At 50.4% G+C, this 46,560-nt stretch carries 38 protein-coding genes (1 of these 38 cut by a window edge); 24 read left to right on the forward strand and 14 right to left on the reverse strand.

The window, feature by feature from the left end:
- The 4 genes from KOO62_07515 to KOO62_07530 form a co-directional block, all read right to left on the reverse strand.
- Positions 1 to 472 carry the 5' portion of a glycosyltransferase family 2 protein gene (locus tag KOO62_07515; protein MBU8933840.1) on the reverse strand. The gene continues 254 nt to the left of window position 1, outside the view, so only the first 472 of its 726 coding nucleotides appear in the window; it begins with the start codon at positions 470 to 472; its stop codon lies beyond the left edge, outside the window.
- A 75-nt stretch (positions 473 to 547) separates the two neighbouring features.
- Positions 548 to 2,881 carry an arabinofuranosyltransferase gene (locus tag KOO62_07520; protein MBU8933841.1) on the reverse strand — a complete coding sequence of 778 codons (2,334 nt, stop codon included), beginning with the start codon at positions 2,879 to 2,881 and terminating at the stop codon, positions 548 to 550.
- 208 nt (positions 2,882 to 3,089) lie between these two features.
- Positions 3,090 to 3,944, reverse strand: coding sequence for a sigma-70 family RNA polymerase sigma factor (locus KOO62_07525; GenBank protein MBU8933842.1), 855 nt, complete (start codon positions 3,942 to 3,944; stop codon positions 3,090 to 3,092).
- Positions 3,945 to 4,031: 87 nt separating this feature from the next.
- Complete coding sequence (locus tag KOO62_07530; protein MBU8933843.1) at positions 4,032 to 5,507, reverse strand: trypsin-like peptidase domain-containing protein; 1,476 nt, start codon at positions 5,505 to 5,507, stop codon at positions 4,032 to 4,034.
- 301 nt (positions 5,508 to 5,808) lie between these two features.
- On the opposite strand from KOO62_07530, the gene rpmH reads away from it, so the two are divergent.
- The 13 genes from rpmH to KOO62_07595 all read left to right on the forward strand — a co-directional run bounded on the left by rpmH (position 5,809) and on the right by KOO62_07595 (position 17,695).
- Positions 5,809 to 5,961, forward strand: a complete 153-nt coding sequence (rpmH, locus tag KOO62_07535) for a 50S ribosomal protein L34 (protein MBU8933844.1) — start codon at positions 5,809 to 5,811, stop codon at positions 5,959 to 5,961.
- The gene (gene rnpA / locus KOO62_07540; GenBank protein MBU8933845.1) at positions 5,945 to 6,295 is read left to right on the forward strand and encodes a ribonuclease P protein component; all 351 of its coding nucleotides are present in this window, start codon (positions 5,945 to 5,947) and stop codon (positions 6,293 to 6,295) included. The genes rpmH and rnpA overlap by 17 nt, the downstream gene beginning before the upstream one ends.
- Complete coding sequence (yidD, locus tag KOO62_07545; GenBank protein ID MBU8933846.1) at positions 6,282 to 6,536, forward strand: membrane protein insertion efficiency factor YidD; 255 nt, start codon at positions 6,282 to 6,284, stop codon at positions 6,534 to 6,536. The genes rnpA and yidD overlap by 14 nt, the downstream gene beginning before the upstream one ends.
- Before the next feature lie 33 nt (positions 6,537 to 6,569).
- Positions 6,570 to 8,297, forward strand: a complete 1,728-nt coding sequence (gene yidC, locus KOO62_07550) for a membrane protein insertase YidC (GenBank protein ID MBU8933847.1) — start codon at positions 6,570 to 6,572, stop codon at positions 8,295 to 8,297.
- Positions 8,275 to 9,690, forward strand: coding sequence for a tRNA uridine-5-carboxymethylaminomethyl(34) synthesis GTPase MnmE (mnmE, locus tag KOO62_07555; GenBank protein MBU8933848.1), 1,416 nt, complete (start codon positions 8,275 to 8,277; stop codon positions 9,688 to 9,690). The genes yidC and mnmE overlap by 23 nt, the downstream gene beginning before the upstream one ends.
- Before the next feature lie 120 nt (positions 9,691 to 9,810).
- Positions 9,811 to 11,697, forward strand: a complete 1,887-nt coding sequence (gene mnmG / locus KOO62_07560) for a tRNA uridine-5-carboxymethylaminomethyl(34) synthesis enzyme MnmG (protein MBU8933849.1) — start codon at positions 9,811 to 9,813, stop codon at positions 11,695 to 11,697.
- The gene (locus tag KOO62_07565) at positions 11,697 to 12,311 is read left to right on the forward strand and encodes a class I SAM-dependent methyltransferase (protein ID MBU8933850.1); all 615 of its coding nucleotides are present in this window, start codon (positions 11,697 to 11,699) and stop codon (positions 12,309 to 12,311) included. The genes mnmG and KOO62_07565 overlap by 1 nt, the downstream gene beginning before the upstream one ends.
- A 96-nt stretch (positions 12,312 to 12,407) precedes the next feature.
- Positions 12,408 to 13,166, forward strand: a complete 759-nt coding sequence (locus KOO62_07570) for an AAA family ATPase (protein ID MBU8933851.1) — start codon at positions 12,408 to 12,410, stop codon at positions 13,164 to 13,166.
- A complete protein-coding gene (locus KOO62_07575; protein MBU8933852.1) occupies positions 13,163 to 14,005 on the forward strand; it encodes a ParB/RepB/Spo0J family partition protein in 843 nt (280 codons plus the stop codon). The genes KOO62_07570 and KOO62_07575 overlap by 4 nt, the downstream gene beginning before the upstream one ends.
- 6 nt (positions 14,006 to 14,011) lie before the next feature.
- On the forward strand, positions 14,012 to 14,779 hold the full coding sequence (locus tag KOO62_07580; GenBank protein MBU8933853.1) for a M23 family metallopeptidase: 768 nt from the start codon (positions 14,012 to 14,014) through the stop codon (positions 14,777 to 14,779).
- Position 14,780: 1 nt separating this feature from the next.
- Entirely contained in the window at positions 14,781 to 15,209 is a 429-nt protein-coding gene (locus KOO62_07585; GenBank protein ID MBU8933854.1) for a polymer-forming cytoskeletal protein, read from the forward strand.
- A gap of 437 nt (positions 15,210 to 15,646) precedes the next feature.
- Complete coding sequence (locus KOO62_07590; GenBank protein ID MBU8933855.1) at positions 15,647 to 16,654, forward strand: MoxR family ATPase; 1,008 nt, start codon at positions 15,647 to 15,649, stop codon at positions 16,652 to 16,654.
- Positions 16,655 to 16,660: 6 nt separating this feature from the next.
- Positions 16,661 to 17,695, forward strand: a complete 1,035-nt coding sequence (locus KOO62_07595) for a DUF58 domain-containing protein (protein MBU8933856.1) — start codon at positions 16,661 to 16,663, stop codon at positions 17,693 to 17,695.
- A gap of 17 nt (positions 17,696 to 17,712) precedes the next feature.
- On the opposite strand, the gene KOO62_07600 is transcribed toward KOO62_07595, so the two are convergent.
- On the reverse strand, positions 17,713 to 19,242 hold the full coding sequence (locus KOO62_07600; GenBank protein ID MBU8933857.1) for a T9SS type A sorting domain-containing protein: 1,530 nt from the start codon (positions 19,240 to 19,242) through the stop codon (positions 17,713 to 17,715).
- A gap of 145 nt (positions 19,243 to 19,387) precedes the next feature.
- Here KOO62_07600 and hutU point away from each other — a divergent pair, with 145 nt between their 5' ends.
- From hutU to KOO62_07630, 6 genes are all read left to right on the forward strand, one after another.
- Positions 19,388 to 21,043, forward strand: a complete 1,656-nt coding sequence (gene hutU, locus KOO62_07605) for a urocanate hydratase (GenBank protein ID MBU8933858.1) — start codon at positions 19,388 to 19,390, stop codon at positions 21,041 to 21,043.
- Between the two features lie 51 nt (positions 21,044 to 21,094).
- On the forward strand, positions 21,095 to 22,363 hold the full coding sequence (gene hutI / locus KOO62_07610; protein ID MBU8933859.1) for an imidazolonepropionase: 1,269 nt from the start codon (positions 21,095 to 21,097) through the stop codon (positions 22,361 to 22,363).
- Entirely contained in the window at positions 22,363 to 22,878 is a 516-nt protein-coding gene (locus KOO62_07615) for a hypothetical protein (GenBank protein MBU8933860.1), read from the forward strand. Before hutI ends, KOO62_07615 begins: the two co-directional genes overlap by 1 nt.
- Positions 22,879 to 22,967: 89 nt before the next feature.
- Positions 22,968 to 23,915: a PorV/PorQ family protein gene (locus KOO62_07620; GenBank protein ID MBU8933861.1), complete on the forward strand. Its 948-nt coding sequence runs from the start codon at positions 22,968 to 22,970 to the stop codon at positions 23,913 to 23,915.
- Positions 23,912 to 24,379: a hypothetical protein gene (locus KOO62_07625; protein ID MBU8933862.1), complete on the forward strand. Its 468-nt coding sequence runs from the start codon at positions 23,912 to 23,914 to the stop codon at positions 24,377 to 24,379. The genes KOO62_07620 and KOO62_07625 overlap by 4 nt, the downstream gene beginning before the upstream one ends.
- On the forward strand, positions 24,379 to 24,780 hold the full coding sequence (locus KOO62_07630) for a hypothetical protein (protein ID MBU8933863.1): 402 nt from the start codon (positions 24,379 to 24,381) through the stop codon (positions 24,778 to 24,780). Before KOO62_07625 ends, KOO62_07630 begins: the two co-directional genes overlap by 1 nt.
- Before the next feature lie 226 nt (positions 24,781 to 25,006).
- Here the strand turns inward: KOO62_07630 and KOO62_07635 are convergent, their stop codons facing one another.
- Positions 25,007 to 25,300, reverse strand: a complete 294-nt coding sequence (locus tag KOO62_07635) for an RNA-binding protein (GenBank protein MBU8933864.1) — start codon at positions 25,298 to 25,300, stop codon at positions 25,007 to 25,009.
- A gap of 835 nt (positions 25,301 to 26,135) precedes the next feature.
- Here KOO62_07635 and ffh point away from each other — a divergent pair.
- The 5 genes from ffh to rplS are packed head-to-tail and all read left to right on the forward strand — an operon-like array spanning position 26,136 to position 29,887.
- On the forward strand, positions 26,136 to 27,458 hold the full coding sequence (gene ffh, locus KOO62_07640; protein MBU8933865.1) for a signal recognition particle protein: 1,323 nt from the start codon (positions 26,136 to 26,138) through the stop codon (positions 27,456 to 27,458).
- A 31-nt stretch (positions 27,459 to 27,489) separates the two neighbouring features.
- Positions 27,490 to 27,975 carry a 30S ribosomal protein S16 gene (gene rpsP, locus KOO62_07645; protein MBU8933866.1) on the forward strand — a complete coding sequence of 162 codons (486 nt, stop codon included), beginning with the start codon at positions 27,490 to 27,492 and terminating at the stop codon, positions 27,973 to 27,975.
- A gap of 56 nt (positions 27,976 to 28,031) precedes the next feature.
- Positions 28,032 to 28,580 (forward strand): ribosome maturation factor RimM, encoded by a 549-nt coding sequence (rimM, locus tag KOO62_07650; protein ID MBU8933867.1) that lies wholly within the window; start codon positions 28,032 to 28,034, stop codon positions 28,578 to 28,580.
- Positions 28,570 to 29,334, forward strand: coding sequence for a tRNA (guanosine(37)-N1)-methyltransferase TrmD (trmD, locus tag KOO62_07655; GenBank protein MBU8933868.1), 765 nt, complete (start codon positions 28,570 to 28,572; stop codon positions 29,332 to 29,334). Before rimM ends, trmD begins: the two co-directional genes overlap by 11 nt.
- A gap of 37 nt (positions 29,335 to 29,371) precedes the next feature.
- Entirely contained in the window at positions 29,372 to 29,887 is a 516-nt protein-coding gene (gene rplS / locus KOO62_07660) for a 50S ribosomal protein L19 (GenBank protein MBU8933869.1), read from the forward strand.
- Between the two features lie 157 nt (positions 29,888 to 30,044).
- Here rplS and KOO62_07665 read toward each other — a convergent pair whose 3' ends face one another.
- From KOO62_07665 to KOO62_07700, 8 genes are all read right to left on the reverse strand, one after another.
- Positions 30,045 to 30,926, reverse strand: a complete 882-nt coding sequence (locus tag KOO62_07665) for a hypothetical protein (GenBank protein ID MBU8933870.1) — start codon at positions 30,924 to 30,926, stop codon at positions 30,045 to 30,047.
- 206 nt (positions 30,927 to 31,132) lie between these two features.
- The gene (gene lspA / locus KOO62_07670; GenBank protein MBU8933871.1) at positions 31,133 to 31,729 is read right to left on the reverse strand and encodes a signal peptidase II; all 597 of its coding nucleotides are present in this window, start codon (positions 31,727 to 31,729) and stop codon (positions 31,133 to 31,135) included.
- On the reverse strand, positions 31,650 to 32,042 hold the full coding sequence (locus KOO62_07675) for a TraR/DksA C4-type zinc finger protein (protein ID MBU8933872.1): 393 nt from the start codon (positions 32,040 to 32,042) through the stop codon (positions 31,650 to 31,652). Before KOO62_07675 ends, lspA begins: the two co-directional genes overlap by 80 nt.
- 15 nt (positions 32,043 to 32,057) lie before the next feature.
- Complete coding sequence (gene ileS, locus KOO62_07680) at positions 32,058 to 35,237, reverse strand: isoleucine--tRNA ligase (GenBank protein ID MBU8933873.1); 3,180 nt, start codon at positions 35,235 to 35,237, stop codon at positions 32,058 to 32,060.
- A 258-nt stretch (positions 35,238 to 35,495) separates the two neighbouring features.
- A complete protein-coding gene (locus KOO62_07685; GenBank protein ID MBU8933874.1) occupies positions 35,496 to 36,359 on the reverse strand; it encodes a T9SS type A sorting domain-containing protein in 864 nt (287 codons plus the stop codon).
- Positions 36,360 to 36,627: 268 nt separating this feature from the next.
- Positions 36,628 to 38,967 (reverse strand): S8 family serine peptidase, encoded by a 2,340-nt coding sequence (locus KOO62_07690; protein ID MBU8933875.1) that lies wholly within the window; start codon positions 38,965 to 38,967, stop codon positions 36,628 to 36,630.
- Positions 38,968 to 39,337: 370 nt separating this feature from the next.
- Positions 39,338 to 42,778 (reverse strand): hypothetical protein, encoded by a 3,441-nt coding sequence (locus KOO62_07695; protein ID MBU8933876.1) that lies wholly within the window; start codon positions 42,776 to 42,778, stop codon positions 39,338 to 39,340.
- 579 nt (positions 42,779 to 43,357) lie between these two features.
- Positions 43,358 to 46,560 (reverse strand): hypothetical protein (locus tag KOO62_07700; GenBank protein MBU8933877.1); only part of this gene is annotated, 3,203 nt, incomplete at its 5' end.

Consider the following 46,560-nt stretch of genomic DNA (forward strand, 5'->3'; position numbering starts at 1 on the left):
CATTGGTACCATCGGTGATCCGGTGTCCCGTGAACACCGTGAACACCAACGAATACAATCGTGTCGTGATCTCCCGGAAAAGAGGTGCATTGACAGTTTTACCCTCTTTGAGCCGCCGCGATCCCTGCACAAAGTCTGCTTCTCCGTTTCTAAGAGGAGCAAGAACGGCGGGCAGTTCCGTCGCTTCATGCTGGTCATCACCGGACATTATAACCGCAATATCAAATCCATTTTCTCGTCCGTAGGTCAGCCCGGTTCTGATACCTGCCCCAACGCCCTGATTCACCTCGTGGCGTATCACCGTTGCTCCTGCCTCGGAAGCTTCCTGCTGAGTATTATCCGTTGAACAATCGTCAACAACGACAATACGATCCACTTCGTTGGTCGCCGTCACTTTGGTGACGACTTTGCCTACCTTCCCCTGTTCATTGTATGCGGGGAGGATGCAAAGGATTTGAGGAGCACGGTTCATATTGATCGCCTTCACATTTGTTTGCTCGTCACCTGCGCTATTGATAGCTCAGTTAGTTTAATGCAAATCTCCTCGTTACAACCCGAGGGGCGAGGAAGGAACAACAAGCCCTTCGGATCTGAAGGTTGTCTTAAGTCTGCCATCCTTGTTGAACATGCCAACATGCAGGGTGTAAGCCCCCGGTTCCAAGGAAATATCCCGCTGGCAAAACAAATATTCGCCTATTATCGCCTGGCTAGTGGATCTGGCCGGATGAATGTCCAGGTTTATCATCTCCGACATGGCTTTGCTGTTCGATCCATCTTGATTGGTCTCAGAAAAAGCATGCACGAAACAGTTGTAGTCCTTTGCCAATCGCTTGCCGATACGGAGAGCTACGAGGAGTTGCTGCCGGCCGGATTCCTCGCTCGGCAATATCTTCAATGCAGCCAGTTCAATATCCTCACCAAACTCGCAAATTGGTCGTAATTCGATCCAAGTCTCAAGGTTCTGTCTGACTTCGTCCAAAAACGGAAGTAACGAATCACTCTTATTACTGTCAAGGAAACCTATGGCCAACTGCAACCTGTTGAACTCCGAACTGGTGGCAATGAAGGATGATGTGTCGTACTCTTGGACAAATATCTCAATTACCGAACCGGCGGGAGCATGAACGGCAAACATACCCTTGTCATGTTTTCGCTCAAAATAGCGAGATTGTACCGTCGTAGTATAAGGAAACTCTATGCGTAGCTTTATATTCTCGCCGGGAAAATACAATGGATACATATCATAATAAGTAACTTGATTGGAATCATCGGCCGGAAAGAAGAAGTAATCTATCCGGTCAAAGCGGTTTTGTTTTAGCAATAGTGCTACTTGCTCCTCACTATCAATAGTACTGAGGTACTTTAGAAATGCAATTCTCTGGTCGTACTGAGCTGAAGCATGAGCTGTAGCGCCGTTGGGACAGACAAAAAGGTAATAGGGAAGGTATACTGCTTCCACATATCTATTCGTGAGAAAGACGCTACCTTTGTAGTCCACCGATCTAAAAACATCCAACTCGTGTTCCCGCACAAAGTCATTTATTCCCCACTGGTAGTTTCTGTCCCCCCGGATCTCCGAGTGCCCGTTTCCTATGTACAATAGGGCCAGGACTCCAACAGCTATCAGAATCTTGCCGAACGAAGGTATGCGGCGGTTGATCAGGCGAACTAGAAACACCAAGCCGTATCCCGAAGGCACAGCAAGGAATACCGACATGAGACCAGTGAGTTTTCTGGTTTGTATTGATAACCCATTAAGATTGCAAATGCGCTCCACCAGATAGAGGGACAGTATTCCAAGCAACAATAGAATCATCCCAGCGGCTGCCCTGTTGCAATTCCTGGCGCCGAGATAACCAAGCCCAATCAAGTTGATCAGCGAACCCAGGGACGCGGCAAAATATGGATTCGAAAAGCTTATATAACTAAAACTGAACCATCTGTTCTGCATTGAAACTGCGCCGTGTTGGATGATGCTGACGAGTAGTGGTAGCCAATAGACAGCTGAGAACACAGCCACAATTACCGCCACAGCCAGCATATGGCCTAACCCTGGTGACTGGAACGAGGCTTTCCCTCTTGTTAGTAGGATAACCAGCGGGCGAATAATAACGGCCATGATCCCGATGAAGAACCAGTAGTAGAAGGTCATGAAAATCAACGCACCCGATAAACCGGCGGCAGCATACCAGAGTCTGTCCTTGTTCCTGACTCGCTTCACGTCTTCCACGAAATAGAGCCACCATGGAATAAAGAACGAGGCCGCGATGTATTCATAGTACACGAAATCGAAGTAGAGATCCTTCATGAATATCGTCAGCACCACCACTACAAGTGCAACCAGACTATTGGCCACTCGTTTCCAACAAATGAACAGGGCTGCCGGCCACAGTGCGTAGATGACGAAGTAGCCGTACTTGATCGTTTTGTATCCTTCGAAATCAAATAGCCAGGCTAGTTTGCCAGAGACATAAAACCAGAGCGGCGGATAGAAGGATGGAAGGTCCTTGAAATACCAATCTTGGAAGATAGAGGAAAAATCACGAAACTTGGTCACAAGGGCAAGCCTATTGCCATTGTCACCCCACTGCCCGCCGTACCCGAAGTCAGTTCCCTTGTACAACAAAGCGTACGTTACCACGAAGTAGACAGACAAAGTTCCAATCCAGGACCAGAGCTTCCAGTTGCGACTAATATCAGAATAGCCTAATAATACAACGGATGCAATTGAGAGCATCAGCCATATTTTAGCCATCACCAGGTCACGCGATTTTTCTATGGAATCATGGTCATAGTACCCGCCACCACAGTCGATGAAATATGCACCGACCACCAGATAGGCAACCAAAAGGACGGCAATTGGGATGTGCCTTGCTGTCATAAAATCTGCCCGGTTCACTTGATCCACCAGTCTGTCCAAAATGGTCGTCGTTGCAACTCTCGTCTCCCTCCGCCTTCTTTCATCAAAGGTATGATTTAGATTCCGAAGAGCAACATCTATTTGTGATCAGATCGAATACTCCCCCCCAACGACAAAGCCGCCCCCGAAAAGGGGCGGCTTATTGTCCAGGGCCGATTGTGGTGGTCGGCTAATTCAGGTAGGCCCGCAACGAACGGCTGCGGGAAGCGTGACGCAGACGGCGAATCGCCTTCTCCTTGATCTGGCGCACGCGCTCGCGAGTCAGCGAGAAACGAGCCCCTATCTCCTCCAGCGTCAACGCCTTTTCGTAGCTCAGCCCGAAGTAGAGGTTGATCACCTCAGCTTCACGGACTGTCAGCGAATCAAGCGCTTTGTCAATCTCCAGCCGCAGCGAATCTTTCAACAGCGATTCGTCCGGCGGTGGTTGAAACTCGTCCTCCAGAACATCGATCAGAGAGTTGTCCTCAGACACCGAAAAAGGCGCATCAAGTGACAGATGCGAATTTGAAATCTTTAGTGTGTCGGTAACTTCTCCTTCGGTCAGTTCCAGTTCTCGGGCGATCTCTTCCGGCGACGGCACTCGTCCTAGCCCCTGCTCGAGCCGGCTGGAAATCTTCCCGATCTTGTGTAACGTCCCTACCCGGTTTAGTGGCAGCCGGACAATACGACTCTGCTCGGCAAGAGCCTGCAAAATCGCCTGCCTGATCCACCAGACCGCGTAGGAAATGAATTTGAATCCACGGGTCTCATCAAACCTCTTGGCTGCCTTGATCAGGCCGATATTGCCTTCATTGATCAAGTCCGCCAGAGAAAGACCCTGATTCTGGTACTGTTTGGCCACCGAAACAACGAAGCGAAGATTGGCTTTGGTAAGTGCTTCCAGGGCTTTTTGATCGCCCTGCTTTATCTTTCGCGCCAACTTCACCTCTTGCGCGGCGTTGATCAGAGGTGTTTCCCCTATCTCGCGGAGATACAGATCCAAAGACCGATCTTCATCGCGATACTTTAGGGATTGTTTAGCCACTGTTTACGACTATTCCTTCCTATAGAAGTTAGCTGTAAACCGCTAACGGGTTACTTTCCGCCATAACTGCACGGCGGAATATCTTTATCATGGTCGCAGCACCTTACGAGCAATCGTCCCATCCGGCTCCTGAACTATCAAGGGAACTCGACGGGATGCTCGACTCAGCTGCCGAGCGACCTGTTCTACATCTTCAATTGATTCTACCACTACATCATTAATCTGCATGATGATCGTACCGCGTGCGATCGATGATCGATCGGCAGGGCTCCCGGACATCACGCGACGAACAAAAACTCCGGGAATATGTTTGAATTGCAAGGCATCGGATATCTCTTCCGTAAAGGTCAGTAGCTCCATACCCTGCCACTGATAAACCTCAAAATCATCAGGCTCTGAGTTTCGAGGATTCGAGGCCAAAAAAGCATCCCGATCACTAATGGAAGCCACCACGCTTTCTCTTATACCCTCACGGATCAACTCGATTCGTACCTTATCGCCATCCTTGACCGTTGATACAAATACCGAAAGCTGCGCGGCATCGTTGACCTCCTGGCCATCAAAAGCAGTAATGATATCACCGTTCGTGATACCCGCTTGCTCGGCCGGTGATCCGGCAAAAACGGAGTCGATAATCACTCCGCGGACTGCATCAAGTCCCTGTCGCTTGGCCTCTCGTTCGGTAACGTTGCCCAGGTAAATACCCAGCCAACCTCTATGAGCTCGACCGGTCGCAATTAGATCAGGTACAATTGATCGGGCCAGATTAATGGGAATGGCAAAACCGATCCCAACTGAACCACCCGTAGGCGACGAAATAGCCGCGTTTACACCGATAGCCTCTCCAGCTAAGTTGAGTAGCGGTCCTCCGGAATTACCCGGGTTGATGGAAGCATCGGTCTGGATATAATACTGATAGTAGGGCGTGTCATGACCAAAATTGAGCTGACTTCGACCGACCGCCGATATCACGCCAACCGTAACAGTACGATCAAGTCCCTGCTGCGGGAAAGGATTACCGATTGCTATCGACCAGTCGCCTACCTTCAGATTGTCCGAGTTGCCAAAAGGAATAAAAGTGATATCTTCTTCCGGCTCGACTTTGAGAACCGCCAGATCGGTCTGCGGATCCGCTCCCACCAAAGTGGCGTCATAATGAAAACCGGTCGCTGTCCGTACCGACATTTTGACTGCACCCTCAACTACATGGTTGTTGGTCAAAATGTATCCGTCCTCACGAAAGAAAAACCCGGATCCGGATGATGTTGAAAATCCGGACTGACGAAGCCACCAAGGCTTGTTCTCCTCTCTGGATCGGGCCGAAATATTGACGACTGCATTCTGGACACGCTCCACAACCCCAACAAAAGGGGACTCGATCACTCCATCGTTATCTACCAGAGGATAGGTGCCGGTCTGGGCTATATTGCTGTAGCTCTGAGCACGAGACGGAATAGATAAGTCTAGAGCCGATGAAATCACCAGCCCAACAACGGTTCCGATCACAATTAGCGAAACCACGGCAGACCACTTACGCCCCTTATTGACTGACGATTTTGTCAAATGACCAGACCTACTCAATTGCCACAATCCTCCGCATACACAGCCTCGTAATATACAAAACTTCTCATTCAAGTCAAGCTTAGATTAGAGAAATATTCACATCCTGTTCCATATATATTTAACGCACGAAAGAGTCCAAATGATTCAAGAAAAATGCCCGGTTTACTCATGATCGCTGAAATTTCAAATCTGGTCCGATTTAGCTCAGGCACAAAACGAGCCGCAAATTGTCCTTGACGAATGGAACATATCGCTTATATTTGCAAGCTTAACTTTATTAAATGGATTATTGGATTTACAGATGAAACGTACTTTTCAGCCATCTAACAGAAAGAAACTTAACGACCATGGATTCCGGGCGCGTATGGCTACACCGGGTGGTCGCAGAGTATTGGCTCGTCGTCGTGCCAGAGGAAGAAATAGACTCGTCGTCAAGGTTGGTCGCAAGAAATAAGCTTCCCCGTCGCGAAAGTCTCAAACACCGACGTGACATTCAGAAGCTATTGCGACTGGGTAGACGTGTTTCCACACCAGGATTCCGCTTGTTTTGGGAGCCTTCGGAGACTTTTGCCTACGCCTTGATCGTGTCTCGAAAGCATGGGAACTCCGTACACCGCAACCAGCTTAAGCGATATTTCAGGGAGGCTATCCGGCTCAATAAGGGACTGTTGGCAAACCCGGTCCGGATTCTGGTATTGCCCTCGCTCAGTGCTGGTGCAACTGGAGCAGTTGCCATAAATGCCGAAATATCACGTACATTCAAGCGGCTCGGACATGTCAAGAGATAGATTGTCGCCTATAGCCTGGTTGCTTCTGGCGATTATTACGCTCTACCGCTATACGCTGTCTCCGTTATTCGGAGGATCCTGCCGATTTGAACCTACTTGTTCGCGGTATGCCGCCGGGGCGATTCGGCATCATGGAGCATGGCGCGGGAGCATATTGGGCGTACGACGCGTGCTCCGATGCCACCCGTGGCACGAAGGAGGATATGACCCGGTTCCAGGAGATACTGGAGATCTCAGTTAAGTTATTGAAACACACTGTATCAGGGAAGAAATCTTGGACAAGAAAACACTACCGCTGATCATCCTGCTGGTCGCAATTATTCTGTTTTACTACCCGATCTTGGAATTCCTCGGGTTGTATACACCAACAGAGCCGGTTCCACAATCGGACCAAACACAAGTAGTTACCGACTCCATTGCCGCTACCCAGGCCGGTCGGCAGGCACAGGAGCAGACGCCCCAACCATTGGCAGAGACGGGCGAGCTGGTCCCGATCCTGTCTCAATCCACTGATCTGGACACGATTGGGGTTGATACGATTGTAATCTCCACCAATAAGTACTCGGTGCTGCTTACCAGTTACGGTGGGGGACCAATTTCGATGAAGCTTCTGGAGCACCACTACCGTAACGGCGAGCCCATTGAGATGATGCCTGAGGCGGATCTCGCTGGTCCGGATGCTGTCTTTGCCGGTGGGACATTTTCTTCAGCAACACTACATTATGGTTGCAATCTGACACCGGGACAGTACGATGCGACTCATGACACTCTGGAGGTTGTGTATGCTTTTGTGTCACCCGATGGCGGAGTCATGCGGAAGCGGTATCACTTCTATCCCGACGCCTATCATTACGGCTTTGCCCTTGAAGTAGAAGATCGCGAGAAGTTGGGGTTTGAACGTCAGTACGCGTTGATTTGGAATACGCCACTGGGAACTACCGAGCAGCAGCTCGACAAAGATTACGGTGCTATGCAAGCGGTCGCAATGCAGTCAGGATCGCGAGAGGCACTCGATGACTTCGAGGGTGACACGCTTAATCAGTCGCTCGAAGGCTACACGACTTGGGTTGGCGTGCGATCGTTGTATTTCACGGCCATAATGATTCCGCAGGGGCGTCAAGCTGATCTCGCCTTGGGCTATGGCAGCAAGCGCCAGATTTCAACTCCCGACGGCAATGTCGAACAGAAGCGTATCACCGCCGGATTGGTTATGCCGTTCGCCGGTGTTAGTGGGTTTGTGGATAGCTTCACTGTCTATGTGGGGCCGATGGATTACATGTTAATGTGGGACTACGATGTTGACCTGGAAGCGATGCTCGACGTTGGCACCGCTCCTTTCTTTGGCATGATCCTCCGACCGTTCGCTATCGCCATCATGTACCTGTTACCGAAACTGTACGACGTTATCCCCAACTATGGGCTGGTGATTATTCTTTTCGCTCTCATTGTGAAGATCATCACACTACCGCTCTCAATGAAACAATTCAAGTCGATGCAGGCCATGAAGGACCTGGCACCTCAAATAGAAGCGCTTAAGAAAAAGCACAAGAAGGACGCTCAGGCACTGCAGCGCGAAACGATGAAGATGTACAAGACGCATGGTGTCAATCCGATGTCAGGCTGTCTCGTGATGCTGCCGCAGATGCCTCTTATGATAGCTATGTTCCGAGTTTTCCAAGCGACGATCTTACTTCGAGCGGCACCGTTTGTTGGCTTTGTGGATGATCTGTCGCGCGGTGCTTCCGGCTTTACCGATCCGTATATCATCCTGGTGATTTTCATGGTCATCACGCAGTTCATTTCGTCCAAATTGACTATGGCCTCCAGCCAGCAGCAACAGAAAGCTCTGATGTATATCTTTCCTCTGATGATGGGCTTCCTGTTGTACAGTCTGCCGTCGGGATTGATTCTTTATTGGACTGTATTCTCGCTAATGTCACTGTTGGACTGGTTCCTTTTCAAGCGAAACAAGTTGAAGAATGTTGAGGTCCAAACGTCCTGAGGACAAAGAAAGTGGCGCTCGCGGGAGCATCTCTCCCGATACTATTGCAGCCATAATCACGCCTCCCGGCGAGGGTGGCATCGCCGCGGTGCGTCTGGCCGGCACGCGGAGTGTGGATTTGCTGGAAAAGCACTTCCGGCCCATCACTAAGAGTGCTCCCAAGCCGTTCCTGATGCGCTTGGGACATTTTCTCGACCCGGATGGTGTGACAATTGACGAAGTAACAGCGGTTTATATGCCACAGGGGAAATCTTACACGGGTCAGGAGCAGGTTGAGATATTCTGTCACGGTGGCCGGATGGTCGTTGAGCTTATCCTGAACGAGTTACTGGCCTCCGGAGCACGGGTGGCTGAACCAGGCGAGTTCACCAAACTAGCCTTTTTAGCTGGCCGCATTGATCTTACCCAGGCAGAGGGAGTGGCAAGCGTCATAAGCGCCAACACCAGTCTATCGCATACGGTGGCACGGGAGCACCTTCTCGGAGCATATACAGCTGAAATTGGCGCCCTTCGGGAGCAGATTACTTCCCTGATGGCCGAATTTGAGGCTTCGATTGACTTCGCTGAGGATATCGAGCCAGCAGGCATGGATTGTACCGTGGAATCTCTGAACGCTCTGCGAGAGAGATTGACAGGTCTTGTGAAAACATATGTGGCAGGAAGGCTACTGAAAGAAGGCTATAAAGTGGCTATAGCTGGAGCGCCTAATGCTGGCAAATCGTCCCTATTTAATCGTCTTTTGCGGCGAAGGCGAGCACTTGTAACCAGGACAGCCGGAACTACGCGCGATTATCTTTCTGAGTGGCTTGATGTTGGTGGTTTTCCGGTAAATCTGATCGACACTGCCGGACTTCGCAGTGGCGGTGGTCAGATTGAACAAGCCAGCCATAAGGCAGCTCGGAAAGTGATAGACTCGGCCGATTTGATACTGTGGGTAGTTGATCTATCACGTCGGGATTGGAAACAAAGCCTGAAAGAATTCACCGGCCATCTCGCAAGTAACCGTATCATAATGATAGGTAACAAGATAGACCTAATTCATAAGGTGCCACGGATACTGCCACCGCTTACCATGGAGAACACACTCTGTGTGTCATGTCAGACCGGCAAGGGGTTGAAAGCACTCAAGAAAGCTATTCTTACACGAATGCAGCTTCGTATGCCTGATTTGACTTCGGGACTGGTGGTCACATCAGCTCGACATCGACAGAAACTAGATCTGGCTGCAACGGCGCTCAAATCAGCGACGGAGCAAGTCAGACAGGGTGAGTCGCCGGAGATTGTGGCCTTTACCTTGCACCAGGCAATCACCCCCCTGGACGAGATCACCGGCAGAATATATAATGAGGAAATCCTCGGTGAGATATTTTCTAGGTTCTGCGTTGGCAAATGAGCACAGGCGCTTTTCAAGTTGCAGTAGGAGTGAACATGCGCCCCCAGCAGCGCCCTTCGGGCGTTTCACGTGAAACCCACGTATGGGCTGTTTTCCTCATTGAGGGTAATACTCTGAGAGATGATTGGAGAATGGAAACTGAGAACTGCTGACTTTGACATAGTGATTGTTGGCGGAGGGCACGCTGGTGTGGAGGCTGCTCTCGTCGCCTCACGGATGGGGCGACAAGTCGCTATTGTTAGCATGGATAAATCCAAATTGGCATTAATGTCCTGCAATCCAGCTGTTGGTGGTGTAGGTAAGTCACAATTGGTCACAGAGATAGATGCACTTGGGGGGCTTATTGGTGAAGCTGCCGATGCTACTGGTATTCAATTCCGCAGGCTCAACCTGTCGCGCGGCCCGGCTGTCTGGTCCACCCGCATTCAGGTTGATCGCATCGCTTACAATCGGTTCGTGGTCGATAGAATTAAGCAGGACAGCCGTATCACAATTATCGAGGGGCTTGTAGGCAAGATTGTAACGCGGGACGAAACTGCGGTAGGAGTAGTATTCGAAGACGGTCACGAGGTGGCTGCGAAGGCGATAGTAGTCTGCTCCGGTACGTTTTTAGGAGGGTTGATTCACATTGGGGAGAAACAGATCCAGTCCGGACGGATGGGAGAACCAGGTGCTTACGCCCTGACAGATTCGCTGAAGTCACTCGGTTTTGAAATCGGAAGACTGAAAACAGGTACGCCCCCGCGACTTGATGGTGATACTATTGATTTGTCCCAATGTACGGTCCAGTTAGGCGAGGCTCCCGCGCCACTTTTTTCTCATCGCTCACGCAACAGAGACCTCGAACAAGCATGCTGTCATCTGACTTATACGACAGCCCATACCAAAGAGATCGTCAGCCGCAACAGAACGCTGTCGCCCATGTTTTCGGGACAGATACATTCCACCGGTCCCAGGTACTGTCCATCAATCGAGGATAAGTTTTACCGTTTTGCAGACAAGGACCGCCACCAAATCTTCCTCGAACCTGAAGGAAACGGTACTAACGAGATATACCCCAACGGTTTCTCTACGGCCCTTCCGGAGGATGTACAGCGAGAAGCGATAAGAACTATTACCGGGCTGAGCGAAGTCCGCCTGACCCAACCGGGGTATGCTATCGAGTATGACTATTGTCCAGCTCACCAGATCAGACCTACTATGGAGACGCGTCGGATTGCTCGTCTCTATCTGGCGGGTCAGATAAATGGGACATCCGGCTATGAAGAGGCGGCAGCTCAGGGACTTTTGGCAGGTATCAACGCGGTGCTAAGTATTGAGGGTGAATCACCCTTCGTACCGGACCGGTCGGAGGCTTATCTTGGGGTGATGATCGATGACCTGACTACTCGATCGACAACTGAGCCGTACCGCATGTTCACTTCGCGCGCCGAGTATCGTCTGGCACTCAGGGAAGATAATGCCCGTGACCGACTTTGTAAGTATGCTGAGCAGTATAGCTTAGTCCCTGCTCAGGAATCAGACGTGTTCCGAGCGCTGCAACGCGAGACGGAATCTTGTATCGAGTCTCTCAAGAAAAAGCGTGTGCGTGTTGCTGACCTTGGCGAGTATGGCCACCGCTTTCAAAGAACGACTAATATAAGCCTAGAGAATCTGCTCAAACAGCCCAATGTTCCTCTCGATAGCGCGCTGGACCTATTGGAGAAGCTCGATGGAGATGTTAGTGTGAATCGGGAGGTGCTTAAACGGGCAACGATATTCATTCGCTACTCCGGCTACATAGATAAACAACAGCGCGAGATTGACAAGTTCAAGAAAGCCGAGGCGGTGGTTATCCCCGACGATTTCAACTATGATGAAGTACCAGGACTGAAGACGGAGGCACGACAGAAGTTCATCCGTTATCGTCCCGACTCTCTAGGCCAGGCCAGTAGAATAGAAGGCATCACACCCGGTGATGTGGCTATCCTATCGATTTTCGTTTTTCGCCAGAAAGAAGGAACCTGATGAGTGATGCGACCGTTCCCTGCCGCTATGTGACGAACGAGCTGCTCTCCCGTCTCGATCCATCCTGTCGACTCGAAGAATTCTTCGCGCTCCTCACCAAGGAAAACGAACGAGTCAACCTTGTTTCACGTGAAACAATCGGAAGTGGACTCCCTCAGTTGGCGGCCGAGTCTCTTGTTCCACTTGAATCGGTCGACAGAGATTCGTTCGAGCGCTATCTTGATATCGGTTCTGGTGGCGGGTTCCCTTCAATACCAATCCTGCTCACTTCTGAGATCACACAGACTACGCTCGTTGAACGCACTCAGAAGAAAGCCACTGCTTTAAAGCGCATGTCTGATGCGATGAACCTGAATGTCCATATCGCTCCGGTTACTCTCGAAGACCTTCCACAGTCCGATGTGCGCTACGATCTGATTACCATGCGATTGGTCCGCCTGACACCCCGTCTGTTGCGCCGCATCATTCCCCGACTATCGCCAGGTGGAGTGTTTATTTATTACGCGCAGTCCGATCTTGTCGTACCAGACGATTCGGTCACATCCAGAGTCGAAAGCTTCCAAGATGAGCAGGAACGAATCAAAAACGTCACTCTCTACTGCCGGAAGGTTTAGCATCCTCCCACATTTTAGTTGATTATCTGGTAGTGTCCCGCTACTATACTCCCCAAGATAGAACACCGCGTGGATTCTCTCAACAAGGAGTGTTGGTTGGCCAGAATAATCGCAGTCGCAAATCAAAAAGGAGGAGTGGGTAAAACCACTACCGCCGTTAACCTCAGTTCCTGTCTGGCAGCCGCCGAATATAAGACCTGCCTGGTCGATATGGACCCGCAAGCCAATTCTACCAGTGGAGTTGGTGTTGACTCTAAAAACATCGAATTGTCGATCTATGATGTTCTTATTGGCAACCGATCTTTCCTTGAGGGTGTGTGCGAGACTGAGCTGGCCTATCTACACTTGATGCCGTCATCGATATCATTGGTCGGGGCGGAAGTGGAGCTGGTCTCGATGATGTCGCGAGAGAGTCGATTAAAATCTGCTCTGGCGACTATTACCGACGAGTATCAATATATCATCATTGACTGTCCGCCGTCACTGGGATTACTGACTATTAACACCCTGACCGCCGCCGATTCGGTGATTATCCCCATCCAATGCGAATACTACGCGTTGGAGGGTCTCGGACAATTAGTGAACACGATCAAGCTTGTTCGCGAGAATCTTAATCCGGATCTTCAAATCGAAGGTGTTCTTCTCACCATGTTTGATCGACGACTGAACCTTTCGCGCGAAGTTCAATCGCAGGTGCGCGACCACTTTGAAAGCAAAGTATATAATACTGTGATATCAAGGAACGTTCGTTTGTCGGAGGCGCCATCGTTTGGCAAGCCGATTATTCTATACGACATTCTATCCACCGGAGCCGAGAATTATATGGCTCTCACAAGAGAGGTGGTGGGACAATGAAGAAGGTAGTACTTGGAAGAGGGCTTGATGCGCTCATTCCGACCGAGTCAACAAAGCAAGTTGACGACCGCAAATTCAAAACAGTAGTTCTTGATCGGATCGCACCGAACCCGATGCAACCCCGTCGCGATTTTGATGACGAGGCGTTGCAGCAATTGGCTGCTTCGCTGACCCGCGATGGTGTCATGCAACCCCTGGTAGTTGTACAAAATGGGTCCACGTTTACTATTATCGCTGGAGAACGTAGATTCCGGGCAGCTCGTCTGGCCGGACTCAATGAAGTACCGGTTGTAGTAATGAAGGACATCGACGAGGGACGCATGCTCGAACTCGCTTTGATCGAGAACCTGCAGCGTGAAGATCTGAACGCTATCGAGGCGGCTGAGGCGTATCGTTCGTTGATGGAGAAGTGTAACCATACCCAGAGCGAACTTGCCTCTCATGTCGGCAAGAGCCGGACCGCTGTGGCTAACGCTATACGATTATTGTTACTCCCGGAATCTATCAAACAGTTGGTACGTGCCGGGCGTCTCAGCGAAGGTCACGCCCGGACAATGCTTGCTCTTGATAACGAAGTGGAGATGCTGCATCTTGCCCGTCGCATTGAAGAAGAATCAATGTCGGTACGTGATGTCGAACGACACACAACCAGGGTTCGACGCCGACCGGCCACGCGACGACGGGTGCCTGCTATCGCAGAGATGGAGTCATACCTGAAGCAGTTGATGGGAACTTCGGTGCGAATTGTTACCGGGCGAAAGAAGGGGCGGATTGAGATTGAGTATTATGGCACCGATGATCTCAACCGCCTGTTAGAGATGTTCCAGAAACTTGGATAGTAGACAATGGGAGAACCGAAGTATGTGACAATTATGTTCGTGCCTGATGGCGCCCAACCGCGAAGAGGTCTTCGTGTGCGGCAATGGCTGGTGCGTTTGGCAGGTTCGGTACTTGTTCTGGTAATCCTGGGCATGATTGTCTTCTTTTCTACCTATTCCGGGATCATAGGGCGAGCAGCGATGACCGACCGTCTCCGGGAGGAAAACGAAAGACTGAAACAGTACTACTATAAGGTGCAATTGCTCGAACAGAATCTTATTCAGACGCGGCAGATGGTAGGTCGAATGGCTGAACTGGCCGGAATCGATTTTGAATTCCCACAGTTGCCCGATGATGAAACAATCTTCGAAGCTCTGGACAAGCCACACCAGGCCGTAGTCGAAAGACCGGGAATTGTCGATCTGACCATACCAAGTGGATTGCCAGTGCAAGGGTTTATCAGTCAGGATTTCAACCTCGACGACCCCAACCATTACCATCCCGGCATCGACATCGCCTGCTCGGAAGGTACCCCTATTTTGGCCACGGCTGCTGGAGTAGTGTCTTTTGCCGCCTTCGACAGTACCTATGGTTTCATGGTCGTAGTTCGCCACAGCGACACTATAACAACCCTGTATGGCCACAACGATAGTCTGCTGGTAGAGGTAGACCAGGCGGTATCAGCGGGTAGTCGGCTCGCATTGTCCGGCAGCACTGGACAATCGACCGCGCCGCATCTGCACTATGAAGTGAGAATAAACGACAAACCCATAGACCCGTTGAGAGAACACTGAAATGAAAAAACTAAATGGCAGTGACACGGAAGGCCTGATGAATACTATTATTGGCAAAGACACTGTGATTACCGGCACAGTGGATGTGAAGGGAGCGCTGCGTGTTGATGGCTCAGTCAAGGGCAAGATCATTTGCTCTGACTGCGTCACCGTTGGCTCCACCGGTATCGTGGAAGCTGAAGTGGAATCAAAGACCGCCATCGTAGCCGGCAAAATGCATGGCGACATTGTCACCACTGAAAAAATCGAACTGCAGACCAATTGCGAGATGGACGGCGATCTCCGCACAAAATCGTTGGTGATTGAGCAGGGAGCATTGTTCTGTGGAGCCTGCAACATGAAGGGTACTAAGCCAGACCTCGGCTTTCTGCCACCACCGGTGGAGAAATCGGAAAAAGTAGCTGCGTCCGATAAAGCAAAGGGTAAGTAGTTTCCACAGGTCTTGATCGGAATGTGGAAAACAGAACAAAATTGTGAACAACATTATATCCCGTTGATACACCACAACATAAGATGTATAAGCATGGAGCTTGTTGACCTGTTTTCCACATTGTATACTGAGATGTAAGAGGCTGGAAGTTAGCAAGTTAGAGAATACAGATACAGCATTGGATCACACAGAGGACGCCAAACCCCTTGATTTCAAGGTATTTTCCGGCTTCGGTCGCCACGCACGAAACGCCATCGACTCATGTGGCCAAGCGGGATCATCTTGCGCGTTCTCCCAAAGACCCTCGAAACCACTCGCAACCCTCTTGATTCTATAGAATTACAGGGATATGCCGATCCCTTGGCGAGTATAAGGCGAACAAGACTAACACTGGCAACAGACAGCCGGCACCAGACTACCAATTTGGAGGTTCATAGATGACATCATCTGACTCGTTTTCCGATACAGAGGCAATGAAAAACCTGAAATTAGCTCATCAGAAAATCAAGGCTGAGATCGGCAAAGTGATAATCGGTCAGGACGAGGTGGTCGAACAGTTGCTGATTTCGTTGCTGTCGGCGGGGCATTGTCTGCTTGTGGGCGTACCCGGTCTGGCCAAAACGCTGCTAATATCAACTCTTGCCCAGGTTCTCAACCTCAAGTTCAATCGCATTCAGTTCACACCCGATCTGATGCCGTCCGATATTACGGGCACAGAAATAATCGATGATGACCGTACCACCGGCAAACGAGCGTTTCGTTTTGTCAAGGGTCCCGTCTTTGCCAATATCATTCTAGCCGATGAAATCAACCGCACCCCCCCCAAGACTCAGGCCGCACTGCTTCAGGCGATGCAGGAACATGAAGTTACCGCTGCCGGTGAGACGTACAGTCTCGAGGAGCCGTTCTTTGTCCTGGCGACACAGAACCCGATTGAGCAGGAAGGTACCTACCCGCTACCGGAGGCGCAACTTGACCGCTTCATGTTCAACGTGTTCGTCGATTACCCCAGTGACATTGAGGAACGAGAAATCGTGAAGTCAACCACGGCGATTCTTCAATACGATCTTAACCCGATTCTTGGCGCTGAAGACATTATTGCCTTTCAACAACTTGTGCGCCGGGTACCGGTGTCGGATCATCTGGTCGAGTATGCGGTCGCACTGGTGCGAGCCACCCGACCAAGCGAAGCCAACGCCCTCGACTTTGTCAAAAACTGGGTCAACTGGGGTGCGGGACCTCGCGCCTCGCAGTATTTGATCCTGGCTGCCAAGACAAAAGCCATTCTCGATGGTCGTCCAACACCGGGACCGGAGGATGTTCGCTTTGCGGCTTATCCTGTGATGCGGCATCGGATCGTGACTTCGTTTAATGCTGAAGCCGACGGCGTCGATACTATGGAAATCATCCGCCGTATACTGGAAACGGTGAAGGAGAAGTCTTAGAGTGGTATGGCCACTTCAAATGGGGCAGACGGGGGCGTCTGCCGCCCACGAAATCATTCGTATACTGCAAGTATCGGTAATGTTACCCAACCAGGCGATGCCTGTGAGCGGAGTCGAAGGGCGACACTGTCTGGAGTCCCGGTGAATACCGACCATCGCAAATATCTCGATCCCGAAATCGTCTCCAAACTCAAGGGGATGGAGATGCGGGCACGTATGGTTGTCGAGGGGTTTATTGCCGGGTTGCATAAATCCCCCTACCATGGTTTCTCGGTCGAGTTCGCCGAACACCGGCAGTACATGCCGGGCGATAACATCCGCGACATTGATTGGAAGGTTTACGCCAAAAGCGACCGTTATTACATCAAACAGTACGAGGAAGAAACCAATCTCAAGGCTTACCTGCTGCTGGATTGCTCCGCCTCTATGGCCTACCAGTCGGGCGACCGGATACGCAAACTCGACTACGCCGGCCTGGTGTGTGGTGCGTTGTCGTACTTGATGCTGCGCCAACGCGATGCGGTCGGGTTGGTGACATTTGACGACACCATCCGGCGTTACATTCCGCCGCGCTCCAAGTCGGGACACTTGCATGTTCTGCTAAACGAGATTGCATCACAGACTCCCAGCGACAAAACTGATATTTCGGTCACCCTGCACGAGATGGCCGACCGGATCAAACGGCGCGGGTTGGTGATTATTCTTTCGGACCTGCTGGATGACGCCTCGAAGATTATCAGTGGGCTGAAACATTTCCGCTATAATAAGCACGAGGTGATTGTCTTTCATATTCTTGATCCTCGCGAGCGGGATTTTGCATTCCCGCGTGAGGCGGTGTTTAAGGATATGGAGACAGGCGATGAGATTACTACTTCGCCGTACCAGATCAGGGGGTCATTTGGCAAAGCGGTCCGTGCTTTCTCGGACGAAATCGCCTCCGCCTGTCGCCAGGCCAATATCGACTATCATCCTATTGATACTGCGATGCCCTTCGACAAAGCGTTGTATGCGTTCCTGGCTAAGAGGGAGCGGTTGTATTAGGGGGGGAGGAGCGCCAGCTACTTGATTAAAACCACTTTCCTGGTTGCGGTTTCCTCACCGCTCTGAACTCTGACCAGATAGACGCCACTGGAGTACTTCCCGGCTTCCCATGAATACTGCCTAGCCCCAGGACCTTCCGTACCCTCGAACAGCGTTGTGACTTTCTGCCCCAACAGATTGAAGATCTCTACGGACAAAGTTGATCTGCGGTTCAGAGTGATCGGGATTGTCTGTGTTGCATTGAACGGATTAGGATAAGGCTGATGGAGCAAGAAGTTTCGGGGCAAATGTGAATCATCAGTTTCATCATCAACGCCGGTTGAGACCCCCACACTGTAGATGGAGACTTCGTTGCCATTCATGATTACCAAAGCTGGAATGCCATCATTGTAAGTATAGTCCCAGAACATCTCGCCGGGAGGAAGATCACAACTATCAACAGGAGTTCCATCGTCGATGCTGAACATCACCATCTTGCCTTCACTGGAGAGAGCAATAAACTTCCCATGGTAGCTCGGGTCGAAAGCAAGAGCATGATACCCGCTTTCTGGCATAGCCCAAGCCAGCTCGGACGAATCTGTCGAAAAGACGCGATGCATTATGAGATTCGCCCCCGATGTATCCATTATCGGATCCCCGCCAAGGCTTTCGGAACAATACTGATACCAACTGTGAACACTGACAACTTCCAGTACGGACTCATCGCCGCTTATATTCCCAGCACAATAAGCTCCCTGCGAATTCAGAAAGGTTCGGTAATGACCGTAGCAGTGCTGCGGCTCGAAATAGCTAATGCTTGGGCCTGAAATGCCGTCGCTGTTAAATATTATTGGGAAAATATCTTCCGATTGTTCATGTACGAAATGGTCGATCGCATAGGCTGTTCGGCGACTGGCGATGACAACTGCATCCTCCGCATATTGCCCGAGCCGGGCATCGCTTATTTCAAACTTCCCACGCCAAATAAGAGAGTCGGGAAGTGAGTGATACAAACGGGTAGATCCGACCACTTGCTCGGCAGTGCCAGCCCACAGTGAGTCAAACGAAAACAGAACTTCGTTGTACCCGTCGCGATTGATATCAAACGCCTTTAGATCTGTAATGAAGTGTTGCATGAGGATCATGGTTTTATTTACGGATACATTGAGCGGGGATACTGCAACGAAACCGGAGGATCCATCGAAAGTGTTTAAGGTAATCACCCATGTCGAGTACGTACCCTCCGCATAAGTGCCTATCACCACGTCCGGAACGGAGTCGCGATTGACATCAGCAAACAGAATCTGGCCCAGGTATGCCTCGGTAACCTGGTATTGGAATAGAATCGAATCCAATGCGGGTGAATAGAGAAGCACGTTCTCTCCCTCCGAGATCAACAGCTCCATTAGTCCGTCACCATCAATGTCATTGAACTTCACATACCGAATGTCTTGTGCCAGACCGGGAACAACATACGTGGCCTCCAGCTTCAGACTGACTGATGCGTTAGAGGAAGATATTGCTACGAGAACAACAACCCCGATCTGGAAAGCCTGCTTGAACAACATAGAAATCCCCTCAGATATGTTTCTCTATGGATAATATACTTATACAGCCATTATTGTCAACTAGTGATACCCTCCCCACCCAATGCGCCCTTGCCCCGGCCACATCAACGGCATATATTCACTCTCACCTTATAAGGAGAAGGCGATGAAACCGAAGAAATGCCGCGCCCCGCGTGGGACCAAGATATCGTGCCAGGGGTGGCATCAGGAAGCCGCCTATCGAATGATTAACAACAACCTCGATCCGGCCGTGGCTGAAAATGCGAAGGAGTTGATTATCTATGGCGGCATCGGTAAAGCAGCCCGCAACTGGGATTGCTATACGGCTATCTGTCGGTCGTTGAAATCTCTCAAGAACGATGAAACCCTGCTCGTACAATCAGGCAAACCGGTGGGAATATTCCAGACCCACGACTACGCCCCGCGAGTGTTGATCGCCAACAGTAATCTCGTGCCTGCCTGGGCGACATGGGATGAGTTCCGCCGGCTTGATGCACTGGGACTAATGATGTTCGGTCAGATGACGGCCGGAAGCTGGATCTATATCGGCGCACAGGGGATTATTCAGGGAACGTACGAATCATTTGCCGCCGCGGCGGACAAACATTTTGACGGCGACCTGTCCGGACGCTGGATTCTCACCGGTGGCATGGGCGGTATGGGTGGCGCTCAACCGATGGCGGGGACTATGGCCGGAGCATGTATTCTTGTGGTCGAAGTTGACGAAGCGCGGATAACCCGCCGAGTAAAAGAAGGTTTTTGCGACATCAAGACTCGCTCTCTCGACAAAGCGCTTAAGATGATCGATGAGTTTACATCGCAGAAAAAAGCGGTGTCAATCGGACTGGTTGGCAACGCGGCGACTATCTTCGCAGAAATATACCGGCGCGGGATTAGGCCCGACATTGTAACTGACCAAACCTCGGCTCACGACGAACTAAATGGTTATGTTCCCGAAGGGTACAGCATGGCCGAGGCCAAACGTCTTCGCAAGAAAGACCCCAAAGGATATATCAAACGATCCTACAAGGCGATGGCTAAGCATTGTGAAGCGATGATCAAATTTCATAAGGGCGGGAGTGTGACCTTTGACTACGGCAACAACCTTCGCGGTCAGGCCAAAACGGCCGGAGTGAAAAACGCTTTTGCCTATGAAGGTTTTGTGCCGCTGTTCGTTCGTCCGCTATTTTGTCAGGGACGGGGACCATTCCGATGGGTGGCGCTCTCTGGCGATCCGAAAGATATTCACACTACCGACAAAATCATCCAGCGCGAGTTCAAACATAATCATTCCCTGATGCGCTGGATCAAGATGGCTCACGACCGCATTCCGTTTCAGGGATTGCCTGCGCGTATCTGCTGGTTGGGTTACGGAGAGCGGGCGCGGTTCGCCGACATCTTGAACACGTATGTTAAGAAGGGTAAAATCAAGGCTCCGATTGTTATCGGGCGTGACCATCTTGATTGCGGTAGCGTGGCTTCTCCTTATCGCGAGACTGAAGGCATGATTGACACCAGCGATGCGGTTGCTGACTGGCCGTTGCTCAATGGAATGCTTAACGCTGTCTCAGGTGCGTCGTGGGTGTCGATTCACCACGGTGGCGGAGTCGGAATGGGCAATGCCATTCATGCCGGGCAGGTGATTGTGGCCGACGGTACGGCAATGATGAAGAAACGGCTCAATCGTGTTCTGACCAACGATCCGGGAACCGGTATAATGCGCCATGTTGATGCCGGTTATGACGATGCTGTCAAGTTTGCGAGGAAACACAAAGTCAAAATCCCAATGAAGAAGAAGTAGCATCCAGCTTGAGTGAATCCTGGGATTCTCTATCGATCTGGTAATGAAACCATGAGTGAAAAGAAAGCAACGCTCTTAATCAAGAACATTGGTCAATTGGTTACGATGGCTGGTCCTTATCCGCGTCTCGGTCGTAAGCAACTCAATGATATCGGCCTGATAAAGGACGGCGGCATAGCCGCTGCCGGGGCTGAGGTTCTCGCGGTCGGACACTCTGACGAGGTGGAAGGGCAAGCCCCTCTGGCTGAAGGATGTGTTGTCATTGATGCTAAAGGGGCGGTGGTGACGCCGGGGCTGATCGATCCGCACACCCACCCCGTGTTCTCTATGACCAGAGAAAAAGAATTCGAGATGCGTATCGCCGGCAAAAACTATATGGAGATCGCTCAGGCGGGCGGGGGTATTCGCGCTTCGGTTCGCGATCTGCGTGAAACCCCAAAGAAGACATTGCTGGAGAAAACAAGAAAACGGCTGGATCGCATATTACGATATGGCGTGACGACAATCGAAGCAAAATCCGGGTACGGTTTGTCAATGGAAGCAGAGCTGAAACAGCTCGAAGTGATCCGCGATCTGAACCAGACCCACACCATTGACCTGGTGCCAACCTTTCTGGGTGCGCACGAGATCCCCGACGAATACCGGGATCGTCGCGACAAATATATTGAACTCATCAACAACGAAATGCTACCAGCCGTGATGGAAAGCAAGCTTGCGGAGTTCTCCGATATCTTCACAGAAGAAGGCGTTTACGACATCGAAGAATCACGGTGTATCCAGCAAGCTGCACGGCAGGCAGGACTGGGATTGAAGTTTCATGCCGACGAACTAAAATCGGTCGGCGGTGCGGAGCTGGCAGCTGAGATGGGGGCGATTTCAGCTGACCATCTGGTTTATATCTCCGATAGCGGCATCAGTGCGCTGGCCAAAGCCGGCACCATAGCGGTACTGTTGCCGGGTACGACTTTTTCGCTGGCCGGTAAACAGTACGCTCCGGCGCAGAAGATGATTGATGAAGGAGTGGCGGTGGCGCTTTCGACCGATTGTAATCCCGGTTCGAGTTATAGCGAGTCGTTGCCGTTTATGATCTCACTGGCCGCCCTGGAAATGAAGATGACGGCAGCCGAGGCATTGTCGGCAGTAACGGTCAACGCCGCCTGCGCTATTGATCGCGGAGGAAAGATTGGCCAGCTGCAAGTCGGCATGCCGGCCGATATAGTGATCTGGGAAATGGCTGATTATCGGGAACTACCATACCACTACGCTGTAAACCTGGTAGCGCAAGTTATCAAGGGTGGGCAGATGGTGGTGGGGGCATAATGCGAAGGAAAGGTATGAAGTCCAGTACACTGACCGTCCTGACGGTGATCCTGACCGGCATCGTGATGGCATTGGCCTCTTGCGGTGTCTATACTTTCAATCCCCGGGGGAAATCTACTATTACGTCAGTTGCGGTTGAGCGATTTGAAAATGAAACGCCCGAGTTTGGTTTGGCCGATCGCATGACAGATGACGTTATTGATGCTTTTATCGCCGATGGCAGTATGAAGATTGTCTCAGCTGAAAATGCCGAGGCCATCCTGGTCGGTTCTCTGGTGCGATACGACCGCCGTCCACACGAGTTTACCCCGGAAGACGAAGTGATTTCATACGCCGTGACTATGGATTTTGATATTCTCCTAAAGAATTCGAATGATGGGTCCGAAATCTGGAAAGAGCGGATCAGTCAACAAGGAATCTATAAGGTCGATGTAGAAAGCGAAGAGGACGGACAGCAGACTGCTATCGGCCTGCTGGTGGAAGCGATCATTAATAAGACAACCAAGAGTTGGTGAACGTCCTTACCGATGAAATTGAAGTTGAGATAGAATTGGTTGACCGGAACCGTTTGGATGGCTAACATAAGACAAACTGAGGATAGTCCATGAGATCATATTGTAGCAAGATTCTGGCCCTGGTTATAATCACGGTCCTATTGAGTGGTTCTGTTTATGCCAGCAGTATTCACTCCAAGGCTGGCACCAGTGGTTTCCCATTCCTCAAGATTAACGTAGGTGCCCGCGCGGTGGCTATGGGCGGAGCCCTCACAGGCCTGGCTGATGACGAATCTTCTCTGTACTATAACCCTGCCGGTATTGTCTCTCTTGAAGAGAATCGTTTTATCGCGGGCTATCACAATTATTTCGTCGATATGCAATCAGGCTTTCTCGGCTATGTGCGGAAGCAGCACGATAACCTGGCGCTGGGATGCTGGATCAGTTATCTCAACTACGGCGATTTTACGCGTACTGATCAGACCGGCGCGGAGCTGGGCGATTTCGGTGGGGGTGATCTTCTACTGGCCTTTTCTGCTGCTACCCGGAGAGGACCGAACATCTCCTATGGCGCCACGGTCAAGTTCATCTTTGAGTCGGTCGATGAATACTCCGCGTTCGGAGTAGCCGCCGATATCGGTCTTCGCTACTCTCGACTGCGCGATCGCATGAGCCTGGGACTGGCCGTAAAGAATCTCGGTATGCAGTTATCGAGCCTGGGTGATGAAAAATATCCTATGCCCTTAACTTTCCGAGCCGGGGTCGGACTCCGACCCAGGGGCTTGCCAATTACTCTCGCTGGAGATTTGATTCTGCCGATTGATAACAAGCTGGTGGTGGCTTTCGGCGCAGAATATTGGGAGTTGCGCCCGTTCTACCTTCGCCTGGGATGGAACAGTTTTGGCGTCAACTACCGAACCAGTGATTCCGAGGACAGTTGGGCCGGGCTTGGTCTCGGTGTCGGTTTTGATATCAGACAATTACAAATATCATACGCCTTTGCGCCCGGTGCAGAACTGGGCGATAGTCACAGAATAACTCTGACAGGAAGTCTATGATGAACACACGCAGGATCGTTACTGTTCTTTTGGCCACCGCCCTGATTCTGGCCATGATGCCATCGTGTGCCAATGAATTGGGCAGCGACCCCAAAGCAGCAGTGATTGCCATGTTCGGAGCCATGGAGAAAGATGACCGCGCTACGCTGGCTCATATTCTTGATCTCTCCGAGTTGATGAGTAATCTAAATGAAGATTATGCTCTTCAGACTAACAAGCCGAGAGTTTTCACCAGTCCCGAGCAGATTCTCGATGATCTTACCGGCGAAGGTAAAACAAAAAAACGATGGTTTGATCTCCAGAGAATCGTAAATAAAGCTGAGGTTATCGGTGAGACAGCGACAGTCGAGGTTACTTTCGTTGACAAAGAGCAGTCGCGTGGATGGCGCACGAAGTTTGGATTACACAAAGTCCACGATCAGTGGAAGATATATAGCTTCAAAACCGTGGTGAGTGAGAACTGATGCACCGAAACGTAGTTATCGCATTGTTGATTCTGACCAGCTGTTTGTGGCTGGGCTGTGCTGTGGAACCGGAGCCAACGGCTACAATTCAGGAGTTGCATCAGTTGGTGACCTCCGGGGCTGATCCGTTCGTGCTTGATGTTCGTTCCGAGGGGGAGTTTTTATCCAGGCGCATGGCATTTGTCGATGTGCGGATTTCCGTCGATAGTCTTGAAGCCCAGTCGAATCTTCTTCCTACTGACAAGTCGGTTGCGATCTACTGTGTTGGTTACGCCGAGGAGCAGAGCAAACAGGCAGTCAAAACTCTGGTCGCTCTGGGCTATACCCGTGCACTGTATGTGGTCGGGGGTCTCAAAGCCTGGGCTGAAGCCAGCTTTGAAACGACCGGCGGCGAACTCTAAGCAGACCTTACCCTATTCTTGCCAGGTTACAATGGGCACAGCAGACGCCCTCGTCTGCCCCATGAGTCTTGTACGAAAAGCTTCTTAGCGGTTCCACCTTCTCGGATTGGCAGAATCACCAGGGGGTTCTGCCCTACAACAACCACCACAAAAAAAGAGACCGGCCTAAACCGGTCTCCCTCACATTCAATTAGTCATCGCCCGAAAGCGATGTTAATGTCTGTTTTTACCAGCTACGACGACCACCGCCGCCGCCACGTCCGCCGCCGCCACCTTCACGCTTCGGGCGTGCTTCGTTGACGTTGAGCGTGCGTCCGTCGAGTTCCTGACCACCCACACCACTGATAGCCGCTGTGGCAGCTTCCTGGTCGGGCATCTCAACAAAACCAAAGCCACGCGGGCGGCCGGTTTCGCGATCAGTCACGATGTTAACGGTTGATACTTCGCCGAAGGCTTCAAAAGCCTGTCGCAATCCATCTTCTGTCGTATCGTACGACAGATTGCCGATGTAGATATTCATTCTACACTCCGGTAGTTGCTTGTACATGCCAACCGGTTTTAGTGATCAGCAGCATAAGCGTTAATGCGCACTATTGCGCGTCGGTCCCCGAAATCAGCTTTTCCAAAGATTTGACAGGAAGAACATAAGCCTCGACAAAAGCCTGGAAAAAAACAATGAGGGATACCAGTCATACATGCCATGTATATCGGCTAAGCAAAACAATGTCAATAGCTAATAATAAAAAAGTGAAACGGTTATGAAGCACCCACACGGAACCAAAAGAGTGCAATCTCGCGCTCGCATTCCTTTGTCGGTCATGATATGACACGGGTGAGGAGGGCTGCGAGGGGTATCTGCTATCCGTGATACGAAAAACTGATACGGGTTGTCAGTGGCTTGTACCATCATTTATGTATGGTGAGTACATGAGGGATGAGGAACATTTGTGACCGTCGAGATCAAAGCGGCTGAAGAAATGGAACAGACGATGGAAATTACGATTGATTGAAGGAATGAATCCTGAGTGTGATGATCTTCATCATACGCTGACGTGACTGGACCATAATAATCCTTGCCAATATCATTACCTGATATGTGAATCATCCTCACCCAAAAACTTAATAAACCTAAATCTCCTTGCCCTGCACCCACTTACAAATACAACAAAAAAAGACCCAAAGTGCTTGGATGACATAAACTTCTTGCCAAAAGTTTCGATTTTGCTATATTAATGGGCTTTTTGAGTTCGTCTGTCTCCAGCCAATTGTGGAGAGAGACAGCGTGTTACATTTTAGAGTGAGGCGGTTAGAATCCCGTTGAGGATTCGAACATTACCTTTATTGCTGTTATTGACATGTTTGGTAACCTGACCGACAAGCTGGAATCCGTCTTTAAGACGTTACGCGGCGCCGGGAAACTCTCGGAGAAAAACATCAAGGACTCCATGCGCGAGGTCCGCAAGGCGTTGCTCGAGGCAGATGTCAATTACAAGGTAGCCAAACGATTTGTCGCCTCGGTCGAGGAAAAAGCGATCGGCGATGAAGTACTCAAGGCGCTTGAGCCGGGTCAGCAGGTAATCAAGGTTGTTCACGAAGAATTGATCCGCCTCCTCGGCGACAAGGCCGAACCGTTGGCCCCGATAGATAAATCACCCACAGTGTATATGGTGTGCGGTCTTCAGGGATCGGGCAAAACAACGTTGTGCGCCAAGCTGGCGTTGATGCACCGTCGAAAGAACAAAAAGCCACTGGTGGTGGCGGCAGACATCTATCGTCCGGCGGCGGTGAAACAATTGAAAGTACTGGCAGATTCGATTAACGTCGAGCATTTCTCGTTGGAAGGGAAAAAACCGCCCGAGATTTGCCACGAGGCGTTTAAGTATGCCGAGAAGAATTTTATCGACCTGGTCATTCTTGATACCGCCGGAAGACTGCACATTGACGACGAGTTGATGACTGAACTGGAGGACATCAAGAGCCTTGTGAAACCGGATGAGTTGTTGCTTGTCGCCGATGCCATGACGGGTCAGGATGCGGTCAAGGTTGCCGGGGAATTTCATAAGCGACTTGATATTACAGGTGTAGTGCTGTCCAAGCTTGATGGCGACGCACGCGGTGGCGCAGCGTTGTCGATCCGCGAGGTTACAAATTGCCCGATTAAGCTGGCTTCGACTGGTGAGAAGCTGGGCGATCTGGAGCCGTTCCATCCCGACCGGATGGCGTCACGAATCCTTGGTATGGGGGACGTTGTTTCCTTAGTCGAGAAGGCGCAGGAAACAATGGACGAAAGCAAAGCGATTGAGATGCAGGAAAAGTTGCTCAAGGCGCAGTTTGACTTTGAGGATTTCCTGGACCAGATGGACCAGATTAAGAAAATGGGACCGCTCGATGGATTGCTGAAAATGATTCCCGGTATGGGCAAGGCGCTCAAGGGAGTTACAGTTGACCCGAAAGACATGGAGCGTATGGTTGCGATTATCAAGTCGATGACTATTGCCGAACGTCGCAACCCGGGTCTGATCGATGGCTCGCGCAAGAGGCGTATTGCCAAAGGGTCCGGCAATTCCATTCAGTCTGTCAATCAACTGCTGAAGCAGTTTTACGGTATGCAAAAGATGTTTAGTAATATGAATAAAGGTAAGCTCAAAGGGCTCCCCAAAGGGATGATGCCTTTCTGAGTGGAAACCTGAAAAACGGAGGTCAGGATTTTTGGCCGTACACATTAGACTTCGTCGGATGGGCAAGAAAAAACAGCCCACCTATCGTATCGTCGCTGCGGATTCGCGGCGGGCGCGCGATAGTCGTTTTCTGGAAATCTTAGGGACATACCACCCGGTCGATAAGCCGGCCAAAGTGAAGCTGGTCGAAGACCGGATCACCTACTGGCTGGATGAAGGTGCAATCCCTTCGAACACAGTCAACTCTCTTTTTACCCAGGTTGGATTCAACGACAAGTACATCAAGGCCAGTAAAGGAGAGGATGTCTCAGAGCTAGTGCTGAAGGCGACTATCACGGAACGTCCTAAAAAGACGCGCAAGATGAAAAAGGCGGCACTCGCCAAAGCTGAGGATGCCAAAACCGCTGAAGCAACCAAAGCCACTGAAGCTAAGGTAGTGGAAGAAGCCAAAGCCACTGAAGCGAAAGAGGAAGAAGCCAAGCCGGAAGCTACTGAGGATAAGAAAGAAACTGAATAGCTCCGGGTTGCTCGCAAAGGTAGCGGGCGAATCGGGATAGCAGTGAGGATCAGATCGTGTCGGATGAGGAGTTCGTAGTTGTCGGCCGATTGGGTCGCCCCCGGGGACTTAATGGAGAGATATATGTCACTCCCGAGACCGACTTTCCGGATCGTTTTGTTGGCCTGAAAGATATCCTGGTTCGAAGGCGTGGAGACTGGGAGAAAATAAAGATTGTTTCGGCTGCTATCGTTTCCGGTCGACCCGTGTTGCGGTTTGAAGGGATTCGCACCCCCGAAGATGCCGCCCGGTTTACCAATTGTGATGTGGCGGTTCCGAAGACCGAGATGGTGGAGCTTCCCGAAGGAAGCCATTATATCTTCGAACTGGTCGGTTGCGAGCTGATAGAGGAAAAGACTGGGAGACTGCTGGGAAGAGTCGTTGATGTGGAGCAGTATCCCGCCAACGACGCCTATGTAATTGAGACGACGAAAGGCAAGAAAGTGCTTTTCCCGGCCGTGAAGAAGTTTGTGCGAGAGATAGATACAGAAGCCGGACGGATAACAGTCGATCCAGCCGGACTGATAGAGAACGAGAAAAGCCAGACGGCTGTTGATGAAGTTTGAAATTGTCACGTTGTTTCCGGACTACTTCAATCTGACATTGAAGCAGTCATTGGTCGGGAAAGCGATTGACAAACAGCTCTTTGACATCGAAATAATAAACTTGCGCGACTATGCGACCGACAAGCATCGCACAGTCGATGACACACCATCCGGTGGCGGCGGAGGTATGGTACTCAAAATCGAGCCTCTTGACCGTTGCCTGAAGGCGCTGGGGCATACTCGCCATGGCGAAAGCAGTGATACCGGGAAGAAGGAGAGAATAATCCTTACTTCGGCCGCTGGTAAAGTATTTAATCAGCCATCCGCGATTCGCTATTCGCTATGTGAGCGGGTGACGATTATCTGTGGACATTACCTTGGCGTGGATGAGCGGCTCAACAATCTTTATGATTTGGATGAGGTCTCAATTGGCGATTATGTCCTCTCCGGTGGCGAACCGGCAGCGCTGGTAATGATTGATGCAATAGCGCGACTGATCCCCGGTATGCTGGGTAATTTTGAGTCGGCCCTTGAGGATTCGCACATGAACACAATCCTCGGTCCATCGGTGTATACACGGCCGACGACGTACGAAGGATTTGAGATTCCGCCGGAATTGATTTCCGGCAATCATGAGGAGATCAAGCGATTCCGTCATCGCGAGGCGTTGCGCAAGTGTTTGACTAATCGGCCCGACCTGCTGGAGAATGCCGAATTGTCCGATGAAGACAAGAAAGAGATTGAGCAATTGAAGAAAGATAAGTATTGTCGATAATAAGAAAACCCACTTGTGGGTACGAAAGGATCAGATAATGAAACGTATTGACCATATCGAGAAGAGCTATATGCGGGGAGATCATCCCCAGTTTGGCTCGGGTGATACCCTCCGGATCCATGTGAAGATCAGGGAGGGTGACAAAGAACGTATTCAGGTTTTCCAGGGTACGGTGATTAGTCGTCGCGGTGGTGGCACCGGCGAAACATTTACCGTGCGTAAGATGTCGGGTGGGATTGGTGTCGAGCGCGTATTTCCACTCCACTCACCTAATATTGACAAAATCGAGAAGTTACGGTCCGGTTCGGTGCGACGCGCCAAACTGTATTACCTGCGCAAACTCACTGGCAAGTCAGCTCGAATCAAAGAGCAATTGAGCGACAAGCTTTCTAAGAAGGCAGAAGAACCAGCACAGCCGGTTGAGCCGGAAACCAAACCGGAAGAAAAGCCGGTCGAGGCCGTTGCCGAAGAACCGAAGGCGGAAGCCAAGGTCGAAGAAGTTCCAGCCGAGAAACCTGAGGCCGATGCCAAATCGGAAGAGAAATCTGAGTAGTTGTTTTCTACAATAGATGAAAAAGCGCCCTGGTATAGGGCGCTTTTTTTTGTGTATTGATGTTGAGTCTTGAGTAGGTCGAAACTGTCTTCAGTTTCGACACTTGTTCTGATTTCTTAGTAGGGTGGAACCCCTTGGCGGTTCCGCCACAACAACATCATCTTTCTGTTTCACTTTCTGCCTCGGCTCTGATGAACGGATTGAACCATTCCCGCAGTTCGTTCCAATCGTCTGTCTCTGGAATTGATATTTCGTTATACGGGTGGTTCTCCATAAACATGCTCCACAATGCCTCACATGACCTTCTTGGGTAATGTGCCAGAATAGACTCTCTGAAGTTTGAGTGAACCTCATAATGATTGGAGTGAATAAACGGTCGAAAAGCACTCTGCAACTCATTCGGGTCTACAATATCGATTATCTCTGTCTGGGAGAATCTCTTCCCGTGGGTAGGCCCCCACCCGTCCCGAAGATACTTCATTGCCTCTGCGTCGGTCTCAGGCGCACTGTAGCCAAAAATCGTGAGAATGTATGCATGGTTCAAGTGGGACTTGAGCACGTCCCAAGCATTAGAGATGTACGGATCATCCGCATAGTCTTTCTTGCTGATAGGGTATAGGAGGGGACATCTAGTGAATATGTCACCACACACCGAACACCTGCGCTCCAACGAACCGATTCTCTGATCCTTAGGGCAATACCCCAAAGCCGTGTTACCGTGGAGATAGACTACTGTTGGCCCACGCGTCCACTGGTGGTTGCGACCCATTGCGAGCCACAGAAGAGGGTCCCAATTGAAGGTAGCAATCAGATCCTTAGGTCGCAGCGACATAACAAGCAGATCGTAAATCGTTGGACTATTCGGAAGCTCCAAGGTACGAAAATACTCAAATAATGAGTCTTCGAGTCTAGCTATGAGAGCAATATTGCCGCTTGCGTGCAATTCGCTGAAGACAATCTCGAAATTGCGTCCCTTGTAATCAACTCCATCGCTTTCAAGAGACTGCTCCAGCCCGCAAGTTGCGATCAAGTCATTCATGAGGGGGAGCTTCTTCCCAACGCGATCGCCCTTCGGAAATGCCGCCCTACTAGCACCGGCGCCTAGTATCACAACATGTGGTTTACCCATCGAGATATTTTTTGTAAGACTGTGATCTTCGGTCAGCTTTCGGCTCTCCTTCTCATGATGGTCGCTGTCATCACTTATCTATGCTGTTGAACTGTGACACTCAGCTGTTTCACAGTCTACTCCTGCACCGCTTCCCCTTTGGCGGGGGCGGATGGCTGTCGGTGTTGCAGGAATATGACGTAGATTAGTAAGTAGACGATTGAGCAAGTGATAGCTGCATCGGCGATATTGAATGTCCACCAACGCTGGAGCGTGTAGCCGAACATATCAATATCAAAGAAATCAACATCCAGAAAATCTACCACCCGCCCCAGTCGTACCCGGTCGATGATATTGCCCACGGCTCCGCCTGTAATGAATGCTAACGCATAACACAGTCTTGGCCTGTCGCGGTTGATGTAGGTGTAATAGAGTACAAAGAGCAGAATCAGGATTGATGAAATCAAGTAGACTGTGGATGAGCCAAAATTGGTGCCCATTGCTCCCCCCTCATTATAGACGAGGGTGAGCATGAAAAACTGCCCCAACACCTCAACGGAGGGGGAATCGGTCAGGCTGGCTACGGCCCAGAGTTTCGTCAACTGATCGGTCACAATGACCAGGACCAGAATCAGAACCGACCACAGAAGCGGGTTATTTTCTTTTGCGGACAGGTCTGGATTTCTCCTCAGCTGACTTACACTCGATGCACATTCTGGCGTGCGGTACGGCATCCAGACGATTTTTACTGATATTTTCGCCGCAGGTAGCACACTTACCATAGGTCCCGTCTTCGATTCGCCGCAGAGCTTGATCAATGTGATAGATCAGGCGGCCGGATCGTGAGGCAAACATGAACGCCTTCTCTCGCTCCATCGCATCGGTCCCCTGGTCAGCCATGTGGTACGAGTAGGAAGAGATATCGCCCGTCGATTCACGAATAGTGGTCGATACCTGTGAGTCCATGTGGTGGTCCCTATCTTCCAGCATGGCTTCGCGTTTGGCCAGGAGCTTCTTCTTGTACCGTTCTTTCTCTCTGGTCCTCATGCTCAACTCCAATCGCTATACCTTGGAGACGGCTATGACTGTCTTCTCGCCATTGATGTTCCACTCGGTGCTGCCGTCAATAGTCTCACCGTCAGCAAAGCGAATACTGTCGGCCAGCGTCTCGCGCTGGACAAAATCTTCCCAGTTCCCGACCGCCGTTATCAGGCGATCAGAGGCACTTACTAATACATTAATACGGTCAGTGACCTCGAAGCCAGAACTTTTTCGCATATTCTGAATCTTACTGACAAGTTCCCGGGCAAAGCCTTCAGCCACAAGCTCTTCACTAAGCTCGGTGGCAAGTGCGACAGTAACCCCACCATAGCTCTCGATTGCGTATCCTTCTTTCTCATCGCGATTGACGTCAATCTCTTCCTTGGTCAACGTGACCTTGTCACCGTCTATTTCGATCTCCACTTTACCGGCTGAGTCGAACGTGCGAACAGTATCATTGTCGAGTCCTGCCACAATCGGAGCCGCTGCCTTGACTTTCCCGCCCAGACGAGGTCCAGCTTTTTTGAAATTAAGTTTGGCGGAATACGAAATATACTGGTCCAGATCATCAGCACTGGCTACGGTCTTGACGTTGAGTTCATCTTTAATGATCCCCAGATACTCCTCAAGCCGATCAAACGAAAGCCCTTCCGGCGTAGCGACCATCAGTTGTGACAACGGCTGCCGGACTTTGATATTACGACGCGACCTTGCTGCTCGTCCCAGCGAGACGATTCTCTCCACCAGCCCCATAGATTCTTCAAGGTCAGTATCAATCAGATTCTGGTCCGGCTTGGGATAGGTTGTCAGATGAACGGACAGCTCCTGGCCATTGGTCTTCAGCTCCGCCCCCACCAGTTGTCGCCAGATCATCTCTGAAACCATTGGCGTAACCGGAGCGGTCAGGCGGCAGACGCCAACCAACATTCTATACAGCGTGAGATAGGCCCGCATCTTGGAGGGGTCATCCCCTTTGGCCCAGAACCGACGTCGGTTGTTGCGGACATACCAGTTGGAAAGCTCGTCGATGACATAAGCCTGTATTGCCCGAACTGGGACCGTGATTTCATATTTGTCAAGTCCTGCAGAGACTTCCCCGGCGAGACTATTGAAACGCGAGACAATCCAGCGATCGAAGCGGTCCGGTTCGCCGGCTTTGCCTTCAAGATAGGACTCAATCGATTGGCCTGTTTCACGCGCACGCTCGGGGACTTCATCGATATTTGCGTAGAGCGCGAAGAATGAATAAGTATTGCGCAACGTATCGAAATACTTGCGGATAACTTCCTGCAGGCTGGCAGTGTCAAACTTGGTTGGCATCCACAGATTCGAGGTCGAGAGCAAATACCAGCGCACCGGGTCGGCGCCGAAATCTCTGACCGTTTCGAAAGGATCTACAACGTTACCTTTGCTCTTCGACATTTTCTTGCCGTTCTTGTCGAGGATGAATTCGAAAACGATCACATTCTCGAAAGGCGTTTTGTCGAATAGCAGGGTCGAGATGGCTAGTAGGGAGTAAAACCAACCTCGGGTCTGGTCTACCGCTTCCGCGATAAACTGAGCCGGATACTTAGCCTCAAACTCTTCCTTGTTCTCAAAGGGGTAATGCCACTGGGCGTACGGCATCGCGCCGGAGTCAAACCAGCAGTCGATAACTTCCGGAACCCGGGTCATTGTGCCGCCGCATTCACACTTGAGTTTGACTTCATCCATCATCGGCTTGTGCAGATCGACATCGTCCGGGACGTCGATCCCGTCCTGCCTCAATTGCTCAATAGATCCTACGGCTTTCTGTTTGCCACAATGTGGATCATCGCAGATCCAGATCGGCAATGGTGTGCCCCAGAATCGTTCACGCGACAAAGCCCAATCAACGTTGTTTTCCAGCCAGTTGAGCATACGTCCGGTACGGATTTCATCCGGATTCCAGTTGATGGCGTTGCTGTTCTTGATCAGCTGTTCTTTGAACTGGGTCGTTTTGAGATACCAGGACTGGCGCGCGATGTAGATCAACGGCGAATGACAACGCCAGCAGAACGGATAGTTGTGCTCGTAGATTTCTTTTTTGAATAACCGCCCGGCAATTTTAAGGTCCTTGATGATGATAGGGTCGGCATCCTTGATAAACATCCCGGCGTATGGCCCGGCAAAATCTTTGAAAATGCCATTGGCTTCGATAGCCTGAAAAACAGGAAGACCAAACTTCTGTCCGACTACATAGTCGTCGGCACCGAACCCGGGCGCAACATGAACAATCCCGCTGCCGTCTTCGAGGGTAACAAAATCGGCATTGATGACAAAATACGCTCCGTCGGCCTGATCCTTGAAAATATCGAATAACGGCAGGTATGGTCGTTTGAGAAAATCAGTCCCCTTGAAGCGCTGAAGTGCATTTTTTGGTTCACCGAATACTTTCTCGACCAACGCCTCCGCGAGTACCAATTTTTCACCCTCGTGTTCAACCAGAACATAATCGGCGTCCGGTTTCATACAAAGGGCAGCATTCGATGGCAGAGTCCAGGGGGTTGTTGTCCAGACCAGATAACTGAAATCAGCGTCCGTCGCCTTCACTTTGACGAAAATCGACGGATCTCTGACCTCTTCATAACCCTGGGCTACTTCATGGCTTGACAGACCGGTGCCGCATCGGGGACAGAAGGGAACCGTCTTGAAACCTTTGTACAGCAGATCGCGGTCGTGGAAATTCTTGAGAATCCACCAGACGGTCTCGACATACTCGTTTTTCAGTGTGACGTAGGCATCATCAAGATCAAGCCAGTAACCGATGCGACGGGTGATGTCATTCCACTCGTCGAGATATTTGAAAACCGATTCACGGCACTGTTTGTTGAACTCAGCAATGCCATATTTTACGATTTTGGCTTTCGAGTCGAGCTTGAGTTTTTTCTCGACTTCGATCTCCACCGGCAGACCGTGAGTGTCCCAACCTCCCTTGCGGTCTACCCTGAAGCCCTGCATGTACTTGTAGCGACAGATGAGATCCTTGACTGTGCGCGATATGACATGGTGAATCCCAGGCCGTCCGTTAGCTGTAGGAGGGCCTTCGTAAAATACGAAATGTGGTCTGTCTTTCGCGGCTTCCTGAGCCTTCTTGAAAGTCTGGTTCCTCTCCCAGCCGGCGATGATCTTTTCTTCGGCCTCAGGCAGCGAAAAGTTGTCTTTGAAGGTGTCGAATCTCATGTTTTTCAATCTCTTATGCGCGATCTAGTCGCGGCTGTATTGAACACTACTATAACCTAATAATTTACCTTCGTTGGCATTTTTTGTAAAGACTTTTCAAGCGTGAGACGGCGAAAGGTATTATGTCAACAGTGTCATTCTTGCGGGTTATAAGCCAACATCACGGAATCGCAGAATAGCATCTCCATGAGAAGATGCACGCAAAGAAAAACCCCCGCAGAGCGGGGGTTTTCATATTTGTATCGCAAATTCAAAAAACTACTTCACCAGTACCATCTTCCTGGTTTCGGTGTATGTATCGGTTTCGAATTTGTAAAAATAGACACCTGAAGCGAATCCGGAACCATCCCAGTCAGCAGTATATTTACCAGCTGACAACTCTTTGTCAACCAGCGTTTCTACTTCCTGTCCAAGGATATTGAAAACCGTGATATTCACATGCGCCAACGTGGGAACATCGAACTCAATTTCGGTTGTGGGGTTAAACGGATTCGGGTAATTCTGATTCAGGGCAAACTTATCCGGGAGGTCTCCCGCGGATGCTTCTGTTACATCGGTTTCCGCCTTGAATACATACCGCTCGTGATATGGCAAACGCAGAGTAGCTGGGTTTGTTGTTGTAATTGAGAACGCAAGCTCCGACCCTGCATTGAATTTCAAGGTATCTATTACAATCGAGTCGCCAGGCGACCAGTCCAGCGTGAACTCGTAAGTCGCCCAGAGACGGCGTACTGAGGCAGCGGGAATACCGGGAGAGAATATGGACGCTCCGCCAATGAGAGCCACCGAGCTGTCATTGGACTTGGTGAGACTCGTATCGAAATAGACGAAAGGACCTATTTCTGCAAAACCCGTTATCAGCAATGCGGAGGCATAGGCGGTGTCAAGAGTCAGGTTTGCACTTGACTCTCTCCAGGTGAACCCGGCCGTAGCTCCAGATAAGTGATAGTCACTGAATACCCATATTTCCATTACCATAGTTCCACCGATGGTATCAACCTCAAAGTCAACAAACTCAAGCGTATCAACTTCCAATACGTCGTCAAGCGGCTGCGCGGCAAATGCTGGACTGCCAGTACAAATAGCAATCAAGAAGACTGCAATTAGTAGTTTGTTTCTCATATTCAAAACCTCCATATTATTCAACCAATCCAACTGATCGTAACACAAATAAGAGTAGATTATCTTCACTATCAACTTCGCAGCATTTCACCTCCCGGAAGAGTCTCCAACTAGTTTCCTATTTCACATCAATACATCATTCACATTCATCCCCACCCAATAATACGACCCTCTAGTGCGCCCGTCAATAAAAAACGTTCAACTACCTCAGAATGCGTAAAAAAAAGGTGGGTTTTTCAACCCACCTTTTTTATAGTATTTGTTAAGATCACGGCGGTGGAGGACCCTCCGTGAACAAGTAGGCTACCAGATAAGTAAGATCTTCAATGTTGATCTCTCCATATCCATTAACATTTCCACCTACACTATCGACCGGATCGCCACCGGTGAACAAATATGCTACCAGGGCCGTCAGATCCTGGATATTAATTTCGCCGTCGCAATTGCAGTCGCCATGAGGGCAGGCGATCACAATTTTCCCTGGAATTAGAACCGGCCAATAGTCACCCCAACGCGTCTCAATTTCGGAACTGTAGTTATTTTTCCTGGTGGTGTCAATAGTGACCACCTGACCGATTGGAGCCACATCCGAAACCGACACCCAAATATTGAAGATGATACCCGTATCCGGAACCAGATAGGTGGAACCAGTGCCTAGAATATTGGGGCGTAGTCTCAAGACATAAGTCTCGGTCCATTCATCAGAGGCAAGCGTAGTCATTTCTGCAAAGTAGTCTGTGCGAGTGCCTGCTGTTGATAGTGAGTCGAAAAATACCGTACCGTTAAAATCCCTAAGTTTGAATGCAAATACTATCTCTCTGACTTGGGTCGTATTCGTCAGGCGGACCGGTATAGCGGCGCTGGATTCGGTTACCAATTCGACTGAATCGATTACAAAAGTATCGGCGCGGGCCCAAACAAAATGTTCAAGATGCTCTTCTCCTGGCCCCAGCAGATTGTTTTCATCAATAACCAGCGAGACATCATAAACTCCCGGAGAGCTATATGTATGCTGTGGATGCTGCTCAACGGAGGTGTAGGTGTCGCCAAAAGACCAGTCCCAGCCGACCGGTGAATTGGGCGACAAATCTGTAAATTGCACCGTCAGTGGTACCTGACCATCGGTAATATCGGCAGTAAACTTAGCGTTGGCCAAACCACTCAGGGAACTCAGGGCATTGATCCGGCCGGTCCCCAACATACCGGTATATACCGGATTATTGACGGCAGTGATATCGTCGGCATTGACCGAGATAAGTGAATCAATCTGGGCTTTGGTGAGCGAAGGCATAGCGGAACGAATCAGCAATGCCAGACCAGCCACCATGGGTGATGCCATTGATGTGCCACCAATGGAAGCAGTAGTTGGAGTGTATTCGTCGGAATAGGTGGACAGGATATTGTCGCCTGGTGCCGAGACATCGATCCAGTAACCGTAATTCGAGAACGATGATTTGATGTCCGAATACGGTCCCACCGAGGCCACTGAAATCATGCCCGGTACGCCATCGAAGTCATCTGGATCATCGATGTTATCATTGCCGGCGGCGTGGCAAAAAGTCACTCCGGCCGTCATAGCAGCGGAGGCGGCAAGGGCGCCGACGTAGGCTCCACCCCAACTGGCGTTGATAACGTCAGCACCCATCATGACAGCATAGTCAATGGCGGTAGCGCAGTTGTTGGAGTTCACATAACCGAGGCCATCAGCAGCTACAGCACCAACACGAAGACACATTATTTGGATACCACGATAAGAGCGGTGTCCCCCATACCAACCCCCCGCCACGCCAGTGACATCTATGCCGTTGTTGGTCGCGGCAGCCGCGATACCGGCGACATGAGTACCATGCCCCCCGAAGTCATTAGGATCAGGATCGGGAGTGCCGCAATCTTCGCCCTCCCAGCAACCTCCCGTGAGTCCAGAGAGGAAATCGTAACCGATGAGATCATCGACGTAGCCATTACCGTCGTCATCCACTCCATTTAGGTCGTCTACATCAAACACAACACCGTCACCGTCAATGTCCTCACCAGGATTAATCCAGATATTGTCCATCAGGTCGGGGTGATTATAGTTAACGCCCCCATCAATGCAGCCATATTTGATCTTGCTCGAGCCGGTCTCAATGTCCCAGGCGTCGTAGAAATAAGGATCTGGCGGGCCAGGTTCCATAGCCCACTGCGAAGACCACTGGGGGTCATCCGGGGAGGCTGTCATAGGAATAGCCCAGACCGGCTCAGCCATGCGGATATTGGGGTTTTGTATCAGGTCGCTGATGACATCGTATACGTCAATTTCTTCCGGGAACTGCAGTTCGCACCATCTTGTGAGATCATGAAGTCCTGATCCCGCCTTCGGACGCTCTATTCGACCGGGGAAAATCTTGCTCATCTCACTAATGTCGTGTTTTGCGAAAATCGGATCCAGGCTCGGGAGGTTGAGCGAAACCCGCCCGAATGCTTTGGCCAATTGTTCAAATTCGACATTGTCCTCAAACTGAACTGACACCCGCCCCTCTATTACGTAGGGCTGTGGCTGGTCCTGATCAGCATAGTATCTAGCGTGGCTAGTACCTGTGAACAGGAGCGCCACCATCAGAAGTGTCATTGTTAAACGACACGAATTCAATCCAAATCTCCGCATACAATTCTCCAAACTAATCTCTTTGCGATTCATATCTCTCTACGATTAATAACGACACAAATGGTCGATCAGTTCACTACATCTCCGTCTGTATAGACGCGATTCAATATGTGGCGGTTCAGTGAGACTCTCAGTTTTGGTCTGTCAGTGCTTCCGAGGTCACACAGAATGAAGTATAAACGTCCAAACCAACAGGACTTGAACCCTAACTGCGCTCAAGTGTATTTCGTTACTCTAATATAGTGAGAAATGCCCCGATTCCAAGAAAAAAAGATCGCCCTGGCAGAAGCCAGGACGACCATATTCTACGAGAGACAGAAGAACTATCTGTCTATTAAGGTATAACTGAGCAATCTGGAGGGACCGCCCCACCAGTGAACATAAAGGCTACCAAATAAGTTAGGTCACCAATATTGATAGGACCGGAGCCATCGACGTTAGCCATTATGTTACATGGGGGTGCTGCCCCACCAGTGAACATAAAGGCTACCAAGAAAGTTAAGTCACCAATATTGATAGGAGCTACACCATCAACGTTACCGCGTTCATCGCAAGGACACAGGTCATCCTTATACCAACGAACGCCATCGTTGATGACTGCTGCGACTCGAGCGGGGGCTACGCCCTTCGGCGGAGTCTCCACGGTGTCGCTAATCGGTACCGACCAGAGTTGCTTCCAGACCAACAACTTCTTGCCGACCTTAAGAGTGTAGTCGTGCTGGAATGTCATGACCATATGCAGATCGTAAACTACTGTGTCATCATCTGTGTATGGCTTCCAGCCTTCAGTTTCGGTCATCAGCATATGGAGCGTGTCGCTCTCGTAACCGGCGTCATTCCCGTATACATAGCGGCCATTCGATTCCGTGTATGCATTGTAGAACGGACGCTCGGCCTCGGTACCGTCGTCAATTGCAACATATTTAAACGAATCCGGGTTATCATCTTGTTCAAACATACCGAGGAATGTTATTCCACCATAACGTGAATTGTTATAATTAATACCACAATCCTCAGGGTAATCAATAGAAGTGTCCGCGTAGTAGACACCCTGTTGCCAGATAGACAACAAGTCATGATCATAGCCGCTCGAGTTCATGTTACTATCGCCTGGAACATCCCAGTCAAGCGCTTCACCGATGACAAGGCCGGTATGCTCATTGTCGCCGTTTCTGTCAGGGTTATCGTAGACTAACAAGCGCTCCCAGATTACGGTACAAGCGGTATCGGTGGTCTGCACGGCAAACGTCTTGGTTTCAATTATAATTGACGAATCCAGTGTATACGCCTTCGCATCATAGGCTTCGTAATCATGGTACTGATATGTATCGACCTCTTTCAATGGGTTGCCAATTTGTACGAAGCCGACAGTATCAGCATAGCCATTGCCGAAGATCGACCAGTTCATTTTGGCAGCTTCGCCTTCGTTCTTATATCCGATTACCGGCGAAGCCTGGTACAGGTAGTATTCGGCAGTAGTGTCACAGTCATCAGCGTAGCCCATGCTGATCTCTTCCTGAGCGCCCGCACCAATTGAAAGATTGTTATTGACTACGAGACTGATGCACGATGACAAAAGAGTATCCGGAGTTGGTGGATAAACCGTATCAGCAACAGTCATGCTGATAAGGAAAGTATCCGGCGACGTCGGAGCGTTAGTGACAAATTCGATACCACCTTCAAGCATCATAATGGTGCCCGGAGTATTGATGACGCCGTCCATGTTGACGTAGACCTCGGCATCAACAACGTTACCCAAGCCGGCTGGAATTTGCGTCTCAGGAATTGTGTGTCCCAGCCATTCATCCGTGATATAAGTGAGCTTAAACGGGGTGATTTTCGTGTCAAGAAAGTCTAACGCGGCATTACCAAGGTTCTCTAACCTGATGTCGGTAGTATCCGGGCGATTATGTTTGGTCCATGAAGGCCATTCAATCTCTATTGGCAAGAAACCAAGAAGAGGGTTAGATACCGCGTCAACACAGGATAACCGAGCCCACATTATGTCAGCTGTTTGCCAGGTACCTTCGTCATAGACAATTGCACCAGGACTTCTGTCATAAATGTATTGGAGGTCGAGGTAGTTGCCAGCACCAGTGGTATTGTCTTCACCCGGGTACATAAAGACCTGGGCAGTGTCATCACTCTCATCACCCACAGTAATGCCGTACCTGGACATTGACGGATAGGCGTCACTCCAACACGGACCACCATCACCCATAGCTGAGTCGCAACCAGGGGAATAGGAATTCGTGACGTTACGGGCTGCATCCCAGGTCAGACCACCGTCTTCCGAAACGACCACCCACAGCTCACCATTTGCAGAACCGCCCGGGAACCCAGGATTGGATTCGACAGCGCAGTCATCGAAGATAGCTGGCTCAGCGGCACCGTCGTTATATTGGTTGAAGAGGATGTAGTGGAAGCCACGGCATTGCGAGATGCTCATCCTGGCGACGTTCAGGTGCCAGGTTGGGGGGGTACAAGTTGTCTGATCCCAGTCATAAGCATGAGCAACACGGAGTGTATTTTTGTTTTCAGACCAGTGGAACATACGTCCCCTGAAGTAGCCGGCGTTGCTGTTAGTATAGGCATCCGTCGGCCAATAGCTGGCGGCAAACACAATGTGTAATTCGTCGTCGTCTGCATCCAACAAACAGCTGAGATCAGCGTACGGACGATAACCGTCTTCTTCCAATTCATTGACAGCATATTGGGTTATGTTCGTATCTGACCACGTGCCGACATCACCATTGGTTGCACTGACCGTATACCAGACGTCGCTATCCCATTGGTTAAACCGCGGGGGATCGCAAGGAGTCTTGTCGGAACTGGAAGGGCCACCAGGTACACATGGGAGAGGTGCCGTCCAAACCATAACTACCTTGCCGCCATCTGGGTCCGCGGCGATATCATGAGACAGAACATGAACTGTATCAAGGGTGAAAGAAGCATCAATATCCCAGTATGCTTCCGCATCAGGTTTTCCACCGACACGACGGTAGTAGTTGAGAGCTCCTGATTCACCGGCCGCAGCCTTTGATTCCTGGCAAAGTACATGCAAGAATGGACCACCGGTAGCGGGTTCAGTCCAGGCGAACTTTGGCCAGATAGTTTCTGCATCCGCGTCCAGGGTACCGATTGCTGCGAACTCTCTCGGGACGTGTTCACCTTCGAAAGTCGAAGCCAGCGCTGAAAAATCCCAATAGAAGTGAGGATTATAAAAAAGAGGTCCGCCATCGGCACCGGAGCCATCCATATCGTTATGACCACCGACGATAGCACGGTTGGTGCTGGTTACGGCGATATTAACATATCCGGCTCTCTCATCGTCCAACTGCAATGCAGTTTCGGAGCCAAATTGTTCAGCGCCTAAGTTGTAGCCGTTATATTTAAATTTACGAGAATCAGCACCAGTGATTGCTCTACCAGGAAGATACATCCAAGAAATATGGACGAAGGTTCCCTCGGTAGAGGTCTTGGACTCAATCATCCGGCCCATAGAGCCGTTATGCTGGTAATCGTAATTGGTCCAGCCCATAAACGTACCTGGTGATTCGGCCCGGGAGAAGCTGCCAAGAGCCTGATCGAAATCAGCATCCCTATATACTACACCAGAATTATGCTCATCAGGGAACGCATACTCGGACATTTTGATAACTCGTTCGTCAATCACCCGTCGTTGAACCGGCGATTTGGCGGCCGAAGCAGTCATCGCGAGAAATGCGAACATGAGCAAGGAGAGAATTAACAACGAGGATATTTTCCTTGTCATCAGTTGCTCCTTTCGAGAGGTTTGAGTTTTCCCAACCTATTTCTCAGAGAAAAATAAGTCAATTAATTTGCACCTTGTGGAAAGTGTTCTTATGGTCAAGCGTCAATTACGTCATGAAACGCAAGCAATACGCTCAATCATACATAACAAAACTCTTTTGTAAACGACCTCCTTTCCTAATCCCCAATGTGAGCCACACATCAGGTGATTGGCTAAGTTTCGAGAAGGATCTTTCGTCCTTAGAAATTGGTTGTTGAAGCAAGCGTTCGTAAAACACCATTTCGTCAAAGTTCTTCGTAATCAGTTATCTGGATAGTACCAGTATTAGTTTAAGCAAGTGTTTCGAACCTCATCATATTAAGGTTGAACGCCTAAGAGAAAAAAAACGTAAGATCATTAGATCTGGTCACACCACTTCCAGTGATTGCGCTACTATTATAAGCGGATATCCATATTATGTCAAGCGATTTCACACACACAATTTACATAAACAGTATTACACAACACCGGGCGCAACAAAAAAGCCACCCAAGCGGGTGGCCTTTTTGAGGGCTTTGGTGTTATGATTTCGTGGCGCAGTTATTGCGGCGGTCGTGGACCGTCACTGTAAAGGAAGTTGACCATGTAGACTATGTCTGCTACCCGAATAAAACCGTCCATATCCGCGTCGCCTGATTCCAGTGGATATGGAGCTGGTCCACCTCGGAACAGGTAATTTACAAGGAAGACAATATCATAGACATTGTAAGATCCGCTCACATCCGCATCGCCACGCTTGGTACTTACTACGCTGTAATAAGTTATGATAGTATCGGCGAGTCCAAGCGGGTCGCTTACAATAAACCGCACCTCATTGACCGTCCCTAGGTCGGCTAAGTCCGGATCGTAGACATACCTCGCATTCCCACCACCGTCGTTGATCAGTGCCGCTCCGAGGAGTGTGTCAGTGGCATCAAAAGACAAAGCATCACCGTCCGCATCGAAAGCCTCAAGATAGGTGGTGTGCTGGGTGCCAACGTGAACAGTAATTGTATCGGGAAGAATACTGGTAAAATACGGAGACTGGTTACCAGTCTCAAGTACGTTAATAACAACGACTTGCGTATCGGCAAGGTTCGGGGCTACGATACTTTGAGAAATAAATGATATAGGATAGCTTCCTGCCTGCTGGAAGTTGGGCCTGAACTCAAAATACAATGTGGCTACCGCTGTCATCGTATCGCAGTTAGCTGGTATTCCCTCAGCATGTATTTGTGGTATCTCGGAACTTTCTGGATCGTAAGTCATGACGCTGAAAGTCAGCGTATCTCCTTCATCCATGTCAATCGGGCCGGTACCATCGGAGAACATCATTACCGGCGGTCGTATAGTGTTGTAGACCTTTATGGTTTTAACAGACAACATCGACGTCAATCCCGGGTCAACTGAGTCAATCGCAATGAGTCGAAGAAAGTATTCCCTGGGAGGGAAAGGGTCATCACCCTGATCGTAGTCCGGCGCAAAGGTCAGCACGGCCGTGCCGTTGCCGGAGTCATAGATCGACATGTTCGGGGCCAGAGAGTCGGGGAACCCATCCAAATAGGCATCAATGGCTGGTGTTGGACCGTCGATATCCCCGGCAGTCATGACCCATATGAGAGTATCACCCTCCATCACGGAATCTTCTTGCATTGGGTCAAAGTAGATCCATGGGACCCGGTTGGTGTCAAGGATTGTGATCGTCATCATTGCCGAATCGATAGCATCCGGGAATGTTGGATCACCATCGGTGGCATAGAACCAGACATCATAGGAACCCGAGTCGGTATCATTCGGAGTCCAACTGAACATGCCTGCTTCGGCGCCAAATGCTGCTGTCCCCGGCAGAGGGCCGGATGAGAGAGTTGGTATGACCCCATCGACATCACTTGCCGAAACAGAGAACTGCAATTGCCTCAATTCCATACCTTCCTGATCAGCAATCGGATTGAGGGTAGGAGCGTGGTTACCAAACTCCTGTATGTCAATGGTGACGGTGACGGTATCGACCAAGGGACCACTGGTCGCGATGATGTTAATATCCCAAAGCCCGGCCTGAGTGAAGTCGGGAAGGAAAACTATCAAGCCCACTCCGTCACCCTGGTCTGTAAAGGTAAGGTTGGCTGGCTGTGTAAGTTCATCCAGTGTTAGTGTGACTGAATCAAGATCAGGATCAATAGCCACAATAGTATCACCGAGAGTGTCGCCCTCAGTGCCCACAATAGACGGAACATAGGTAAACACGGGAGCCTGATCGCCAGCTTCGTATACTTGAATCAGGACTACTTCTTTGTCGAAATCCATACCGTCAGTGGCCTTGAAAGTCACGCTGTACAGACCCGATTGCAAAAAGCCGGGCGAGAACACAAACTGGGCTGTGCCGTCACCATTGTCTGTAAAGGTCGAATTATCCGGTGCATTTCCAATTTCAAAGGCCGGTATAGTGCCGTCGGGATCGGTAGCCGACATGTCGATCGTAAGAGTGTCTCCCTCCAAAACGCTTTGAGTGCCAATCTCGGCGAGTTCGGGCGGGAAATTAATAGTTACAACCGTAATCTCGACCAGCATATTTCCGGTTTGGGATGGGCTGCCCTGGTCTGTGGCCAGGAATGTGACTGTATCGATCCCTTCCTGACCGAGAACCGGGGCGAAGAAAAGGCTACCGGTGTTGTCACCGTTGTCCATGAACGACGCATTAGTCGGTAAATCGAGAACGGTTAGGAACAATCTGGCGCCTGAAGTGTCGGTAGGATCAATAGCAGTAACAACGAACTCAAGGGTATCGTAGATTTCCACCGTAAACGGTCCGACCAGTTCAAACTCCGGCGGCTGGTTGACTTCGTAAGTTGTGATCGAAACGGTCAGTATTGAGGACAGCGCAGGTGTGCCGTCATCAATGGCGATGAATCGAACGGTATCAATGCCAGCGTCTTCGTAGTCCGGTGAGTAAGTTAGTACTCCGGTACCGTCACTGTTATCAGTAAATGTGTAGTGGTTCATGAGAGTGTTGACTGACAGCGTGATGTTATCGCCGTCCGCATCTGTTGCGACGACATTGAGTACCAGAACGTCGTTTTCTTGAATAATGGTGTCAGTCAGCGTAGTTGTCCAGACCGGAGCCTGGTTGCCTGCCTCGCCCACAACGATTATGACTAACTCGGAGTCAATAACAGCCGGGAAGGCAGCATCAGTAGCATAGAAAGTAACCGGGAAGATGCCGTCGTCCAAGAAACTCGGCGTCCAATCAAACGTGCCGTTGCCGTTGCCATGATCTGTGAATACAGCCGCACCGGGAAGAGTGGATGTTGACAGGATCGGGAAATCACCGTCAATATCAGTGGCAGATACGCCAAACGTCAACTGTACATTCTCAGTTGTAGATTGTGAGCCTATGGCTGTCAGCACCGGGTCGTCATTTACATTAGTGACGGTAAATATAGCTGCGTTCTCATCCCACAGCGCACCCGGATCGGTGGCCCGGAAAGTAATCGTCTCGTCTCCGTTCCAGTCAAGGCTGGGGATCGTAATCGTAGCCACCTGGGCGGTAATGTCGACGGTCAGTTCAATGTTACCACTGTAAGTCCAGACCATCTCGGCATCGGTGTGGTCAGCATCAGAAACATAATCATCGAGGTTGATGGTCGCAAAGCTGCCACCCTCGGCGACCGTCTGGTCAGGAATATCAGTCACTACCGGAGCGTCGTTCTCAGCCGTGACGGTAAATATAGCTGCGTTCTCGTCCCACAGCGCACCCGGATCGGTGG

This window comes from Candidatus Zixiibacteriota bacterium (assembly GCA_019038695.1).
In the GTDB taxonomy this organism is placed as follows: domain Bacteria; phylum Zixibacteria; class MSB-5A5; order GN15; family FEB-12; genus B120-G9.

Bases quoted from the DNA above. Each gene is read 5' to 3' on its own strand.
- KOO62_07625 (MBU8933862.1), top strand. From the start codon at position 23,912: ATGATGAACACACGCAGGATCGTTACTGTTCTTTTGGCCACCGCCCTG.
- KOO62_07585 (MBU8933854.1), top strand. From the start codon at position 14,781: ATGAAAAAACTAAATGGCAGTGACACGGAAGGCCTGATGAATACTATT.
- trmD (MBU8933868.1), top strand. From the start codon at position 28,570: ATGAAGTTTGAAATTGTCACGTTGTTTCCGGACTACTTCAATCTGACA.
- KOO62_07675 (MBU8933872.1), bottom strand. From the start codon at position 32,042: ATGAGGACCAGAGAGAAAGAACGGTACAAGAAGAAGCTCCTGGCCAAA.
- hutI (MBU8933859.1), top strand. From the start codon at position 21,095: ATGAGTGAAAAGAAAGCAACGCTCTTAATCAAGAACATTGGTCAATTG.
- ffh (MBU8933865.1), top strand. From the start codon at position 26,136: ATGTTTGGTAACCTGACCGACAAGCTGGAATCCGTCTTTAAGACGTTA.
- KOO62_07520 (MBU8933841.1), bottom strand. From the start codon at position 2,881: ATGACAGCAAGGCACATCCCAATTGCCGTCCTTTTGGTTGCCTATCTG.
- KOO62_07580 (MBU8933853.1), top strand. From the start codon at position 14,012: ATGGGAGAACCGAAGTATGTGACAATTATGTTCGTGCCTGATGGCGCC.
- ileS (MBU8933873.1), bottom strand. From the start codon at position 35,237: ATGAGATTCGACACCTTCAAAGACAACTTTTCGCTGCCTGAGGCCGAA.
- KOO62_07600 (MBU8933857.1), bottom strand. From the start codon at position 19,242: ATGTTGTTCAAGCAGGCTTTCCAGATCGGGGTTGTTGTTCTCGTAGCA.
- KOO62_07695 (MBU8933876.1), bottom strand. From the start codon at position 42,778: ATGACAAGGAAAATATCCTCGTTGTTAATTCTCTCCTTGCTCATGTTC.
- KOO62_07690 (MBU8933875.1), bottom strand. From the start codon at position 38,967: ATGACACTTCTGATGGTGGCGCTCCTGTTCACAGGTACTAGCCACGCT.
- rpmH (MBU8933844.1), top strand. From the start codon at position 5,809: ATGAAACGTACTTTTCAGCCATCTAACAGAAAGAAACTTAACGACCAT.
- hutU (MBU8933858.1), top strand. From the start codon at position 19,388: ATGAAACCGAAGAAATGCCGCGCCCCGCGTGGGACCAAGATATCGTGC.
- KOO62_07665 (MBU8933870.1), bottom strand. From the start codon at position 30,926: ATGAATGACTTGATCGCAACTTGCGGGCTGGAGCAGTCTCTTGAAAGC.
- mnmE (MBU8933848.1), top strand. From the start codon at position 8,275: ATGTTGAGGTCCAAACGTCCTGAGGACAAAGAAAGTGGCGCTCGCGGG.
- yidD (MBU8933846.1), top strand. From the start codon at position 6,282: ATGTCAAGAGATAGATTGTCGCCTATAGCCTGGTTGCTTCTGGCGATT.
- KOO62_07615 (MBU8933860.1), top strand. From the start codon at position 22,363: ATGCGAAGGAAAGGTATGAAGTCCAGTACACTGACCGTCCTGACGGTG.
- KOO62_07575 (MBU8933852.1), top strand. From the start codon at position 13,163: ATGAAGAAGGTAGTACTTGGAAGAGGGCTTGATGCGCTCATTCCGACC.
- KOO62_07595 (MBU8933856.1), top strand. From the start codon at position 16,661: ATGGCCACTTCAAATGGGGCAGACGGGGGCGTCTGCCGCCCACGAAAT.
- mnmG (MBU8933849.1), top strand. From the start codon at position 9,811: ATGATTGGAGAATGGAAACTGAGAACTGCTGACTTTGACATAGTGATT.
- KOO62_07630 (MBU8933863.1), top strand. From the start codon at position 24,379: ATGCACCGAAACGTAGTTATCGCATTGTTGATTCTGACCAGCTGTTTG.
- KOO62_07685 (MBU8933874.1), bottom strand. From the start codon at position 36,359: ATGAGAAACAAACTACTAATTGCAGTCTTCTTGATTGCTATTTGTACT.
- KOO62_07565 (MBU8933850.1), top strand. From the start codon at position 11,697: ATGAGTGATGCGACCGTTCCCTGCCGCTATGTGACGAACGAGCTGCTC.
- KOO62_07620 (MBU8933861.1), top strand. From the start codon at position 22,968: ATGAGATCATATTGTAGCAAGATTCTGGCCCTGGTTATAATCACGGTC.
- rplS (MBU8933869.1), top strand. From the start codon at position 29,372: ATGAAACGTATTGACCATATCGAGAAGAGCTATATGCGGGGAGATCAT.
- lspA (MBU8933871.1), bottom strand. From the start codon at position 31,729: ATGCCGTACCGCACGCCAGAATGTGCATCGAGTGTAAGTCAGCTGAGG.
- KOO62_07635 (MBU8933864.1), bottom strand. From the start codon at position 25,300: ATGAATATCTACATCGGCAATCTGTCGTACGATACGACAGAAGATGGA.
- KOO62_07590 (MBU8933855.1), top strand. From the start codon at position 15,647: ATGACATCATCTGACTCGTTTTCCGATACAGAGGCAATGAAAAACCTG.